Source organism: Streptomyces sp. NRRL F-5755 (genome assembly GCF_001279365.1).
GTDB lineage: Bacteria > Actinomycetota > Actinomycetes > Streptomycetales > Streptomycetaceae > Streptomyces > Streptomyces rimosus.
This window is the reverse complement of record NZ_LGCW01000092.1, coordinates 1-56,030: the sequence shown is the minus strand read 5'-3', so window position 1 is coordinate 56,030 and position 56,030 is coordinate 1. Positions and strand designations below refer to the sequence as shown.

The following is a 56,030-nucleotide window of genomic DNA, read 5'->3' as shown; positions in this document are numbered from 1 at the left end:
ACGGCGAGGCGATCCTCGCGGAGGCGCTCGCCAAGCTCCGCGGGGAGATCTGACGGATCAGCACACGACGGCCGGCCCGGCCGGAGGGAACCACCACCCTTCCGGCCGGGCCGTTCACGTATCCGGCCTGCGGCCGGGCGGGGGACCGGTTGCGTGCCGCTCCGAGGTGCCGAAACGGTTTCCCGGGGCAGTCGGCAGCGGGGGGACACCTCATCCCGCACCCTGATCAATTAGGTTGGGAGACGGCGGGGCCGGTACGAGAAGAAGAAGGCTGATGTCCGAGATGAACGCAGAAGGCCGCAGGCTCGACCAGACGGCCGAGTGGACCGCGCTGGGCAAGCACCGGGAGCAGCTGGGGGAGGTGCGGCTGCGCGACCTGTTCGACCAGGACCCGGACCGCGCCGGACGCTACACCCTCCAGGTCGGCGACCTGCACCTGGACTACTCCAAGCACCTGGTCACCGACGAGACGCTGCGCCTGCTGCGCGAGCTGGCCGCGGCCCGTGGCGTGGCCGAGCTGCGGGACGCGATGTTCCGCGGCGAGAAGATCAACGTCACCGAGAACCGGGCCGTGCTGCACACCGCGCTGCGCGCCCCCGAGTCCGCCCAGGTCAAGGTCGACGGCGAGAACGTCATGCAGGGCGTCCACCAGGTCCTGCGCAAGATGCAGGTCTTCACCGACCGGGTGCGCTCGGGCGAGTGGAAGGGCCACACCGGCAAGCGGATCAAGACGGTCGTCAACATCGGCATCGGCGGCTCCGACCTGGGCCCGGCGATGGCGTACGAGGCGCTGCGCGCCTACACCCACCGCGACATGCAGTTCCGCTTCGTCTCCAACGTCGACGGCGCCGACCTGCACGAGGCCGTCCGCGATCTCGACCCCGCGGAGACGCTCTTCATCGTCGCCTCGAAGACCTTCACCACCATCGAGACGATCACCAACGCCACCTCCGCCCGCAACTGGCTGCTGACCGGCCTGCGGGCCGGTGAGGAAGCGGTGGCCAAGCATTTCGTCGCGCTGTCGACCAACGCCGAGAAGGTCGCGGACTTCGGCATCGACACCGACAACATGTTCGAGTTCTGGGACTGGGTCGGCGGCCGCTACTCCTTCGACTCCGCGATCGGCCTGTCCCTCATGCTGGCGATCGGCCCCGAGGCGTTCCGCGAGATGCTGGCCGGCTTCCACCTCGTCGACGAGCACTTCCGCTGCGCGCCCGCCGAGGAGAACGTCCCGCTCCTGCTCGGCCTGCTGGGCATCTGGTACGGCAACTTCTGGGACGCGCAGTCGCACGCGGTGCTCCCGTACAGCCACTACCTGTCCAAGTTCACGGCGTACCTCCAGCAGCTGGACATGGAGTCCAACGGCAAGTCCGTGACCCGCGACGGCAACCCGGTGCACTGGCAGACCGGCCCCGTCGTCTGGGGCACGCCCGGCACCAACGGCCAGCACGCGTACTACCAGCTCCTCCACCAGGGCACGAAACTCATCCCGGCCGACCTCATCGGCTTCGCCAACCCGGTCGAGGACCTCCACCCCGGCCTGGTCGCCCAGCACGACCTGCTGATGGCCAACCTCTTCGCCCAGGGCCAGGCGCTGGCCTTCGGCAAGACCCCCGACGAGGTACGGGCCGAGGGCGTCCCCGAGGAACTCGTCCCGCACAAGACCTTCCAGGGCAACCGCCCCACCACCACCATCCTGGCCAAGGAACTCACCCCCTCCGTACTGGGCCAGCTGATCGCCCTGTACGAGCACAAGGTCTTTGTCCAGGGCGCCGTCTGGAACATCGACTCCTTCGACCAGTGGGGCGTCGAACTCGGCAAGGTCCTGGCGAAGCGGGTCGAGCCCGCGCTCACGGAGGGCGCGGACGTCGAGGGGCTGGACGCCTCGACGCGGTCCCTGGTGGCCACGTACCGCGAGATGCGGGGCCGCTGATGGCGGCGGAGGAGGGGGTTCTGGCCGAGTTCCTGGACCTCCTCACCCCGGAGAACCGGCAGTGGTTCGAGACGCGCCCGGAGGCCGAGCAGCGGGAGGTGGCGACCCGTCACCTGGAAGCCGTACAGGGCGACAAGGAACACGCCCTGGGTGCCTACGACACGCATGACACTGACGTGTCGGGTGTGGCGGTGGGGGATCTCCAGGATCCCGCGCACGTCGCCAATGCGATGGTCCGGCAGGAGCGCGAGCGCAGGCCGTGACCGGCTGAGGCCCGGTCGTGGTGGGCGCGGGCCCGGCCCCTACGGACTTCGTCCTGCGGTGCCGAACCCTCCCGTACGCGTCAGACTGCCGCGCCGCGGGTGGGGGGACGCCTGCCCCCACCGGCCGTCCGTCGCCGTACGGCAGGAGGGGCTGGGCCGTAGGACGAAGTCTGGAGGACCGGCCCCGTGCACCGGTCAAGGCAGGCGCCACCCGATACGGGCAGCAAGTCGGCCACGGCGAACGGCCCGCCACCAGGCGCCGAAACCCCTCGGACGACGAACGGCCCCGCTCCCACGAGGGAACGGGGCCGTCGTACGGTGACGGTGACGTCAGGCCGAAGCCGGCGGGTACAGCGACCGCGGCAGCTGCGACGCAGCCGCCTCGTCCAGGAGCCACAGCGTGCGGCTGCGGCCGTACGCGCCCGCTGCCGGGGCCTGGATCTCTCCGGCGCCGGACAGGGCCATCGCCGCGGCCTTCGCCTTGTCCTCGCCCGCCGCGAGCAGCCAGACCTCGCGGGCCGCGCGGATCGCGGGCAGGGTCAGGGAGAGGCGGGTGGGCGGCGGCTTGGGGGCGCCGTGGACGGCGACGACCGTGCGCTCCGTCTCGCGTACGGCGGGCAGCTCCGGGAAGAGCGACGCGACGTGCGTGTCTGGGCCGACGCCCAGGAGGAGGACGTCGAAGGACGGCACGGGGCCGTGGTCCTCGGGACCCGCCGCCGCGGACAATTCGATCGCGTACGCCTCGGCCGCGGCGTCCGCGTCGTTGCCGTACGGGCCGTTGGACGGGGCCATCACATGCACCCGCGCCGGGTCCACCGGAACGCTGTCCAGCAGGGCCTCCCGGGCCTGCGTGTGGTTGCGCTCCGGGTCGCCGTCCGGCAGGAACCGCTCGTCGCCCCACCACAGGTCCAGCCGGCCCCAGTCCACCGCGTCCCGGGCGGGCGCCTCGGCGAGGGCCGCGAGCAGCCCGTTGCCGTTGCGGCCGCCCGTCAGGACGACGGAGGCCGAGCCGCGGGCCGCCTGCGCGTCCACGATCTTCGTGATCAGCCGGGCCGCCGCGGCCTTGGCCATCAGCTCCTTGTCCCGGTGGACGACGACCTGCGGCGCGCTCATTCGGAGGCCGCCTTCGAATCCGTCTTGGAGTCCGCCTTCTTGGAGGCGGACTTCTTGGCGGGAGCCTTGGCCTTGGGCTTGGTCTCCGCCCCCTCCGCCGCGTCAGCGGCACCCGCGTCCGCGGGTACGTCGGCGGACTCCGCCGCCCGCGCCGCCAGCGCCGTCTGCGCCCGCTCCGGCTCACCCAGCCGGTCCACGCCGTACTTCAGCGCGGAAGCGTACGTGTCGTCCGGGTCGAGCCGCCGCAGCTCCTCCGCCAGCAGCTCCGCCGTGTCGCGCCGCTTGAGCGCGACATTGCGGTCCGGCTGGCCCTGCATGGCGAGCGTGGCGAGCGAGCCGTCCGCGCGGTCGAGCGCGACCGGGCCGCAGTCCGTCTCCATGCGGACCGCCGTGAGGCCGGGGCCTGCCGAGAGCAGGCGCCGGACCGGTACGTTCAGCCGGTCGGCGAGCCACATGGCGAGCAGCTCGACGCTGGGGTTGAACTCCTCGCCCTCGACCTCGACCTCGGACACCTTGCACGGCAGCTGGTCGAGCGCCGCCGCCAGCATGGAGCGCCAGGGTGTGACGCGGGTCCAGGACAGGTCCGTGTCGCCGGGGGAGTACGCCTCGGCGCGCTCGGCCAGCTCACGGAGCGGGTTCTCGGCGGTGTACATGTCGGTGACGCGCCGCTGCGCGAGCGCGCCGAGCGGGTCACGGGCGGCGTCCACCGGCGCGTTGACCGGCCACCACACGACGACCGGCGCGTCCGGCAGCAGCAGCGGCAGCACCACGGACTGGGCGTGGTTGATGGCCTCGCCGTAGAGCCGCAGGACGACCGTTTCGCCGGTGCCGGCGTCCGCGCCGACGCGGACCTCGGCGTCCAGGCGCGCCTTGGCGCGGTCGCGGGGCGACCGGCTGACGCGCTTGATGACGACGAGGGTGCGCGAGGGGTGCTCGCGGGACGCCTCGTTGGCGGCCTTCAGGGCGTCGTAGGCGTTCTCCTCGTCGGTGACGATGACGAGGGTGAGCACCATGCCGATGGCGGGGGTGCCGATGGTACGACGGCCCTGGACCAGCGCCTTGTTGATTTTGCTGGCCGTGGTTTCCGTCAGATCGATCTTCATGGCCGACGCCAGCTCCGTCCGTCTCGTGCGAGCATTTCGTCCGCCTCGGCCGGTCCCCAGGTCCCGGCCGTGTACTGCGCGGGCTTGCCGTGCTGGTCCCAGTACGCCTCGATCGGGTCGAGAATCCGCCAGGACTGCTCGACCTCCTCGACGCGCGGGAAGAGGTTGGCGTCACCGAGCAGCACGTCCAGGATCAGGCGTTCGTACGCCTCCGGGCTGGACTCGGTGAAGGACTCGCCGTACGCGAAGTCCATCGAGACGTCCCGTACCTCCATGGAGGTGCCGGGCACCTTCGAGCCGAACCGCATGGTGACGCCCTCGTCCGGCTGGACGCGGATGACCAGGGCGTTCTGGCCCAGTTCTTCCGTGGCGGTGTGGTCGAAGGGGGAGTGCGGCGCGCGCTGGAAGACGACCGCGATCTCGGTGACGCGGCGGCCCAGGCGCTTGCCGGTGCGCAGGTAGAAGGGGACGCCCGCCCAGCGGCGGTTGTCGACCTCCAGCTTGACCGCGGCGTAGGTGTCGGTGCGGGAGTGGGGGTCGATGCCCTCTTCCTCCAGGTAGCCGACGACCTTCTCGCCGCCCTGCCAGCCGGCCGTGTACTGGGCGCGCACCGTCTCCTTGCCCAGGTCGGCGGGGAGCCGTACGGCACCGAGGACCTTGGTCTTCTCGGCGACCAGCGCGTCCGCGTCGAAGGAGGCGGGCTCCTCCATGGCGGTCAGCGCGAGCAGCTGGAGGAGGTGGTTCTGGATGACGTCACGGGCGGCGCCGATGCCGTCGTAGTAGCCTGCGCGGCCGCCGATGCCGATGTCCTCGGCCATCGTGATCTGCACGTGGTCGACGTAGGAGCGGTTCCACAGCGGCTCGAACAGCGTGTTCGCGAAGCGCAGCGCCAGGATGTTCTGGACCGTCTCCTTGCCGAGGTAGTGGTCGATCCGGAAGACCTCTTCCGGCGGGAAGACCTCGTGGACGATCCGGTTGAGCTCGCGGGCGCTCTCCAGGTCGTGGCCGAAGGGCTTCTCGATGACGGCGCGGCGCCAGGAGTCCTTGGTCTGGTCGGCGAGCCCGTGCTTCTTGAGCTGCTGGACGACCTTGGGGAAGAACTTGGGCGGTACGGACAGGTAGAAGGCGAAGTTGCCGCCGGTGCCCTGCGCCTTGTCGAGTTCCTCGATGGTCTTCTTGAGGGTCTCGAACGCCTCGTCGTCGTCGAAGTTGCCCTGGACGAACCGGCAGCCTTGGACGAGCTGCTGCCAGACCTCTTCGCGGAACGGCGTACGGGAGTGCTGCTTGACGGCCTCGTACACCTCCTGGGCGAAGTCCTGGTGCTCCCACTCGCGGCGGGCGAAGCCGATGAGGGAGAAGCCCGGCGGCAGCAGCCCGCGATTCGCCAGGTCGTAGACGGCAGGCATCAGCTTTTTACGGGACAAATCGCCCGTGACGCCGAAGATGACCAGGCCCGACGGCCCCGCGATACGCGGGAGCCGTCGGTCCGCGGCGTCACGCAGCGGATTGCTGCTGGACAAAGTGGGTCAGCCCTCCGAAGGAGCGAGGCGCTTGAGCTCCGCCTCAGTGGACTTGAGCAGGTCGTTCCAGGACGCCTCGAACTTCTCGACGCCCTCGTCCTCCAGCACCTGCACGATGTCGTCGTACGAGATGCCGAGCTTCGCCAGCGCGTCGAGGTCGGCGCGGGCCTGCTCGTAGGTGCCGCGCACCTTGTCGCCGGTGATCTCGCCGTGGTCGCCGGTGGCCTCCAGGGTGGCCTCGGGCATGGTGTTGACCGTGTTCGGCGCGACCAGTTCCTCGACGTACATGGTGTCCTTGAGGGACGGGTCCTTGACGCCGGTCGAGGCCCACAGCGGACGCTGCTTGTTGGCGTGCGCCTTCTCCAGCGCGTTCCAGCGGTCCGAGGAGAAGACCTCCTCGTACGCCTGGTAGGCCAGCCGCGCGTTGGCGACGGCGGCCTTGCCCTTGAGGGCCTTGGCCTCGTCGGTGCCGATCGCGTCCAGGCGCTTGTCGGCCTCGGTGTCCACGCGGGAGACGAAGAAGGACGCCACCGACTGGATCTTGGACAGGTCCAGGCCCGCCGCCTTGGCCTTCTCCAGGCCCTCCAGGTAGGCGTCCATGACCGCGCGGTAGCGCTCCAGCGAGAAGATCAGCGTGACGTTGACGCTGATGCCCCGGGCGATCGTCTCGGTGATCGCCGGCAGGCCCGCCTTGGTGGCCGGGATCTTGATGAGCGCGTTGGGGCGGTCCACCAGCCAGGCCAGCTGCTTGGCCTCGGCGACGGTGGCGCGGGTGTTGTGGGCCAGGCGGGGGTCGACCTCGATGGAGACCCGGCCGTCCTGGCCGTCGGTGGCGTCGAAGACCGGACGCAGGATGTCGGCGGCGTCCCGCACGTCCGACGTCGTGATCATCCGGATGGCTTCCTCGACGGTCACCTTGCGGGCGGCCAGGTCGGTGAGCTGGGTGTCGTAGCCGTCACCCTGCGAGATGGCCTTCTGGAAGATCGACGGGTTGGTGGTGACACCGACGACGTGCTGCTGGTCGATCAGCTCGGCCAGGTTGCCGGACGTGATCCGCTTGCGGGACAGGTCGTCCAGCCAGATCGCGACGCCTTCGTCGGAGAGGCGCTTGAGTGCGTCTGTCATGGGGTTTGCATCTCCTACTAGATGGTGTACGGGCGTCAGCGCGTGGCCGCTGCGAGGGATTCCCGGGCCGCCGTGGCGACCGCGTCGGCGGTGAAGCCGAACTCGTGGAAGAGGGTCTTGGCGTCCGCCGAGGCACCGAAGTGCTCCAGCGAGACGATCCGGCCCTGCGGACCCACGTAGCGGTGCCAGGTCAGACCGATGCCGGCCTCGACCGCGACCCGGGCCTTGACCGTCGGCAGCAGCACGCTGTCGCGGTACCCCTGGTCCTGCTCCTCGAACCACTCGACGGACGGCATCGAGACGACGCGCGTCGGGATGCCCTCGGCCTGCAGCGCCTCGCGCGCCTCGACGGCGAGCTGCACCTCGGAGCCGGTGCCGATCAGGATGACCTGCGGCTCGCCGCCCTCGGCCTCGAACAGCACGTAGCCGCCCTTGGCCGCGGCCGGGTTCGTCTCGTACGTCGGTACGCCCTGGCGGGTGAGCGCGAGGGCGTGCGGCGCCGGCTTGCTCTGGTGGCGGCGCAGGATCTCGGCCCAGGCGGTGGCGGTCTCGTTGGCGTCGGCCGGGCGCACGATGTTCAGGCCCGGGATGGCGCGCAGCGCGGCCAGGTGCTCGACCGGCTGGTGGGTCGGGCCGTCCTCGCCGAGGCCGATGGAGTCGTGGGTCCACACGTACGTCACGGGCAGCTGCATGAGCGCGGCGAGGCGGACGGCGGGGCGCATGTAGTCGGAGAACACCAGGAAGGTGCCGCCGTAGATGCGGGTGTTGCCGTGCAGCGCGATGCCGTTCATGGTCGAGCCCATGGCGTGCTCACGGATGCCGTAGTGCACCGTGCGGCCGTACGGGCTCGCCTCCGGGAGCGGGTTGCCCTCCGGCAGGAACGAGGAGTTCTTGTCGATGGTGGTGTTGTTCGAGCCGGCGAGGTCGGCGGAGCCGCCCCACAGCTCGGGCACGACCGCGCCGAGCGCCTGGAGGATCTTGCCGGAGGCCGCGCGGGTGGCGACGCCCTTGCCGGTCTCGAAGGCGGGCAGCGCCTTCTCCCAGCCGTCCGGCAGCTCGCCCGCCTGGATGCGGTCGAACAGGGCGGCGCGCTCAGGGTTGGCGGCGCGCCAGGCGGCGAGCTGCTTGTCCCACTCGGCGTGCGCCTCGCTGCCGCGCTTCCAGGCGGCGCGGGTGTGCTCGATGACCTCGTCGGAGACCTCGAAGGACTTCTCCGGGTCGAAGCCCAGCACCTTCTTGGTGGCCGCGACCTCTTCGTCGCCCAGCGCGGAGCCGTGCGCGGCCTCGGTGTTCTGGGCGTTCGGGGCGGGCCAGGCGATGATCGAGCGGGCCGCGATGAAGGAGGGACGCTCGGTCTCCTCCTGGGCGGCCTTGAGGGCCTTGGCCAGGCCGACCGGGTCGAGGTCGCCGCTGGGCAGCTGCTCGACGCGCTGGACGTGCCAGCCGTACGCCTCGTAGCGCTTGATCGTGTCCTCGGAGATGGCGGTCTCGGTGTCGCCCTCGATGGAGATGTGGTTGTCGTCCCACAGCATCACGAGGTTGCCGAGCTTCTGGTGGCCGGCGAGCGAGGACGCCTCGGCCGACACGCCCTCCTGGAGGCAGCCGTCACCGGCGATGACCCAGATGGTGTGGTCGAAGGGCGAGGTGCCGGGGGCCGCGTCCGGGTCGAACAGGCCGCGCTCGTAGCGGGCGGCCATGGCCATGCCCACCGCGTTGGCGACACCCTGGCCGAGCGGTCCCGTGGTGGTCTCCACGCCGACCGTGTGGCCGTACTCCGGGTGGCCCGGGGTCTTGGAGCCCCAGGTGCGGAAGGACTTCAGGTCGTCCAGCTCCAGGCCGTAGCCGGCCAGGTAGAGCTGGATGTACAGGGTCAGGCTGGAGTGGCCGGCGGACAGCACGAACCGGTCGCGGCCGGTCCACTTGGCGTCCGCCGGGTCGTGCTTCATCAGCTTCTGGAAGAGGACGTAGGCGGCCGGCGCGAGGCTCATGGCGGTACCCGGATGGCCGTTACCGACCTTCTGCACGGAATCCATGGCCAGGACGCGAACGGTATCGACGGCCCGCTGGTCCAGATCGGTCCACTCGAAATCTGTGGTGGTCGGCTTGGTGCTCACCCTGAGTCAGGGCTCCTCTCCACATGTCGAATGCCGGGGACGGTATGTCCACCCGGCGCTGTCGAGCCTACCCCCGCATGTACGCGCGTCTTTTCGACGGAGCGTCGACGGCTCGTCATGATGAAACCAGTCGCCTAGAGCAACCAAATCCATGCGCCGGATATTCCCGCCCCGGGCGGGGCGGCCACCTCTCCAGACTGCCGGGCGGTGCCCGCCTTCGCCTCCTGAACGGCGTGAACGGCGGCGGAACGCGGAGGGCCGGACGCCGGAGAAGAGGAACCGCGGCGCGCGGCGGAACGGCGGCGTGCGGCGCGTGACGCGCGCGAGGGGCGGCGGGCGATGCGGCCCGGGCGGCCCCGGGACCGGCCTCAACACGACCCCACCCCCGCGAAGGCCGTCGTATGGCCAACGTCTAAAGTGGCGTGGTACGCGCAAGCCTTTACCGGGTCTTCACGGCCGGGAACGCTTGCTGGCCTTATCTTCGCGGCGCGAGTCGCTGATGTTACTTCCAGGGGTGTGCGTGACGGCCGTCGAATCCCGTCCTGCAGGGGTCCTAGCCCAGGGCCCGCAGGGTTCAGGTCACCGTCCGTTCGGGGCCCGTGTCAAGGCGTTCGTGGCACTGACCAAGCCGCGGGTCATCGAGCTGCTGCTCATGACGACGGTTCCGGTGATGTTCCTGGCGGCCGGTGGCGTCCCCGACCTGGGCCTGGTGCTGGCCACCTGCATCGGCGGCTATCTCTCCGCCGGCGGTGCCGCCGCGTTCAACATGTACATCGACCGCGACATCGATGCCCTGATGGACCGCACCTCGCAGCGGCCCCTGGTCACCGGCATGGTCTCGCCCCGGGAGTGCCTGGTCTTCGCGAGCGCGCTGGCCGTCGGCTCCACCGCGTGGTTCTGGTTCCTGGTCAACCCGCTCTCGGCGATGCTCTCGCTCGGCGCGCTGCTCTTCTATGTCGTCGTCTACACGATGATCCTCAAGCGGCGGACCGCCCAGAACATCGTCTGGGGCGGCATCGCGGGCTGTATGCCGGTCTTCATCGGCTGGTCCGCGGTCACCAACACCGTCTCCTGGGCCTCGGCCATCCTCTTCCTCGTCATCTTCTTCTGGACGCCGCCGCACTACTGGCCGCTGTCCATGAAGGCCAAGGACGACTACGAGCGGGTCGGCGTGCCGATGCTGCCGGTCGTCGCCGGGAACAAGGCCGTGGCCCGCCAGATCGTCGCGTACAGCTGGGTGATGGTGCTGGTCTCCCTGCTGCTCCAGCCGCTGGGCTACACGGGCTGGTTCTACACCGCGGTGGCGGTGCTGTGCGGCGGCTTCTGGCTCATCGAGGCGCACGCCCTCCAGTCCCGCGCCAAGGCCGGGATCACCGGGCCGAAGCTGAAGGAGATGCGGCTGTTCCACTGGTCGATCACCTATGTCTCGCTGCTGTTCGTCGCGCTGGCCGTGGACCCGTTCCTGCGGTAGCCGCGCGCTGCGCCCGCAGCGTCCCGAGGGCCCGTCACGACACGTTCGTGGCGGGCCCCCGTCGTAGGCCGGGCGGCTCTTCCCCCGCTGATTACCGGCGGGTAGCATCCTGTCCATGGCAGACACCAAGCAGGCGGACGAGCAGCGGGAAGACCAGGAGACCGGGGGCCGGTCCAAGCGGGACGAGCGGCGCACGGCCGCGCTGGCCAAGGCCGTCCGCGCCTTCGCCGCCGCGCACGGCGGCGGCGCCGGGGCCCAGCTCGCCCACATCGGCCGCGGCCGCGTCCGCATCGCGCTGGTCGGCGCGGACGGCCAGTGGGGCAACCTGGTCGCCGACTCCCAGGACATCGCGCGGGGCGCGGTCGAGCGGGCGGGGGCCGAGCTGCACGAGGACTTCGACGGCGAGTTCGCGGCCAAGGTGCGCACCGGGCCGTACGAATGGTCGCGGATGGCGGGCATCCAGGTGGGCGGTCCGGCCAACGCGTAGGCATGAACCGCTGTACGGCCCCGTCGAACGGCCCCGCGGCCCGACGGGCCCGCTACCTGACGACCGCGTCGTCCGTTGAGCCCACCAGGGGCGGCGTCCGTGCCGCGCCGGGTGGGCTCTCGGCGCCGCGAGCGCCTTCGGCTTCGGCGGCTTCGGCGAGGAGGGGCGGATGGACCGACTGCCACCGCTCGTGGACCAGTACAGCCACGGCGCGCTCCACGGGGACCTGGGGCTCGGCGCCTTCGAGGCGCACCTCGCCGCGGCCTGCGGCGGCCACGGCCCGGCACCGGCCGGCACCACTTTCTTCGACAGCTGGACCGGCCTCGGCGTACGCCGCTGGTGCCCGCCGCTGCTCGGCCTGGAGGCCCACTGCCCGCCCGCCCGCTACCTCGCCCGCAGGCGGGAGCTGGGCGCCTTCCGCGCGACCCGTCTGCTGCTGCGCGGCTCCGGCATCGGTACGTTCCTGCTGGCGGCCGGGGCGCCCAGCGAGCTGACCTCGGCCGCCGAACTGGCTGCCGCGGCGGAGGCCGGTGCCCACGAGGTCATCCGGCTCGAACCGCTCGCCGAACAGATCGCCGACACCTCCGGCAGCGTCGACTCCTTCATCGGCTACACCGCCGAGGCGGTCTACGCGGCCACCCAGGACGCCACCGCCTTCGCCTCCGCCGCGGCCTTCTGCGAGGGCCGCGCCCCGGAGGCGGGCGAGGTGCGGCGCGCCGCCGACCGGTGGCTGTGCGACCGCAGGCCGGGGGAGCGGCTCACCGACCCGACGCTGCTGCGGCACCTGCTGTGGAGCGCGGTGGCCACCAGCGTCCCCGTACAGCTGCACTGCACCGATCCGCAGCCGCTGACGGGCTTCCTGCGGGCCACCGCCGGTCTCGGTACGGACGTGGTGCTGCTGCCCCGGCCGCCGCACCACGCGCGGGCGGCGGAGCTGGCGGCGGTGCACCCGCACGTCTATGCGGACGCCGGTCCGTACCCCGGGGAAACGCTCGCCCGCGCCCCGTTCGGCAAGCTGCTGTTCTCCACGGGCGCGCGGGCGCTGCCCGAGCTGTACGTGACGGGCGCGCGGTTCTTCGTACGGGCCGTGGAGCGGGTCGTACGGGAGTGGACCGAGGAGGGCATGTGCGCGCCCGCGGACGCGCGGCGGATCACCGCGATGATCGCGTCCGGGACGGCGCGCCGGGTCTACCGGCTGGAGGCCCCGGCGGCGGGCTGAGGCGCGGCGGCGCCGGCCTCGGCGGGGGCGGGAACCTCGGCCTTGGGCCCGGAGGGCTCGCCCTCCCCGGCGGGCACCGGCCCCCGGTCGCGCAGCGCGAGGTGGATGCGCAGCACGCAGATCCACACCAGCGTCGAGACCAGCATGTGCAGGCCGACGACGATCTCCGGCAGGCCCACGAAGTACTGGACGTAGCCGATGACGCCCTGGACGGCGATGCAGCCGAACAGCTCCAGGACCATCCGGCGCGGCGCGGCCGGTGCCTTGACGGCCCGCAGCGTGAACCACAGGGCCACGGACAGCCCGACGACGATGTAGACGAAGTCGACGTGCAGCTGGGTGATCTCGCGCCAGTCCACCGGGATGCGGTGGACCTTCTTGGCGTCGCCCGCGTGCGGGCCCGCGCCGGTGACGACCGTACCGAGGACGGTGAGCGCGCCGGTCGCCAGGACCAGCAGCCCGGACAGCTGGCGCACCGGCCGGGAGACCAGGTCGCGCGGCGCCTCGTCGCCCTCGGCGGCGCGCCGCCAGGCCAGCACGGAGACCGTGAGCAGGGCGGTGGTGAGCAGGAAGTGCGCGGCCACGAGGTACGGGTTCAGGCCGGTCAGGACGACGATGCCGCCCCAGACCGCGTTGCCCATGACCACCCAGAACATCGCCCAGCCGAGGCGGGTGAGCGAGCGGCGGCGGGGCGCGCGGGCGCGGGCCGCGATGATGAAGACGCCGATGAACGCGCACAGCACGTACGTCAGCAGTCGGTTGCCGAACTCGATGAGGCCGTTGATGCCCATCGCGGCGGTGGGTGTCAGGCTGTCCGGCGTGCACTTGGGCCAGGTCGAGCAGCCCAGGCCGGACTGGGTGAGCCGGACGGCGCCGCCCGTCACGACGATCACGACGGACATCACGACGGTGGCCAGCGCGGCGCGCCGGACGAAGGCGGCGCTGGGCTGCCAACGGCGCGCGATCAGCTCAAAGGGGTTCCACGTGTTCGGCACGCAGCCATGGTAGGCCGCGGCTTGTGCAAAGTTTCACGAGGGGGTGGGCAACGCGCGGGCCGTTCGGGTCACCGCAGCTCACGGCTACTCCCAGCGGAAGAACTTCGCCGCCGCGCCCAGCCCCAGCACCGCCCACACGGCGAGGATGCCCAGGTCGCCCCAGGGCAGCCCGGCGCCGTGCTGGAGGACGTCCCGCAGGCCGTCCGAGAGCGCGGAGATCGGCAGCAGCCCGAGCACCGACTGCGCCGCGTCCGGGAACTTGTCCAGCGGCACGATCACTCCGCCGCCGACCAGCAGCAGCAGAAAGACGAGATTGGCCGCCGCCAGCGTCGCCTCCGCCTTGAGCGTGCCCGCCATCAGCAGGCCGAGGCCGGAGAACGCCGCCGTACCGAGGACGAGCAGCAGCACCACGGACAGCGGGTTGCCGTGCGGGGACCAGCCCAGCGCGAACGCGATCACCGTCAGCAGCACGACCTGGAGAATCTCGGTCACCAGCACCGAGCACGTCTTGGCCGTCATCAGCGCCCAGCGGGGCAGCGGCGAGGCGGCCAGCCGCTTCAGGACCCCGTACCGGCGCTCGAAACCGGTCGCGATGGCCTGCCCGGTGAAGGCGGTGGACAGCACGGCGAGGGCCAGGATGCCCGGCGCCAGGAAGTCGACCGCCTTGCCCGCGCCCGTGTCCACGATGTCCACGGCGGAGAACAGGACCAGCAGCAGCGTCGGGATGACGACGGTCAGCAGCAGCTGCTCACCGTTGCGCAGCAGCATCTTCGTTTCGAGGAGGGCCTGCGCGCGGATCATCCGGCCCAGCGGCGCCGCGCCGGGCCGGGGGGCGAAGGTGCCCGGGGCGCCGGCCGCGCCGCCCCGGTCCGTCGTGCCGGTGGCGGTCATCAGCGCAGCTCCTTGCCGGTCAGTTCGAGGAAGACGTCCTCCAGGGTGTGCCGCTCGACGGCTATGGCGTTCGGCATGACGCCGTGCTGCGCGCACCAGGAGGCCACGGTCGCCAGCAGCTGCGGGTCGACCTTCCCGCTCACCCGGTACGTGCCGGGCGTCAGCTCGGCCGCCGCGCTGTCCGCGGGCAGCGCCTTGAGCAGCGTCGCCAGGTCGAGGCCGGGCCGGCCGGTGAAGCGCAGGGTGTTCTCGGCGCCGCCCGCGCACAGCTCCTCCGGGCTGCCCTGGGCGATCACCCGGCCGCCGTCGATGATCGCCACATCGTCGGCCAGCTGCTCGGCCTCGTCCATGAAGTGGGTGGTCAGCACGGTGCTCACGCCGTCGGCGCGCAGCTCCCGTACGAGGTCCCAGGTGGCGTGCCGGGCCTGCGGGTCCAGACCGGCCGTCGGCTCGTCGAGGAAGACCAGCTCGGGGCGGCCGACCACGGCCATGGCCAGCGCGAGCCGCTGCTGCTGCCCGCCGGACAGCCGCCGGTAGCTCGTACGGCCGCAGCTGCCCAGGCCCAGCCGGTCCATGAGCAGATCGACGTCGACGGGGTGGGCGTGCAGGCTCGCGGTGTGCCGCAGCATCTCCTCGGCGCGGGCGCCCGCGTAGACGCCGCCGGACTGGAGCATCACGCCGATACGGGGGCGCAGCGCCGCGGCGTCGGCGACCGGGTCCAGGCCCAGGACGCGGACCGTGCCCGCGTCGGGACGGCGGTAGCCCTCGCAGATCTCGACGGTGGTCGTCTTTCCGGCGCCGTTGGGCCCGAGGACGGCGGTCACCGAGCCCGCCTCGACCCGGAGATCGAGGCCGTCCACCGCGGTCTTGTTCCCGTACCGCTTGACCAGGCCGGTGATCTCTACGGCGGGCGGACGGCCGGGGGCCCGGGGGGTGTCCCCGGAGGAGGCGCTGCGCATGACCGGAAGTCTACGAAGCGCGGGGGTGCGCGCAGGAGCGGGGGCGAAAAGGTCCGACCAAGGAGGTATTCCCCCGGGCGGCGGAGGTGGGGTGTCCTGTGCGGGGCGTAGATCATCGGCATCGGGGCGGGGAGGGGGCGGGCAGCCGCCCGAGGACCGTGTGTGACCATGAATCCGCAGGTCAGCGGCTGTTCCACCGAGTCCGTACGGTCATCAGACACCCCCGCCGATTAGGTAACCCTTAGTGATCGAGGCCACCTGTCCGTGATCCGGTCGAGGGTTGTATCGGCCTGAGGAATTACGCAACAATGGCGTTGTGAAATACGCGAGCGAGGACCAGGAAGGCACCGCGGCCCGGCCGGCCGGCGGGCCGGACCGCCCCGCGCCCGCGAGGGCCGCGCGGTCCGCCCCCGGCGCCGCGCCGTCCCACGACGAACAGCGGGGCACGCGCAACCGTGTCGCGCGCTCCATTCTCGATCACGGTCCGTCCACCGCGGCCGAGCTGGCCCTCCGGCTGGAGCTGACCCAGGCGGCCGTCCGCCGCCACCTCGACGCCCTCGTCGCGGAGAACGTCGTCGAGCCCCGCGAGAAGCGCGTCTACGGCGCCCGCACCCGCGGCCGCCCCGCCAAGGTCTTCGCCCTCACCGACTGCGGCCGGGACGCCTTCGACCAGTCCTACGACCAGCTCGCGGCCGATGCGCTGCGCTGGATCGCGGAGAGCGCGGGCGGCGGCGAGCTGGGCGAGGCCGCCATCGCGGCGTTCGCCCGCGCCCGCTTCGCGGCCCTCGCCGAGAGCTACCGGCACGCCGTCGAGGCCGCCGCCCCCGAGGGGCGTACGAAGGCACTCGCCGAGGCATTGACCGCGGACGGGTACGCTGCTACGGCACGCAGCGCGCCCAGTCATCAGCTAGGTGAGCAGCTCTGCCAGCACCACTGCCCGGTCGCCCACGTCGCCGAGCAGTTCCCGCAGCTGTGCGAGGCGGAGACCGAGGTCTTCTCCCGCCTGCTGGGGACCCATGTGCAACGCCTTGCCACCATCGCCCACGGCGACGGTGTCTGCACGACCTTCGTCCCGAAGGGCCGACAAAGCGCCGGCAAGGCCGCCCACCGCACCACCAAGACCACCACAGCTTCTGCAAGCACGGCCGGGAGGAACCCCGCATGACTCTCCCCACGGAGACTGCTCACCCCGAGCTCGAGGGCCTGGGCACGTACGAGTACGGCTGGGCCGACTCCGACGTGGCCGGCGCCTCTGCCAAGCGCGGCCTGTCCGAGGACGTCGTCCGCGACATCTCGGCGAAGAAGAACGAGCCCGAGTGGATGCTCAAGCTCCGCCTCAAGGGCCTCAAGCTCTTCGGCAAGAAGCCCATGCCGAACTGGGGCTCGGACCTCTCGGGCATCGACTTCGACAACATCAAGTACTTCGTGCGCTCCACGGAGCAGCAGGCCGCCTCCTGGGAGGACCTGCCCGAGGACATCAAGAACACCTACGACAAGCTGGGCATCCCCGAGGCGGAGAAGCAGCGGCTGGTCGCCGGTGTCGCGGCGCAGTACGAGTCCGAGGTCGTCTACCACCAGATCCGCGAGGACCTGGAGCAGCAGGGCGTCATCTTCCTGGACACCGACACCGCGCTCAAGGAGCACCCGGAGCTCTTCAAGGAGTACTTCGGCACGGTGATCCCGGCCGGCGACAACAAGTTCGCCTCGCTGAACACCGCGGTCTGGTCCGGCGGCTCGTTCATCTACGTCCCCAAGGGCGTGCACGTGGACATCCCGCTCCAGGCGTACTTCCGCATCAACACCGAGAACATGGGCCAGTTCGAGCGGACGCTGATCATCGTCGACGAGGACGCCTACGTCCACTACGTCGAGGGCTGCACCGCCCCGATCTACAAGTCCGACTCGCTGCACTCCGCGGTCGTCGAGATCATCGTGAAGAAGGGCGGCCGCTGCCGCTACACGACGATCCAGAACTGGTCGAACAACGTCTACAACCTGGTCACCAAGCGCGCCGTCGCCTACGAGGGCGCGACCATGGAGTGGGTCGACGGCAACATCGGCTCCAAGGTGACCATGAAGTACCCGGCCGTCTACCTGATGGGCGAGCACGCCAAGGGCGAGACCCTGTCCATCGCCTTCGCGGGCGAGGGCCAGCACCAGGACGCGGGCGCCAAGATGGTCCACATGGCCCCGCACACCTCGTCCAACATCGTCTCGAAGTCGGTGGCGCGGGCCGGCGGCCGCACGTCCTATCGCGGTCTGATCGAGATCGGCGAGGGTGCCGAGGGCTCCAAGTCCAACGTGCTCTGTGACGCCCTGCTCGTCGACACGATCTCCCGCTCGGACACCTACCCGTACGTGGACGTCCGCGAGGACGACGTGACCATGGGCCACGAGGCGACCGTCTCCAAGGTCAGCGACGACCAGCTCTTCTACCTGATGGCGCGCGGCCTGTCCGAGGACGAGGCGATGGCGATGATCGTGCGCGGCTTCGTGGAGCCGATCGCCCGCGAGCTGCCCATGGAGTACGCGCTGGAGCTGAACCGGCTGATCGAGCTGCAGATGGAAGGCGCGGTCGGCTGACGGCCGCAGCGGGCAGCTACTGATTTCTCACGAGGAAGAGAGCACGACGACAGCCATGGCTGAGGCTCAGACAATCCCGGCGGGTTCGACAACCACCGGTTCGATCGCGGTGGCCGCGGAGTCCACCGTCGCCACCCGGATGAGCGCCCCGCCGTCCTACGACGTGGCGGACTTCCCGGTGCCGCACGGCCGCGAGGAGGAGTGGCGCTTCACGCCCCTCGCGCGCCTGAAGGGCCTGCACGACGGCACCGCCGTCGCCTCGGGCGCCGACCTGAAGGTGGACATCACCGCGCCCGAGGGCGTCACCCACGAACTGGTCGAGCGCGACGACCCGCGCGTCGGCAAGGCCGGCAAGCCCGTCGACCGGGTCGCCGCCCAGGCGTACAGCTCCTTCGAGAAGGCGTCGGTCGTCACGGTGCCCAAGGAGACCGTGCTCACCGAGCCGATCCGCATCGCCGTGCACGGCGAGGGCGGCACCGCCTTCGGCCACCAGGTCATCGAGCTGGGCGCGTTCGCCGAGGCCGTCGTCGTGATGGACCACACCGGCGACGCCACGCTCGCCGCCAACGTCGACTACATCATCGGCGACGGCGCCAAGCTGACCGTCGTCTCGGTGCAGGACTGGGACGATTCCGCCGTCCACGTCGCCCAGCACAACGCGCTGGTCGGCCGGGACGCCGGCTTCAAGTCCGTGGTCGTCACCTTCGGCGGCGACCTGGTCCGGCTGCACCCGCGCGTCACGTACGGTGCGCCCGGCGGCGAGGCCGAGTTCTACGGCCTGTACTTCACCGACAACGGCCAGCACCAGGAGCACCGCCTCTTCGTCGACCACGAGGCGCAGAACTGCCGCTCCAACGTCGTCTACAAGGGCGCCCTCCAGGGCCAGGACGCGCACGCCGTCTGGATCGGCGACGTGCTCATCCGCGCCGCCGCCACCGGCACGGACACCTACGAGCTCAACCGCAACCTGGTGCTGACCGACGGCGCCCGGGTGGACTCGGTGCCCAACCTGGAGATCGAGACCGGCGAGATCGTCGGCGCGGGCCACGCCTCGGCGACCGGCCGCTTCGACGACGAGCAGCTGTTCTACCTGATGGCCCGCGGCATCCCGGCCGACGAGGCCCGCCGCCTGGTCGTCCGCGGCTTCTTCGCCGAACTCGTCCAGCAGATCGGTCTGCCGGACGTGGAAGAGCGCCTGATCGCCAAGATCGAGGCCGAGCTGGAAGCGTCCGTGGCATGACCGCCGCCTACGTGCGCGCCTGCGGGCTGGCCGAACTGGAGGAGGACAGCCCCAAGCGCGTCGAGATCGACGGCGTGCCGGTCTCCCTCGTCCGTACCGAGGGCGAGGTGTTCGCGATCAACGACATCTGCTCGCACGCGAACGTCTCCCTGTCCGAGGGCGAGGTGGAGGACTGCTCCATCGAGTGCTGGCTGCACGGCTCCAGCTTCGACCTGCGCACCGGCAAGCCCTCCGGCCTGCCCGCGACGCAGCCCGTCCCCGTATACCCCGTAAAGATCGAAGGAGAGGGCCCGGACGCTTCCGTGCTCGTCTCCGTCACCCAGGAGTCCTGAGTCCCCATGGCAACGCTTGAGATCCACGACCTGCACGTCTCCGTCGAAGCCGAGAACGGCTCGCGCGAGATCCTGAAGGGCGTCGACCTGACCGTGAAGCAGGGCGAGACGCACGCCATCATGGGCCCCAACGGCTCCGGCAAGTCCACCCTCGCCTACTCGCTGGCGGGTCACCCCAAGTACACGATCACCGGCGGCACCGTCACCCTCGACGGCGAGGACGTCCTGGAAATGTCCGTCGACGAGCGCGCCCGCGCCGGCGTCTTCCTCGCCATGCAGTACCCGGTCGAGGTGCCCGGCGTCTCCGTCTCCAACTTCCTGCGCACCTCCGCCACCGCCATCCGCGGCGAGGCCCCCAAGCTGCGTACCTGGGTCAAGGAGGTCAAGGAGGCCATGGAGCGGCTGTCCATGGACCCGGCCTTCGCCGAGCGCAACGTCAACGAGGGCTTCTCCGGCGGTGAGAAGAAGCGCCACGAGATCCTCCAGCTGGAGCTGCTCAAGCCGAAGATCGCGATCCTCGACGAGACCGACTCCGGTCTGGACGTCGACGCGCTGCGGATCGTCTCCGAGGGCGTCAACCGTGTCCGTGAGTCCGGCGACGTGGGCACCCTGCTGATCACCCACTACACCCGGATTCTCCGTTACATCAAGCCCGACCACGTGCATGTCTTCGCCAACGGCCGGATCGCCGAGTCCGGCGGCCCGGAGCTGGCGGACAAGCTGGAGGCCGAGGGCTACGAGGCGTACGTGAAGGGTGGCGCAACCGCGTGACAAAGCTGCCGGGCCTCCTCGACACAGAGGCGATCCGCAAGGACTTCCCCATCCTGGACCGACAGATCCACGACGGGAAGAAGCTCGTGTATCTGGACAACGCGGCGACCTCGCAGAAGCCCCGCCAGGTCCTCGACGCGCTGAACGCCTACTACGAGCGCTACAACGCCAACGTCCACCGCGGTGTGCACGTGCTCGCCGAGGAGGCCACGGCGCTGTACGAGGGCGCGCGCGACAAGGTCGCCGCGTTCATCAACGCGCCGAGCCGCGACGAGGTGATCTTCACCAAGAACGCCTCGGAGTCGCTCAACCTCGTCGCGAACATGCTCGGCTGGGCGGACGAGCCGTACCGCGTCGACCAGGACACCGAGATCGTCATCACGGAGATGGAGCACCACTCCAACATCGTTCCGTGGCAGCTGCTCTCGCAGCGCACCGGCGCGAAGCTGAAGTGGTTCGGGCTGACCGACGACGGCCGGCTCGACCTGGACACGATCGACGAGGTCATCACCGACCGTACGAAGATCGTCTCCTTCACGCTGGTCTCCAACCTGATGGGCACCGTCAACCCGGTCGAGGCGATCATCCGCCGCGCCCAGGAGGTCGGCGCGCTGGTCTGCATCGACGCCTCGCAGGCCGCCCCGCACATGCCGCTGGACGTGCAGGCGCTGCAGGCCGACTTCGTGGCCTTCACCGGCCACAAGATGTGCGGCCCGACGGGCATCGGCGTCCTGTGGGGCCGCCAGGAACTCCTGGAGGACCTGCCCCCGTTCCTCGGCGGCGGCGAAATGATCGAGACGGTGTCCATGCACTCCTCGACCTACGCCCCCGCGCCGCACAAGTTCGAGGCGGGCACGCCCCCGATCGCGCAGGCCGTCGGCCTCGGCGCGGCCGTGGACTACCTCACCTCGATCGGCATGGAGAACATCGCCGCGCACGAGCACGCCATGACGGAGTACGCCGTCCGGCGGCTGCTGGAGGTCCCCGACCTGCGCATCATCGGCCCCTCCACGGCCGAGGACCGCGGCGCGACGATCTCCTTCACGCTCGGTGACATCCACCCGCACGACGTGGGCCAGGTGCTGGACGAACAGGGCATCGCGGTCCGGGTCGGCCACCACTGCGCGCGGCCGGTGTGCCTGCGCTACGGAATTCCCGCGACCACGCGAGCGTCTTTCTACCTGTACTCCACTCCGGCCGAGGTCGACGCCCTGGTCGAGGGGCTGGAGCACGTCCGCAACTTCTTCGGATGAGGACGAGGACTGACTGAGCCGTGAAGCTGGATTCCATGTACCAGGACGTCATCCTGGACCACTACAAGCACCCCCATGGGCGCGGTCTGCGGGACGGCGACGCCGAGGTGCACCACGTCAACCCGACCTGCGGTGACGAGATCACCCTGCGCGTGCGGCTCAACGGTGCGACCGTGGAAGACGTGTCGTACGAGGGCCAGGGCTGCTCCATCAGCCAGGCCAGCGCGTCCGTGCTCAACGACCTGCTGGTCGGCAAGGAGCTGGGCGAGGCGCAGAAGATCCAGGAGACCTTCCTGGAGCTGATGCAGTCCCGCGGCCAGCTGGAGCCGGACGACGCCATGGAGGAGGTGCTGGAGGACGCGGTGGCGTTCGCCGGCGTCTCGAAGTACCCCGCCCGCGTCAAGTGCGCCCTGCTGAGCTGGATGGCTTGGAAGGACGCCACCGCCAAGGCCCTCTCCGAGGAGGCGAAGACCGCATGACCGAGAACGCAGTGACCACGAAGCCGGCCTCGGAGGAAGAGGTCCGCGAGGCCCTGTACGACGTCGTCGACCCCGAGCTGGGCATCGACGTCGTCAACCTGGGCCTGATCTACGGCATCCACGTGGACGACGCCAACATCGCCACCGTCGACATGACGCTCACCTCGGCGGCCTGCCCGCTGACCGACGTCATCGAGGACCAGGCGCGGTCCGCCACGGACGGCATCGTCAGCGAACTCAAGATCAACTGGGTCTGGATGCCGCCGTGGGGCCCGGACAAGATCACGGACGAGGGCCGCGAGCAGCTGCGCGCCCTGGGGTTCAACGTCTGACCGACCCCCTGACACGGCCATGCCCGCCAGGCACACTGGCGGGCATGGCCGTTTCGCTGTACCAACTCGCCGTCGACGCCCATGACCTCAAAGGACTCGCCACCTTCTGGGCCCGCGTCCTGGACTGGCGCATCCTGCACGAGGACGACGAAGAGGTGATCATCGCCGCCGACGAGAACGCCCTCCCCGGAATCACCTTCCTGTCCGTCCCCGAGGCGAAGGCGGGCAAGAACCGCCTGCACATCGACCTCGCTCCGGACGACCAGACGGCCGAGGTCGAGCGGATCATCGGGCTCGGGGCGCGGCGGGTGGACGTGGGGCAGGGGGACGACGTGTCGTGGGTGGTCCTGGCGGACCCGGAGGGCAACGAATTCTGCGTGCTGAGGCCGAAGAAGTCGTTGCTGGACTGAGGGGGAACCCGGCGGGGCCCGTACGGGAGTGATCGTCGGGCCCGGCTTTACGTACGGTCGTACGCAACGTTGTGTACGCTCGTACATATGGTGTACGTGACGCTTGCCGGGGCGATCCTCTCCGAGATCCTCGCGACGACCGCGATGAAGTACAGCGACGGGTTCAGCAGGCTGTGGCCCTCGCTCGGGACCGCGCTGGGGTACGTCGTCGCGTTCGTGCTGCTCGCGAAGACGCTGAAGACCATGGACGTCGGGACGGCGTACGCGATCTGGTCCGGGGCGGGGACGGCTGTCGTGGCGGCGATCGGGATGGTGTTCCTCGGGGAGGCGGCGACCGCCGCGCGGATCATCGGGGTGCTGCTCGTGATCGCGGGCGTTGTCGTGCTGAATCTGGGCGGAGCGCACTGATGCCCCGCCGTTACGACCCCGACCGGCGGCAGCGGATCATCGACGCGGCGATCCGGGTGGTGGCCGGGCGGGGCATCGCCGGGCTCGGCCACCGCGCGGTGGCCGCCGAGGCGGACGTACCGCTCGGCTCGACCACGTACCACTTCGCCTCGCTGGACGATCTGCTGATCGCGGCGCTGCGGCAGGTCAACGGGGAGTGGCTGGCCGGGATCGAGGCGTGGGTGCGGGGCGTGGATCCGGACGTGCCGCTCGCGGACGAGCTGACGCGGCTGGTCGAGGAGTCGCTGGGCGGGGACCGGTCGCGGGTGGAGCTGGAGTACGAGCTGTACCTCGCGGCCCTGCGGCACGAGGCGGTGCGGCCGCTCGCGGCCGAATGCCTCGACACGATGGCCGAGCTGCTGCGGCGGCGGACCGGTGACGCGGGGACCGCGCGGGCGCTGGTCGGACTGATCGACGGGCTGATGCTGCAACATCTGCTGACGGGGCGGGAGTTCGACCGCGCGGAGGTGCGGGACGCGGTGGCGCGGGTGATCGGCTGAGGGGGCTCCGGTGGTCGCTCGGTGAGCGTTCGGCGGTCGCCCGGTCATCCATCCTTTATCGCTCAACTTGTGACATGTGTCCGCCCCCGTGTAGATCTTGATCGTTATTGATCACGTGGGGGGCCTTGCGGCGTTCTGTGCCTGCTGCCGCCCAGCGGCACGAGGCGAGAGAACCACACGTGAAGAGGAAGCCCCAGGGCCCGGGCAAGCAGGCGGACGGCACCGAGGACTGGTTCACCGGACCCGCCTGGCGGGACCGGGACGGACGGGGCGCGCGGCGGCGCAAGCGGATACGTATCGGCGCCGCGGTGATCGTCGCGGCCGGGGCGGCGGTGCTGGTCCTGAACCCGGGGGACATCCGCTCGAAGCTCCCCGGCCGGCTCGGCGGTGACACCACGGCCGCCGCGCCGCTGCCGCCGGAGACCGCCGCCCCCGGCGCGGCGCCCGCCGACGAGGCGTTTCCCGCCACCCCGACCCTGGCGGCGCCCTTCGCGGGCTCGCCCGCCGTACGGTACGCGGACGGCGCGGCGGGCATCGTCCTGCCGGACGCCAGGCCGGTGGGACGGCTGTCGAAGGACGAGGTGGCGGACGTCCTGCGGAAGGTCAGGGAACTCCTCACCGACGCCAACCTGAACCCGCGCACGCTGCGCGGCGAGCGGCCCACCGCGGCGCTGGACCTGATCGATCCGTTCCAGACGGACGTACGGGAAGACGTGGCGAAGGGGCTCGCGAAGCCGGACCGGGACCACGATCCGCTGCGGCTGTTCACCCGGTTCGACCCGCACGAGGTGCGGCTCGTCGGTGACGTCGTCAAGACGCGGGGGCGGATCACGTTCAAGGAGGGCCGGGACGGCGCGCTGGCCGTCCACACCGACCACACCTTCGTCTACCCGGTCGTGCGGGCCGCGCCGGGCGCCTCCGAGGTGACCCGTACGGTGGTCCGCCGGGTGGTGGACGTCGAGATCAACGACCCCGCCCGCTTCCGGGTGACGCCGGGCAAGCTGGCCCTGACCGGCTACGACTCCGACTTCGGGAACAACGCTTGCGCGGTGTACGACGGCTTCCTGCACCCGCAGTTCCCGGACAGCCGGGCGGCGGCCGAGGCGTCCGGCCCGGCCACCGACCCGTACGACCGGAGCAAGGAACTGCGCGACGAGAAGGCAGGCGCTTGCGGCACGGTGAGCCGCATCTAGGGCCGCGGGCGGGCGGCACGACCGGTTCCCGGGCCCGGCCGGCGTCCCGCCTCCCGGACCGGTTCGCCTGGGCAGCCCCCCTCCGGTTAGGTTTTCGGCATGACCGATGCTGCTACCTCCTCCGCTTCCTCACGTACGACCGGCGCCGTCGCCGCCGGGCTCGCCACCGTCACCACCGACGGCACCGTCCTCGACACCTGGTTCCCCGCGCCGGAGCTGGTGGCCGAGCCCGGCCCCGCCGGGACCGAGCGGCTGACCGCCGAGCGCGCCGCCGAACTGCTCGGCGAGGCCGCGCCGAAGGCGGTCGGTCCCGACCCGCGCCGCGGTGTCGAGGTCGTGGCCGTCCGTACGGTCATCTCCTCGCTGGACGACAAGCCGCTGGACGCGCACGACGTGTACCTGCGCCTGCACCTGCTCAGCCACCGGCTGGTCAAGCCGCACGGCCAGAGCCTGGAGGGCATGTTCGGGCTGCTGGCGAACGTCGCCTGGACCTCGCTGGGCCCGGTGGCCGTCGACCAGCTGGAGACCGCGCGCCTGAACGCCCGCGCCGAGGGCCTGCACCTCCAGGTCACCAGTGTCGACAAGTTCCCGCGGATGACGGACTACGTCGCCCCGGCCGGCGTGCGGATCGCCGACGCCGACCGGGTGCGTTTGGGCGCCCACCTCGCCGCGGGCACCACCGTGATGCACGAGGGCTTCGTCAACTTCAACGCCGGCACGCTCGGCACCTCGATGATCGAGGGCCGGATCTCCGCGGGCGTCGTCATCGGCGACGGCTCGGACATCGGCGGCGGCGCCTCCACCATGGGCACCCTCTCCGGCGGCGGCAAGCAGATCATCTCGATCGGCGAGCGCTGCCTGCTCGGCGCGGAGTCCGGCATCGGTATCGCGCTGGGCGACGAGTGCGTGGTCGAGGCGGGCCTGTACGTGACCGCGGGCACCCGCGTCACCATGCCCGACGGCCAGGTCGTCAAGGCCGCCGAACTCTCCGGCGCCGACAACATCCTCTTCCGCCGCAACTCCACCACCGGCGTCGTCGAGGCCCGCCCGAACAAGGCCACCTGGGGCGGGTTGAACGAGGTGCTGCACAGCCACAACTGAGGCGCGCTGCCGCACCAGGAACCTGCGTGACACCGTGGCCCGGCGGGGGAGCCCCGCCGGGCCACATCCATGCCCGGCGCACGCTGTGGCCGGTATCGGACCGTGCCAACCCGGCTGTTCCTGGGCACCATGGCGGGACGATGTCCATCGGAGTCCGGGGAGTCCGGCGGCGAGGGCTCGAACGGACCGGTCCGTACCGGGAGGCGTCATGAGGCTGGGCAAAGCGCTTGCTGTCGGTGTCGCGGAGGACGTGGAGGCCGTGACGAGCGCCGAAGGGGGCGTGGCGGTGCCCGAGACGGTCGCGGAGTGCGAGGTTCCGGAGCCGGTGTCCGTCGAAGTTCCGGAGCGGCATCCGGTTCCCGCCGGGCGATGAGGCTGCGGCTGCCGGAGGAGCGTCCCGCCGCGCCGCCCGAGGGGTACAAGCTCGCCCATGCCGTGCTCTCCCACGACGGCGAGCGGGCCGGGTTCGCCGGGGTCTCGCTCGGCGGTGCGCTTCCGTACGGGTTCTTCGACGAGGCGCGCTGTGTGTACGGCAGGCGCCACCGCTGCCCCGCCCTGCGCTGCGACTGCGGTTTCTACTGTGTGCACACCTTCGATCAGGCGCTGGCCCTGGCATGCGCCGGCCAGTACCGCAAGGCGGTGCTGCTGGAGGTCACGGTTCTCGGCGCGTACATCCGCTTCGAGCGCGGCATGCGGTACGAGCGGCAGCGGGTGCGGGTGGCGCGGGTCGGCGCGTGTGCGTGCGGCGGGGTGCCGTGCGCGTTCGCGGACGCGGGGTGGGGGCGTACCGGGTGGCGGGTGCTGACGGCCGTCTGCGCGGGGTGCGCGGCCCGGCGCGGGCGTACGGCGTTCGCGGCCTGGACGGCGGTGAGCTTCCCGGAGTTCGTACGGCGCGGGGGCGGGCCGCTGCGGATCGTCGCGGGCGGTGATCCGGAGGCCGGGGCGGAGCCCGTCGGGGAGCGGCCGGCGTCCGAGGCCCGTACCGTCCCCGAGCTGGCCGCCGAGGCGACCCTGATGCAGGCCCGGCTGGACTGGCTGCAACGCCAGCTGGCCCGGTTCACCGGCAAGGACGGCGCGGACCGCACCTCGTAACCGTATCCGTACAGTACGGAGACGGACACTTGCCACCGGCCGGTTACGCTGACCGGCATGCGCGATCTTGTGGCGGGAACGGGGTACCTGGGGAAGGGGCAACGCTGGGTTGCCCGGCACGGCAGGTGGTGGGGGTTCGGGCTGATCCCGGCGCTCATCACCCTGGTGCTGTACGCGGCGGCGCTGGGCGCGCTCGCCTTCTACGCGGGCGACCTCGCGGCCTGGGCGACGCCCTTCGCCGACGGCTGGGGCTCGCCCTGGCAGGGGCTGCTGCGCGGGCTGTTCGTCGCGCTGCTCTTCGCGGGCGGGCTGCTGCTGTCCGTACTGACCTTCACCGCCGTCACGCTGCTGGTCGGCGACCCCTTCTACGAGGCGCTGGCGGAGCAGGTCGAGGAGTCCGAGGGCGGCGGCCCGCCCGGTCCTGACCTGCCGCTGTGGCGGGAGCTGTGGATCTCGCTCAAGGACAGTGTGCACGTCCTGGTGCGCGCCGCCGGTTTCGGTGTGCTCTTCTTCCTGCTGGGCTTTCTGCCGGTGGTCGGACAGACCGTGGTGCCCGCGATCGGCTTCTGCGTCTCCGGTTTCTTCCTCACGGTGGAGCTGACCTCGGTGGCGATGCAGCGGCGCGGCATTCCCGTACGGGAGCGGCTGCGGATGCTGCGCGGCCGCAAGGGGCTCGCGGTCGGGTTCGGTACGCCGCTGGTGCTGGCGTTCCTGGTGCCGTTCGTGGCCGTGTTCCTGATGCCGGGCGCGGTGGCCGGGGCGACGCTGCTCGTCCGCGACCTCACCGATGACGGCGGGCAAGCGGAGGAAGAGGATCCGCAGGTGGCGGACGGGGCTACCGCTGGGCAGCCTTCAGCGCCGCCATCAGCTCGCTGGTGACCTCCGGCCCGGCCGCCAGCAGGGGCGCGCGGACCGGTCCCGCGGGCAGCCCGAGCGCGTTCAGCAGCGCCTTCGCCGTGACCGCGCCGGGGTGCCCGGCGTCCATCATCGCCTCGATGAGCGGGACGAGGCGGAGGTAGCGGCGCGTGGCCTCCGCCGGGTCGCCGGCGTCGTACGCGTCGAGGACCGCCCGTACCTCCCGGGGCGCGGCGTTGGCGACCGTGCTGACGCAGCCGACGGCGCCGATCGCCCGCAGCGGGAGGGTCTGCTCGTCGCAGCCCGCGTAGTACGCGAGATCGGTCGTGGCCAGCACCTTCGCGGTCTTCATGAGGTCGTACGCGCAGTCCTTGACGCCCCGGATGCGCGGATGTTCCGCGAGGCGCAGCAGGGTGTCGGCGGCCAGCGCGGTGCCGGTGCGCCCGGGGATGTCGTAGAGCATCACGGGCAGGCCGGTGGCGTCCGCGATCGTGCGCAGGTGGTGTGCGGCGGCTTCCTGGCCCGGGCGCGAGTACGGCGGAGGGAGCACCAACAGGCCGTGCGCGCCTGCCCGTTCGGCGGCGCGGGCCAGTTCGGTGCCGTGCCGGGTGTCGCCGGTGCCGACCCCGGCGGTGATCCGCGCCCGGTCGCCGACCGCCCCGACGACGGTCCGCACCAGGGCTTCCTTCTCGGCGTCGGTGGTGGTCGGCGACTCGCCGGTGGTGCCGCTGAGGACGATGCCGTCGCAGCCCTCGGCGACGAGGTGCGCGGCCAGGCGCCGGGCGCCGTCGAGGTCCGGCGTGCCGTCGGCGCGGAACGGGGTGACCATGGCGACGGCGGTGCGGCCGAAGGGCGGTGGCGACGGGACGCTGCTCGTTGAGGTCATGGAGCGGAGTCTGTCGCCACCACGGTCTTCAGGTCTACTTAGATGTACTCCCGCTATGGGTTAGCAGTGCTACCGCTTCAGCCGCAGCACCTGCGGGTCGTGGTCGCTCGACTGGTCCGCGTACTCCGCGTTGATGTGGACGATGTCGTAGTCCACGTGGCGCAGGTGGCGGCTGGTGAGCATGTGGTCCAGCACCTGCGAGTTGCCCTGGTAGACGTAGCCGTAGCGCTCGCCGCGCGGCAGCCGGCCGACCAGGTCGGTGAGCACGCCGTTCTTGGTGAGCGCCTTGAGGGCGGGGGAGAACTGGTAGTCGTTGAGGTCGCCGGCCACCACCACGTCGGCCTTCGGGTCGACCTTGAGGACGTCCTCCACGAAGCCGCGCACCGCCTCGGCCTGCTGGACCCGCTGGGTCTCCGAGGTCCGGGCCGGGGGCTGGAAGCGGCTGTCGAGGCCCTGGTCACCGCCCTTGGAGTTGAAGTGGTTGGCGACGACGAAGACCGGGCGGCCCTGGAAGGAGAACTGGCCGACCAGCGGCTTGCGGCTGTTCGCCCAGGCCGCGTTGCCGGGGTCGATGCGGCCCGGCGAGGCGGTCAGGCGGGGCTTGCCGTGGGAGCCGGTCACCTTGACCGGGGTCGTGGCGTCGCCCCCGGCGATGTCGGTGAACGAGACCCGGGCCGGGTTGTAGAGGAACGCGGTCCGGATGTTGCCGCCGGGCTGGCCGCCGTCCTGGTTGTTCGCCGGATCGATCTGCCGCCAGGCGTACGAGGGGCCGCCGGCGGCCTGCACGGCGTCGGTGAGCTGCTTGAGCGTCGCGTTCGCGGAAACGGTGCCGTCATCGGTGGGGCCGTTGTCGTCCTGGACCTCCTCCAGCGCCACGATGTCCGGCGACGCCAGGTTCTTCACCAGCGCCTCGGCCAGCCGCGCGAACTTGGCGGGCGGCGTCTTCGGCGAGAGGTTCTCGACGTTGTACGTGGCCACCGCCAGCTCGTCGGCGCGCTGCTCGCGTGTGGTCTCGCGGGCCGGGCCGCGGTCGGTGAGCGTACCCAGTTCGGTGGCGGCGATCCCGTACCCGCCGAAGTTGTCGTAGTCCAGCGGGCCCGCGGTGGTGCCGGTCAGCAGGTCGCCGGTGTCGGCGACGGGGAAGGGGCGCTGGGCGAAGGGGATCAACGAGGTGATCTTGACCCGGCCGGGGTTGGGGTCCTGGTACGAGCCGTAGAGCGCGCCGCCGCGCACGGTGCGGTTGTGGCGCGGCTCGGCGGTCGCCCACAGCTCGTTGTGCGTGTTCGTCGGCCCGACGACGGACGCGTCGGTGAGCGAGACCCGCATGCCCTCCAGCGACTCATAGCGGTCCAGGGCGTATGCGCCGGGGCGCAGCGGCAGGTTCTCGATGCTCTTGCCGCCCGCGGACGGGGCGTAACGATCCGGCACGGTCGAGGCGTTGAGCTTGAAGGCCGCCGGGAGCGGGTTGCCGGAGGAGTCGACGGTCCAGGTGGCGTCGGTGATCTCGGTGACCGACTGGAGGCCGGCCCGCTCGCCGCCCGGATAGTACTCGCTGACCGTACCGGAGACCCGTACCGCGTCACCGACGGCGGCCTTCGGCGTCTGCTTGCCGGTGAAGACGAAGATCGCCTCACTGGTGGCCGGATTCCGGTCCGGCCGCGGGTCCTGCACCCAGAAGCCGCGGGCCGAGCCGAAGGCCCGTACCGCCGTGACCGTGCCGGGCACGTCCGCGACCTGCTTCCCCGCGAACGGCGACAGGCGGGTGGTGCCCTGGATGTCGTGGATACGGGTGCCCGCGGCCGACGCGGACTGCGGGACCGCGAGCAGCCCGCCGGTCAGCGCGGCGGCGACCACCGCGGTCAGGGTGGCGGACCTGCGCAGCGCGCGGCGGCGGGGCGTACGGGTCGGATGGTGCGGCGGTATCTGCGCGGACACGGCGGGCCTCCGGAAGGCGGGCGAGGGGGTAGGGATGAGCGGACGAGCGGGAGAAGGCGGAAAAGCAGTGGAGCGGAAACGGTCCGGCCGCCTCTACGCGCGTCAATCTCTTGTGTGGCCACCGCAGTTGTCAAGGTTCGCCGGGTGTACGGGCGCGGAAACCCAGGTGAACCGCCCGAGATGCACGGAATTCCGTCTACGCTGGGGCTTCGCACGAGCCGTAGTCCCGACGAGGAGCTGAACCCGAGATGTCCGCAGAGCGCCCCACCCTGCCGCCGGTGCGGCTGCACTCCGACGCGGAGCTGGCGCGGGACGCGCTGAGCGCGCCGCTGTTCGCCCGGGCCGCGCAGCTGGCCCGCTGGGCCGAGCCCGGCGTGCCCGTCGGCGTCGGCGGTGAACTCCTCCAGGAGCAGCTGGCCGCCGCCGTCGAGCAGCTCGGCCTGAGCGCGGACGAGGACGGCGCCGGGTACGCCGCCGAGGCGTGGCAGCTGGCGGTCGACACCGGCCTGGTGGAGATCGAGGAGACCGCCGAGGCCGCCGAGGAGGGCGACGAGCTGCCCGACGACGCCGCGGCCGGCACCGCCGCGCCCGGCGAGGAGCTGGCACTGCTGACCTCCGGCAGCCCGCGGGACATCCTGGACATCTGGCTCGGCGGCATGGAGACCGTGCTCGCCGACGCGGTGGCGCCCGACCTGTCCGAGATCGCCGACCAGATCGCCGACGGCGGCGAACTGGACCTGGACGCGATCGACTGGAACCCGGAGGAGGAGGCCGAGCTCCTGGATGGCATCCTCGGCAACCTCTACCTGCTCACCGCGCTCAACGAGGACCCCGAGCAGGCCGTGCCGCTGCCCGCGCTCGCCGCCTCCATGATCGTGCCGGACGACATGGACGAGCCGACCGACGACATCCTCGAAGAGGTGTCCGAGGCGATGATGCGGCTCGACGACCAGTTCCGGGTGCTGGAGCCGATCGGTCTGGTCGCGTACCGGCCGGTGGACGAGGCGCTGATCGAGGAGCTGGACGAGGACGGCTCGACGGTCAAGACGCCCGAGCCCCTGGAGGACGAGGACGTCTCCCGGTACGGCATGGTCCGGCTCACCCCGCTGGGCGTCTACGCCGTACGGGCCCGGATGCTGGACGCGGGCGTGGACGCCCCGGCCGTCGGCGACCTCACCGACAAGGGCGCCGACGTCCTGCTGGACGCCCTGCCCGGCTACCCCGAACCGCTGGCCCAGGCCGAGTCCGAGCAGTGGCTCGCGGCCCGCAGCCCCCTGGACGCGGCCCGCGACCTGCTCGCCGCCGCCCGCGGCGACGACGAGGACGCGCCGCTGCGCCGGCTGGCCTGCCAGCAGACGCTGTCGCTGTGCGGGCCGGAGGCCGAGCCCGCGCTGCGCGAGGTGCTCGACGACCGGCAGCTCGGCGGTCTGGCCCGGGTGTGGCTCGCCGAGCACGGCGCCACGGACGTCCCCGAGCCGTCCCAGGACATGATCTTCTGGCTGACCGTGGACACCATCGCGGCCCAGCTCGGCGCGGCCGACGCCGCCGAGGAGAGCGCGGCCGAGCTGCGTGCCCTGGTCGAGGGCCTGGTCGGCCAGCACAGCGGCTTCTTCGAGACGGCCTGGCGGGTGGACCACCCGGCGACCGCCGACGTACTGGAGGCCATGGGCCGCCTCCACCCGGACCGCAAGACCGCCAAGGAGGCCCGCAAGGCCGCCTTCAAGGCCCGCTCGCGACAGGGGAGTTGAGGGTTCGGCGGCGGCTCCCGCGAGCTGCCGCGACCGGCGGGCGGCCGGGGCACCTCGGTGCTCCCGCCGCCCGCCGCCTCTTTTGGCGGAGGTGTGCCGTCAGCACACGATCTGCGTCGTGTGGTTGAACGAGGTGGACTGGCCGTTGAACCCGTAGGTGCCGCGGTAGGACAGCGGAACCTGGAACTGGCCGATGATGGTGACCGTCGCGGCGCAGTTGCCGCCGGTGCCCGGACGCTTGGCGTCGATGCGCAGCGAGCTGCCGATCGAGCCGCCGGTGATGTCCCACGGAGCGCCGCAGATGCCGGTGGTGATCCGGCCGCCCGTGATGACGTTGGTGTTCGGGTTGTAGTTGACCTCCATGTCGAAGGTGAGCGCCTGGTTGTGCAGCGCCATCTTCTGGGTGACCTGGAGCGCTTCGGCGGACACGTCGCGCTGGACGGCGAACGCCTCGTCCCGGGTCTTGACCTCGGAGCCCTGGGCGTTGATGAACTGGTGCTCGTGGCCCGGACCCTTCTTCTTCGGTGCTGCGCTTGTCATGACTCTCCCTCGGGCTCGGTGGGTCAGGCCAGCTGCTCGGCGACCTCGACGCGCAGCAGCGTGCGGACGGTCTCGATGTGGTTGACGATGGTGACCGTCGACGAGCCCGCGAAGAGCAGACCGACCGCGACGTTGTCGAGCGAGGTCACCAGCGAACCGGAGTCGCCGCCCGCCGAGATGTTCGTGGTCATGATCTGGTCCTTGAAGCGCGCCGTACCGGCCGTGCCGTAGTTCACGTCGACCGTGGCGTCGGTGGAGACGATCCGCCCGAAGCTGATGTTGGTGGTCCGGCCGGTCTTCTTCACCAGGTCGCCCACTGCCACCGCCGACTTGCGGCGCCAGGCGCGCGGCGCGCCGCTGAAGTACGTCTGGCGCGTGGCGTCCTCGAACTCGATCTTCGCCAGCGCCGCGTCCACCACGTTGTTGTGCTGCGTCAGCGGGATCTGCGGGGCGAACTGGATCGAGATGAACCGGTCCAGCGTGCCGATCCGGTCCGCGGGGTCCGTACCGCCGTCGAACTTGCCCGGCTGCAGTACGGCGCTGCCCAGCGGCGCCCGGTTGGAGTCCGCCAGGACGTGGTTGTTGCTCAGGATGTAGAACTTGCCCGGTACGCCGAGGCCGGGCGCCGGCGGGTTGGTCGCGGCGCCGGGCAGGAAGTCGTACACCACGCTGCCCAGCGTGCCGGCGGTGACCTGGACGTTGCCGACGGAGAAGCCGGCCGGGCAGGGCCGCATCCGGCGCTTGAGCAGCTGCGGCTCCAGGGCGCTGCCGAGCTGGCTCAGCTCTTCGAGCAGCGGCTGGGCGAGCGCGCCCATCCGGCCGCCGTCGCCCATGGGACGGCCCTGCTCCTCGGCGAGCGACCGGCCCTGCTGCCCGCCCGGTACGCGCTGCTGCGGCTGGGCGGAGATGTGGCCGACGGCCAGGACGTCGGTCGGGGTGCCGTCGTCCATCTCGCGCGGGATCACGTCCCGCTCCGGGAGCATCGACTCCGGAACCTTCTGTGTGACGAAGACCAGCACGGCTTCCTCGCCCGTGGGCTCGCCGTTGGTCCACTTCACGCCGTGCCCGAAGCCGACCACGTTCGCGGTCGGGTTCTGCGGGTGCATGAAGTCGGAAAGTGCCTGCTGGCGGGAGGTGTCGCTGACCTGACCTCCAGTGGGTCCGCGCATCATCTCGGGCTGGTTCACACCAGACCACCTCTTCCCCGGTGGGCGTCCCGCGCGGCTCTCAGCCGTGCGTCCGGTGGCACGCGCGAAGGCTCCCGCGTACGGGCGGCTACGGCTGCGGGGCGGGACCGCGTTCGCTTCACGAGCCCGGGCCGCCTGCGGCGGCGGGCTCTCAGGGGAGGGCGGGAACCCGGCACGGAACAGCTCCCCGAACAGCTCCGTACGGCCCCGGGCGCACCGCTCTCCTTACGGGTGATGCAGGTAGGGACTGTCTATTGCGGGGGCCGGTCGGCGGTCAAGGAGGTACGCGATAAATCTTGCGCTTGCTGCGCAGATGCCCCTGATGACCTTGTTTGCCATGATTTTCCGGGGTGAAGGGAAACGCTTCCCGGACATCGTGGCGTCGTACCGGGTTCAACCGCGGTTCGCCGCGGCGCGCCAAGGTGTGAGGCACAGCGCACAGCACTCCCGCACCGGCCCGTACAGGAGATGACATGCCGCTCACCCGCAGAGACTTCGCCAAACGCTCCGCCGTCGCCGGTGCCGGCATCGCACTGACCGGCAGCGCGGGTGTCCTGGCCACCGCGCCCGGCGCCATCGGGCAGGAACTCCCGGAGGGAACGGACAGGTCCGTCCCGGCCGCCGGTGCACGCGGGCGCGCGCCCGGCTACGGGCCGCTGATCGACGACCCGGCCGGCCTCCTGGCCCTGCCCGCCGGATTCACGTACAAGATCATCACCCGGACCGGCGTCACCACACTGGAGACCGGTGAATCCACCCCCTCCCACCACGACGGCACCGCCACCTTCGAGGGCCCGCGCGGCACCACCCTGCTCGTCAACAACCACGAACTGAAGGGCCCGCGAGCGAAGTGGCCGCACCCGGTCCCGCTCGCCGACGGCCTGGTCTACGACCCGGCCGCAGCCGGCGGCTGCACGGTCGTCGAGGTCTCCCGGGACGGTACGCACGTCACCGAACGGGTCGGCATCGCCGGCACCTCCACCAACTGCGCGGGCGGCCGAACCCCCTGGGGCACCTGGCTGACCTGCGAGGAGACCGAGGACAAGGCCGGCCGGAACGGCATGACCAAGGACCACGGCTACGTCTTCGAGGTCGACCCCCACGATCTTCGTGCCGCCCGTGACCCCCGCCCCGTCAAGGCGCTGGGCCGCTACGCCCACGAAGCCGTCGTCGTCGATCCCCGGCGCGGCCACCTCTACCTCACCGAGGACGCCGACCGCCCCAACGGCCTCCTCTACCGCTGGACCCCGCCGCACGGCTTCGAGCACGGCCGCGGCCGGCTGCGCACCCTGGCCGGCGACGCGGGCACCCTCGCCGCGCCCCGCTGCTACGACTCCGGCGGCCGGTTCGTCGACGACCTCTCCCGCGCCACGAAGACCGGCACGGTCTACGGCGTCGACTGGATCGAGGTCCCCGACCGCGACGCGCGCACCACCTCCGTACGCAACCAGTTCGCCGACGGGGAGATCACCCGCGCCCGCAAGCTGGAAGGCATGTGGTGGGCCGACGGCGGCGCGTACATCGTCTCCTCCTACGCCCGCGAGGAGAGCCCCGTCCGCCACGACGGCCAGGTCTGGTTCTACGACCCGCGCCGCCGCACCCTGACCCTGAAGGTCCTCCTCGGCATCAATCCGGACCCCGAGGAGGACGGCGCGTTCGACGGCCCCGACAACATCACCGTCTCCCCGTACGGCGGCCTGATCATCGCCGAGGACGGCGAGGGCATCCAGCACCTGTTCGGCGCCACGGACGACGGCCGTACGTACCCCATCGCCCGCAACGACCTCAACATCGGCACCGCCGAGAACCCCCGGTACAGCGAATTCACCGGCCCGGTCTTCTCGCCCGACGGCCGCGTGCTGTACGCCAATATCCAGGAGCCGGGGATCATGCTGGCGATCAGGGGGCCGTGGCGGCGGCAGAGGTGAGCGTTGCGGCGGTGGGTGCGCTGCCGCCAGGAATCCCGGCCCCGGCTGTCACGTTGTACGAAGAGTGAGCACGCGGACGACGACTACGACGCAGAGGGCCGGGCGGGCGGCTGGGGAGACCGGCGGACTTGGAGCCGGGGAATCCGACAGGCTTGCAGCGGGGGAAACCAGCAGGCTTGCAGCGGGGGAGACCAGCAGGCTTGCAGCGGGGGAGACCAGCAGGCTTGCAGCCGGGGACCGGTCCCCCCGCTACCCCCGCCTCCGATCCACCCCCTTCTCCATCCTCGACCGCTCCCGGACCCGCCAAGGCCACCCGGAGGCCGAGGCGCTCCGCGACACCATCGACCTCGCCCGGCACGCCGAAGCGCTCGGCTACCACCGCTTCTGGGTCTCCGAGCACCACAGCGTGCCGGGCGTCGCCGGTTCGGCACCGACCGTGCTCGCCGCCGCGGTGGCCTCCGCGACCTCCCGCATCCGGGTCGGCACGGGCGGCGTCATGCTGCCCAACCACCGCCCGCTGGTGGTCGCCGAACAGTTCGGCGTCCTCGAAGCCCTCTTCCCCGGCCGTATCGACATGGGCCTCGGCCGCTCGGTCGGCTTCACCGACGGCATCCGCCGCGCCCTCGGCACCGACAAGGAAGCAGCCGGCTCCTTCGCCTCCCAACTGGCCGAACTCACCGCTTACTTCACCGACGGCCCGCGCCCCCACCCCCAGGTGCACGCCCGCCCGGCCGAGGGACTGCGCGTCCCCGCCTTCGTCCTGGCCACCGGCGCCGGCGCGGACATCGCCGCCCGCGCGGGCCTGGCCCTGGTGATCGGCGATCTACGAGGCCGCGAAGCGATGCAGGCCACCATCGACCGCTACCGCTCCACCTTCGAACCCTCACCCCTCTGGCCCCACCCGTACGTCATCGTCTCCGGCACGGTGGCCGTGGCCGAAACCCCCGAGGAGGCCCACCGCCTCCTCCTCCCCGAAGCCTGGTCGATGGCCTACTCCCGCACCCACGGCGTCTTCCCACCCCTGGAACCGGCCGATTCCATCACCGCCCGGGAACCGCACCTCCCCCCGAAACAACGCGCCTTCTACGAATCCGCCCTGACCGGCCACATCTACGGCACGGAGTCGGAGGTGGCGGCCGAACTGGATGAGCTTCTGTCGCAGACCGGCGCCGATGAGTTCCTGGCGACGACGAGCACCTATGACCGGGGGGCGTTGCTGGAGTCTTATGAGCGGTTGGCGAGGGTGGTGGCATTGTCCGGTTCGGGCCGGCCGGACCGGGCAGCGGTATAGCCCCCGCTGTCAGTGCCTGCGGATATGGTCTCAAGCGCGCGGTCGGCTTCCGGGGGCTCCAGCTCTGAAGGGAATGGTTGCCTCCCCGATCTGTCCGGGGGCGGCCCGGAGACTCGTCCGGGACCCAACCGACGTTCGGGCTTTGTCGATGGCCACGGGAGAAACCTGCCAGCGCCGACCGCGCAGCCCGGAACCGGCCATGGCCGACCGATCTTTCGCCTTCCGGACGACCTACCGGACGCCACCGCGAACCGACGGAAGAAACCGGACGAACCACGCGCTACGATCGACCGCCTTCGACCGCCTCACCCACCACCTCCAACGCCAACCCCCACGGATACCCGTCCACCTGCTCACCACCGGTCCCGGGCGCATGCGGCTCCCAAGCACCCGGCCCGTACAGCACCCGCACACCCAGCTCCCGCAGCACCCGCACCGACCGCCGGGTGGCCGGATGCGCGTCCAGGGCCGTCGACCAGAACGGCAGCGCGACCACCGGAAGCCCCAGCCCCACCGCCTCGGTGAGCAGCCCGAGCGCGTACGTATCGGCGATGCCCGCGGCCCACTTGTTCACCGAGTTCATCGTCAAGGGCGCCACGATCACGGCATCGGGCGGCGGATTGCGCTTCTCCTCACCCGCACGGCGCCAGTCACTCCGCACGGGCCGCCCGGAAGCGGCCTCCACCGCAGCCCCATCGACGAACCCACCCGCCTCGGCCGCCGCCGTGGCGATGACACAGACGTCCCACCCGTCGGCAACAGCGGCCTCGACCAGCCGAACCACCTGGGAGGCGGGGGCGGCGGCGCAGGTGATGATGTAGAGGACGGGTGGTGTGTTCACGCGCGTACCTCGGCTCGGTGTGCCAGGGTGCGGAGCGAGGAGAAGCGGCCGGCGCGGTCGCACCGCAGCAGGTCTCCGATCAGGTCCCGCATCACGGGACGGGACCGTACCTCCTGCGGCGCGGCGTGCTCGGCGGCCAGGAGGGCCCGGACGGCTTTCTCCGTACGGCCGCAGGCGTGCAGGGCCAGGGCCACTTCCGACCAGTACGCGGCCTGCCTTTCGGCTACGGCGAGCCGGGCCGGGATCACGGACCGGGCCGCCTGGAGCGCGCGGCCGGCGTCACCGAGCCGCAGTGCTACGGACAGCCGGTGCAAGGCGACGTTGTGGGAGTCGAACGCCGTCCACTGCCGGTTCGTCGCCTCCTCCAGCGACTTGGCGACGCGTTCCGCCTCGTCGAGCAATTCCGCTGCCGCGTCCCGGTCTTCGCCCATCGCGGCGACCCATGCTCCCCGCAGCAGCAGGGCGCCGAGGAGCGCGATGTGGTCGGGCGTCATGCCGCCTTCCTGCCCGCAGAGTTCATCGACGCCTGTAACCGCCACGCGCAGGGCCTGCCTGCGATGGCCCGCCGAGGCGACGGCGTGGGTCAGGATGCGGTGCGTGGAGGCGATCGCCGCCGGGTCCTCGGTACGCCGGGCTGCTGCGGTGGCCTTCTCGGCCGCCACCCAGGCCGATGCGGCGTCGTCGTGCTTGAGGCACAGGGACGCCGCCACGTGATACGCGTGTACGGCGAGCAAGTCCTTGGCGCGCCGTTCGGTCGCTGTGGCCCCGGGAGCCTCGAACTCGGCCATGAGGGCAGGCAGGTGCCGGGCCAGCTGCTCGTACTCGCAGGACTGCATCCGTCGTTTGGCTGTGGCGGTGGCCCGGCGCAACGCCTCGACACTGCGCGGCTCCCGCGTACGTACCGTGCCGGTGAGCGCGTCCCGGAGGCCGTCCAGTGGATCGGTACCAAGGCAGGACAGCACCTCGTCCGCGGTCGTCGGAATCGCCGCCGAGCCGACCACGGCGAGGGAACGGGAGACGAAAGTGCGCCGCTTCAGCCCTTCTTCGGCCGGTGGGTGGGTGGCCGTGCTGCGCGCAGGTGGAAGAGGGCGGACGCGGCGGTGGAACCCCAGAGCTTCGGGCGTGCGGCCGAAGAGAGCCGTGAGCACCGTCCGGGCGGTGGGGTGGGGCCATCCCGGAGTCCCGGACTCCCACCGTCGCACCTGGCGTACGGTCACTGTCGCGCCGGTGCCCAGCTCACCCGCTATGTCCTGAAAGGCGTTCACAAACTCTTCTTGAGTGTGCAGACCCGCCTCGATACGGGCCCGGACCAGCGCAAGATTTCCCGGTGGGCCTGGCATGCGCGCCTCCGCGTGTCGTCCGATCCAGAGTATGCGCGCGAGGAAGCCGTCAGAGCGCAAATGTCCTTACGAATGTCCTGCGTCATTGCCTCGGCCTTTGCCTCGTCAACGCGCGGGCCCAGCGGTGTCCTTGGGCGTATGGCAACTCATCTGGAAGTAGACTCCCCGACCACCCTTCCCGACTGGATCCCCCGCGGAGCCGGCTTGCGCGTCGTACGGGATGTGGCCGTGCTCGGGGTGGACGTGGTGTGGCTCGGGCTGGCGGTGGGGGAGCGTGTGTTGGGGTGGTTGGGGGAGCGGTCCGGGGCGGTGGTTGAGGATCGTCGGCGGCCGGCTGGGATGTGCTGGCTGGTGCCTGCTGGGACGGCTGGCGGGGTGCGGTTGCCCTTGTGGCAGGACGCGGGTGTGGGGGCGGCCTGGTACGTGCCGGGGCTGGAGATGCGTAACGAGCGGCTGCGGTGGCGGGTGCGGCCGGAGGGCGGTGTGCTGGTGACCAGTGCGGTGGCCTTGCGGGCGGCGGTCCTCGCGGTGGGAGCCGTACGGTGATCGGCTGCGCGGACTGCGGCAGGGTGCGGGACGTGACCGTGATCGGGACCGTGCATGCGGCCAGTGGGGGTGGGGCCGATGTGGGGCCGCACGGGGAAACCGGCGCTCGGCCGGAAACGGCTTGAAGGGTACGGCCGCATCAGATCCCTTACGCCCGCAACGCCCGCGACAGCGCGTCAACCGTCACGCCCACGATGGCCCGGAGCTGCGCCGGGCTCGCTCCGGCTCTGCTCATGACGGCGAGCGACTGGTTCACGGCCGCCGCGTGTACGGCGAAAGTCTCGGCGTCCTGGTCGGTCAGTCGGCCGGCCTTCAGTGCGGCGCGCAGGCGCTGGCGCTGGGAGCCGAGCGCCTGTTTGGCGTGTGCTGCGATGCTCGGACTCAGTACTGGAATTGCCATGGCGGACTGGGCGATCAGGCACCCATCAGGCAGTTCGGGATCGGCGATGCGCTTGAGGGTGACGTCGAAGAAAGCGCGAACGGCGGCAACGGGTTCCGAGGCTGCGCACGACAGGGCGGCGTCGTACTTCTCGCCGTAGCGCGCGGCGTAGAGGTCCAGGCAGCGCAGGAAGAGCGTGTCCTTGTCGCCCAGCGAGGAGTAGATGGAACTGCGGTTCAGGCCGGTGGCCCGGGACAAATCGTCCAGTGAGGTGTCGGCGTAGCCGACGCGCCAGAACTGGATCATCGCGGCGTCGAGCGCCGTGTCCATGTCGAACTGCTTCTTGCCTGCCACGCGGCACTTCCTCGCCGATGCGTCGATGGTTCGGGCTGTGGTGCGCGCCATCCTATCTTGAACTAAACAGTTCAAGATGCGTTAGCCTTCGAGCGTGGTCATGGGCTGGCACGCAGGCACGCCGCGCGTACTTCGCGACCGCGAGAAACGCGCCACGTGGTCCCGGCCACCGCCCGTCAGCCACACCGTCCCCACCGCACACCTGACACCGACGGAGGACCCCCGTGACCGGCCCGGCAACCAGCACTCCGCATGTCTTCGAAAGCGACCCCGTCCGCGACCTGCCCCTGCAGCATCTGGACGGATTCACTCACCGCTGGGTCGATGCGGACGGCGTCCGCCTTCATGCCGTCGAAGGCGGACGGCCGGGCGGCCCGGCCGTCGTCCTGCTCGCAGGATTCCCGCAAACCTGGTGGGCCTGGCGAAAGGTGATGCCCGGCCTCGCCCACCGGTTCCGCGTCATCGCGATCGACCTGCCGGGTCAGGGCCACTCCGCGCGTCCGGAGCGGGGCTACGACACGCACGCGGTCGCCGCGCTCGTCCACACCGCCGTGAAGGCTCTCGGAGTGACGGCCTACTCCCTGGTCGCCCATGACATCGGCGCCTGGGTCGCTTTCTCCCTCGCGCTAAATTTCGAGAGCCACCTGCGCCGGGTTGCTCTGCTCGACGCCGGAATTCCCGGTATCACTCTTCCGGAGGCGATTCCCACCGACCCGGACCGAGCGTGGAAAACCTGGCATTTCGCGTTCCACATGGTGCCCGATCTCCCCGAGACGCTGCTTGCCGGCCGCGAACGCGAGTACGTCGGCTGGTTCCTGAGGAGGAAGGCCCTGTCTCCCGATACGTTCGGCGACGCCGAGATCGACCACTACGCGGCGGCCATCGCCGCGGACGGCGGCCTGCGCGCTTCCCTCGCGTACTACCGGGACGCCGCGGAGTCGGCGCGCAAGAACCGCGAGGCGCTTGAGCGGCAGCACCTGACCGTGCCCGTCCTCGGAATCTCCAGCAGCCACGGCTCCGTTCCGGATATGGCCGCCTCCATCAGCCCATGGGCCGACAACACCACCCGGATCATCGTGCCCGACGCCGGACACTTCATCCCCGACGAGCAGCCCGAAGCTGTCACTGCCGCGATAACGGACTTCATCGCCGTCGACGACTGACCCCGTCGAACCCACCCGATAGCGCCGCCCCTGGGAACCTGTGCAACCCGCGGTTCTTGAGGCTTGAGACAGGGCGGACGTGGTGCGGAGTAGTGTCCGGAAAGCTCTGACCGGGCTGAGACGCAGAGGCCCGAGGACGGGGCGGGGACCTGTGGTCGAGGCGGTGCCGAAGTACACCGCCGGTCAGTGAACAGTGAGCCCCGGCGCGCCTCGCGCCGGGGCCGTGAATAAATCGTCTACGGGCCGGAGGCTTTCTCCGCCGACCCGTAGTTTCCTACAGCGCCGCACCCCCCGGCTTGACCATTCCCCGGACCGTGCGCGCGTCCACGAATTCGCCCATCGCCGTCATCTCCCATTCGCCGGAGAACTGGCGGATGAGCTTCGCCATCATGACGCCCGTGCGGGGCTCGGCGTGGGTGAGGTCGAAGCGGACGAGTTCTTCGCCGGTTTGGGCGTCCACCAGGCGGCAGTACGCCTTGGCGACGTCCGAGAACTTCTGGCCGGAGAAGGAATTGACCGTGAAGACCAGGCCGGTCACCTGCGGGGGGATGCCGCCGAGGTGGACGGTGATGGATTCGTCGTCGCCCGCGCCCTCGCCGGTGAGGTTGTCACCGGAGTGCTGGATCGCGCCGTTCAGGATCTGGAGTTTGCCGAAGAAGCAGTTGTCGACCTTCTTGCGGTCCGGGCCGTAGGCGATCACGGAGGCGTCGAGGTCGATGTCCTTGCCGCGGTAGGCGGGCTCCCAGCCGAGGCCCATGCGGACGGAGGACAGGAGCGGGCGGCCGCCCTTGACCAGGGAGACGGTCTGGTTCTTCTGGAGGCTGACGCGGCCCTTGTCGAGGTTGATCTTGCCGGTGCCCGGTGCGGGAGCAGGCGCGGGCGCAGGGGCGGCTGCCGCGGGAGGCGGCGCCATCGGCGCCGGGGCGCCGGTGGGCGGGCCCCACTGGGCGGCGGGGGCAGGCTGAGGTGCGGCAGCCGGCGGTGCCGGGGGAGCCTGCGGGGCCGGGGGTGCCTGCGGGGCGGCGGCCGCGGGCGCCGCCGGTTCCTCGACGTTCACGCCGAAGTCGGTGGCGATGCCGGCCAGGCCGTTCGCGTAGCCCTGGCCCACCGCGCGGACCTTCCAGGCGCCGTTGCGGCGGTAGACCTCGACGACCACCAGGGCGGTCTCCGGGCCGAGCTGCGGCGGGGTGAAGGTGGCGATGACGCTGCCGTCGTCGGCGTTGCGGACCGTGCCGGTCGGTTCGGTGCCGGCGAAGGTGGCGCCGGGGGCGTCCAGGCTGGCGGTCACGACGATCTTCTCGATGCCGGCCGGTACCGCGGCGGTGTCCACGGTGATCGTGTCACCGGCGCCGCCCGCTCCGGACGTGTGGGTCACGCCCGGGCCGGCCGGCTGGTTGTAGAAGACGAAATCGTCGTCGGAGCGCACCTTGCCGTCGGCGGTGAGCAGCAGGCCCGACACATCGAGCCGCACGGGCGCGGTGACGTCCACCGCCACCCGCGAGGCGGTGAGCGGGAGGTTCGAGCCAGGAGTCATAGCGGTCATGCCGGGGATAACGAGCGGCCTTTCTTTGCGGTTCCATTACCGGGGGCCGGATGGGGCCACTGCCGGTCGGCGGTCAGCGGCGTTCGCGGGAGTTGCCGAACAGCAGGCGGTAGGCGATCAGGAGCACCAGGGAGCCGGCGATGGCGGCGATCCACATCGACGGGTCGTAGAAGTCCTTCGGTATCGGCTTGTCCAGGAACTTCGTGGAGAGCCAGCCGCCGATGAAGGAACCGACGATGCCGATGAGGGTGGTGCCGACGATGCCGCCCGGGTCCCGTCCGGGCAGCAGGACCTTGGCGATGATGCCCGCGATCAGTCCCAGTACGAGCCAGCTGAGGATGCCCATGGTGCGTCCCTCGTTCCTGCGTAGTTGCGCAAATGATTGAAATGATTGATACGCACACAAGGACGCCGCGAGGGGGATACGGGTTGCGTCGGCCGGTCCGGCGTGGCCGAGGCCACGGCCGCTCAGTACGGCCAGATGGGCGGGTCCACGCAGAAGGCGCCGCCGAGGTGGGTGTGTTCGGGGTTGGCGGGGGCGAGTTCGCCGTGCGCGGCGATCAGTTCGGCGGCGTACGGCTCGGAGTCGTCCTGTGGCTCGTAGCCGAGCGAGCGGGCCGTGGTCAGGTCCCACCACAGGCGGGTGTTGGCGGAGGAGCCGTAGACGACGGTGTGTCCGACGCCTTCGGCGGTGAGCGCGGCGTGCAGCAGGCGCGCGCAGTCGGCCGGGCTCAGCCAGATCGACAGCATGCGGACGGTGGTGGGCCGCGGGAAGCAGGAGCCGATGCGGACGGAGACCGTCTCGATGCCGTGCAGGTCCCAGTAGAGGGACGCGAGGTCCTCGCCGAAGCCTTTGGAGAGGCCGTAGTACGTGTCGGGGCGGCGCGGGGTGTCCACCGGGATCGCGCCGGAGCCGTCGGCGGGGCGCGGGGTGAAGCCGACGGCGTGGTTGGAGGAGGCGAAGACGACGCGGCGTACGCCGGCCTCGCGCGCCGCCTCGTAGAGGTTGTAGGTGCCTTCGATGTTGGCGCGCAGGATCTTCTCGAAGGGCGCTTCGAGGGAGATGCCGGCGAGGTGGACGATGGCGTCCACGCCGCGTACCGCCTCGCGCAGGGCTTCCTTGTCGGCGAGGTCGGCGGTGATGGCGTCCGGCGCGTCCTCGATGGGGCGCTGGTCGAGCAGCCGGAGCCGGTAGCCGTACGGGGGCAGCAGGTCGCGCATCAGGGTGCCGAGGCCGCCGGCGGCGCCGGTGAGCAGGACGGTGCGGGGTGCGGGCATGGAAGGCTCCTCCGGGCGGGCTCGGTCGTACGGCTTCATCCGCGGACGGCGTTCAGGTAAGTGGACGATCGCCGTCACGGTAGGAAGGCGCGCCGGACAGGGTCAAGACATGTGACGGGTCGGCCAAATCCGGTTGCGGGGAGGGGATTTCGGAGCCGCAGGGGCCGTTTCGGGTCCTTGACCGGCCCAGGAGCGCTGCCCTAGCGTGAGCGCGTTCATGAGTATGGACGCCAGTCGGGGACGTGCACATGTGGTGGCGTCACCACGACGTACGCGCCTCCGGTACGAGCATGCCAGGGAGAGCCCGTGACCCCAGCCCCGCCGCTCGCCGAGCGCCTCGACGGCCTGCTGTTCTTCCCCGTGACCGCGTACGGGCCCGACGGTGCCCTGGACCTGACCGCCTTCCGCGCCCACGTACGCCGGGGCATCGACGCCGGTGCCGCCGCCGTCTTCGCCTGCTGCGGCACCGGCGAGTTCCACGCGCTGACGCCCGAGGAGTTCCGCGACTGTGTGGCCGCCGCGGTCCAGGAGGCGGCCGGGCGGGTCCCGGTGCTGGCCGGCGCCGGTTACGGCACCGCGCTCGCCACCCGTTTCGCCCGCCTCGCCGAGGGTGCGGGCGCCGACGGCCTGCTGGCCATGCCGCCGTACCTCGTCGTCGCCGATCAGGCGGGCCTGCTGCGGCACTACACGGAACTCGCCGCCGCCACCGCCCTGCCGCTCATCGTCTACCAGCGCGACAACGCCGTCTTCACCCCGGACACCGTCGTCGCCCTCGCGCGCACCCCCGGCATCATCGGCCTCAAGGACGGCCTCGGCGACCTCGACCTGCTGCAACGGACCATCAGCGCCGTGCGGACCGAGGCGCCGGGGCGGGAATTCCTGTACTTCAACGGGCTGCCAACCGCCGAGCTCACCGGCCCCGCCTACCGCGGCCTCGGCGTCCGCCTGTATTCGTCCGCCGCTTTCGCCTTCGCCCCGGAGGTCGCCACGGCCTTCCACCGCGCCCTCGCCGACGGCGACGACAAGACGGTCGCCCGGCTGCTGGACGGCTTCTACCGGCCGCTGGTCGAGCTGCGCAACCAGGGCAAGGGCTACGCGGTCTCGCTGGTCAAGGCGGGGGTACGGCTGCGCGGGACGGATGTCGGCACGGTACGGGCGCCGCTGAGCGAACCGGCCCCCGAGCACGTCGAGGCGCTGGCCGAACTGATCGCACGGGGCCTGGAGCTGGTCGGCGCGCCGTCGGGCGGCCGGTGATGCGGACCGCCGCGTTCCTCTACCCGTGGGACGTGGTGGGCGACCCGGACGCCGCCCGCCGTATCGCCGACCTCGGTGTCCAGCAGGTCACCCTGGCCGCCGCGTACCACTCCACCCGCGCGCTGACGCCGCGTCACCCCCGCCACCGCGTCGTCACCGCCCGGCACGCGGCCGTCCTGTACCCGCCCGACGCCGATCGCTGGGTGGGCCGCGCCCTGCGCCCGTACCCGCAGGAGTGGACGGCGGGGCCGGACCCTTTCGGCGAGGCGGCGCGGGCGCTGACGGACGCGGGCCTGGAGGTGCACAGCTGGGTCGTGCTGGCCCACAACGGGCGTCTGGGCGCCGAGCATCCCGCCATCGCCGTACGCAACGCCTACGGAGACCGCTACCCCTGGGCGCCCTGCATCGCCCGTCCCGAGGTGCGTGCCTACCTCCGCGACCTGGCGGCGGAGGCGGCGACGCGTCCCGGCGCGCGCGGCACCGAGCTGGAATCCTGCGGCTGGTACGGGCTGGCGCACCTGCACGCGCACGACAAGATCTCCGGCGTGCCGCTCTCCGGCGCCGCCCAGTACCTGATGTCGCTGTGCTTCTGCGAGGTCTGCGAGGCGGGCTACGACGGGCTGGGGGTGCGGGCGCGGGACGTGCGGGGCGCGGTCGTACGGGCGATGGAGCCGGTGTGGACGGGTACGGGCGGGAGCGAAGGGGGGTCCGGTGGCGGCCGGGCGGGGGAGTGGCGCGAGGTGGAGAAGCTGCTCGGGGGTGAGCTGTCCGGGCTGGTACGGGGCTGGCGGGACGCTGTCGCGCGCACGTTGCGGCAGGAGGTCGTCGCCGCCGTACGCGGCGCGGCGGGCGACCGTTTCCGGGTGCTGCTGCACGCCGACCCGGCCCCGCACCGCTGCGGCGCGAACGTGGGCGCCGACCCGGCGGACGTCCTCGCGGACACCGACGGGGTGGTGGTGCCGTGTACGGGCGACGACGCGGCCCGTGCCGACGCGCTGACGCCGTTCGCGGCGGTACGGGCGCACCCGGCCACGCCCGACGCCCCCGTCCTCGCCGCCAACCTCACCATCGTCACCGCCATGGGCGGCAGCCCCGGCACCCTCGCCGCCGACGCCGCGCGCGCCGCCGCCCTCGGCGCCGGCGAACTGCGGCTCTACCACGCGGGCCTGGCCGCTGACGGCGACCTGGCGGCCGTACGGCGCGAGCTGGCAACCGTACGGCGGAATGCCGCCCGGAATTCCGTGGCCTGAATTCCCGTCGAGAGGCGGCAGAAGGGGAGGAATCCCGCCGGACGGACGAAAACCCGTCGACGGTAAATACGCGTATCACCGCCCCGGGACGCCACGAAAACCGCCCCGCTCGTTCCGGCCGTCCCGTACCGCGCGGTGATCTACTACAACGCGTTCCGTACCGCGGCCCCGTGCCTCACGCGGCATGCCCCGGGCCGCGTACGACCACGAGAGACCCTGGAAGGAACGCCATGACACAGCGCATCCTCGACCTCGACCGGGAGGAACTGGCCTCGCTGCGGGGCCGGGAGCTGACCGAGGCGGTCGCGGCGGCGGAGGGCCGCACGATGGTCGCCGAGGTCTTCGCCGAGCGCGCCGCCCTCTCCCCGCACCCCGGCGGCGCCGCCGGCGTGCACAACATCGAGCTGGTCTCCGCCTTCGGCGCGGACATCGTGATCCTCAACCTCGTCGAGCGGGCCTGGGACGGGGAGTGTCTGCGGCTGCCGGGCCTCGGCACGTTCAGCAGCTTCGCCGACCTGGCCTCGTACGTGGGCCGCCCGATCGGCGTCAACCTCGAACCCGGCGATGTGCCGGAGATCCGCCGGGCCGGTCCGGAGCAGGCCCGCCGGCTGGTCGACATGGGTGCCGCCCTGCTCTGTCTGACCGCCAACCCCGGCACCGGCGGCAGCTTCGACGGCCTGGCCCGTGTCACCGGCGAACTGCGCCGCGTGCTCGGCGACGATGTGGCGCTGTGGTCCGGCAAGATGCACCACGCGGGACACCCGGAGCGGGTCACCGCCGGGCGGCTGACCGCGCTGGTGGACGCGGGCGCCGACGGCGTCGTCCTGCCGCTGCCCGGCACCATGCCCGGCCTCACCAAGGAGCGGGCGGCCGAGGCGGCCGCCGCCGTGCAGGACGCGGGGGCGGTGGTGATGGGGTCGATCGGTACGAGCCAGGAGGGCGCGCACGCCGACATCGTGCCCCGACTGGCGCTGACCGCGAAGGAGATCGGGGTGGACGCGCACCACTTCGGGGACGCCTTCCTGCCGGGCATGTGCGACCCGGAACTGCTCTACGGCTACTCCGTGGCGGTACGCGGCCGTCGCCACACCTGGAACCGGATGGCGCTCAACGGGCGCGGCAACCGCATTCCGGCCTGAGGGGCGGGGCCCGCGGCGGGTGGCTCAGCCGCTGCCGCTGTGGTTGCCGCTGCCGTCGTCGCTGTGCGGCACCGGCTCGCGCTTCCCCGGTTCCCGCTTCGTGGCGGTGAGGTGGGCGAAGGCCACCACGTTGCCCAGGTACTCCTGCCGGGCCTTGTTGAAGCCGCCGCCGCAGGTGATCAGCCGTAGTTCGGGGCGGTCGGCCGGGCCGTAGACCTTCTTGTCCGGGAAGTCGTTGCCGTCGTAGACCTCGACGGCGTCGATGGAGAAGACCGCGGTCCGGCCGTCCGCGCGGACCACCTCGATGGTGTGGTTCTTCTTCAGCGCGCCGAGGTTGTAGAAGACGGCGGGGCCCGACCGGGTGTCGACGTGGCCGGCGATCAGCGAGGTGCCGGTGGTGCCGGGGGTGGTGCCGTTCTCGTACCAGCCGGCCAGGTTCCGGTCCCCCTCCGGAGGGGTGGCCAGGCTGCCGTTCTCGTCGAGGCCGAGGCCGGTCAGCGGCGCGTTGACGCCGAGCGACGGGATGCGGACCCGCAGCGGCCGGGAGGCGGGCATCGGCGGGGGCGGCGGAGCGGGGGCCGCGGACGGCCGGGCGGCCCCGGGACCGGCGAACCCCTGGTCGGCGGAGGGCTGCGGCGGCGGCGCCTGGGCCTCGGCGCCGTGGCCGATCAGCCATATGCCGGTACACATCGCACCCGCGGTGAGCAGGGCTATCAGGCCTTGGTCACCGCGGAAGCGGCGGGTGGTTCCCATGGCTGTCGGCCTCCGGGGGTGCGTTGCTGCGGACTGCGTCCGGGGTGCGGGGCGTGCGGTCGTACGGTCCGGGACGTGCCGGGACCAAGCGGGCGGCGATCGCGCCGGATACGCCCCGGCCTCCCGGTCACGGCAGGCGTGTCCGGGAGGTGGGGGCGTCCGGTCCGGCGGTGCCGGTCCGGTGCTGGTGGGCGTCCGGTCAGGCCGAGTCGTCCGCGCGACGGCGGCGCACCATCCATACGCCACCGGCGGCGGCCGCCAGCAGTACGCCCGCACCCGCGGCGATCTCCGTGGTGTCGGAGCCCTCGCTGGTGGTACCGATGCCGGTCCGGGTCTTGCCGCTCGGACCGGAGCCGACCCGCACCGTGCCGGTGATCTCCCGGCCGTTGGAGCACTTGCCGCCGATGCCGTAGTTGCCCGCCTTCGTGCTCGACGGCACCCGCAGGGAGCCCTGCACGTTTTCGGGGTGCGTCTGGCCCTTCGAGGACAGGGTGACCTTGCCGGCGCCCAGCGTGCTGGCGTCGACGGTGGCCGAGCCGTTCTTGCCGCAGTCACTGCTGTTGAGGTTGACCGAGTTTCCGGCCTTCACCGGGTTCGGGGTCACTTCGATCTTGCCGAAGTCCCCGGCGAACGCGGAGCTCGCGGACAGTCCGAGGGCGGCTATGGACAGGGCGGCACCGGTGAGAACGCGAGTGGATCGCATGACACGAACCTCCACGAAGCGCGGACGCGGCACAGGAGCGCACCGCAAGGGAAGTTGGGGGAGTTCCGCGCCTCCTGAATCCGAGGTAAGCGGCCGGGCGGTCCGGGAGCCTGCTGACGCGGGGTCAGAACTCCCGGCGCATACCGGCGTGTCGCGCATGATCGGCTACGTTTGGGCAGGTCAGCGGCGGGGCGGCGATGACGTTCGGTGACCGGGGAAATTGGGATGAACGGGTGACAGCTTTTTCCCGCGGAATGTGATAGTGGCGCTGCGTAATCGGGTGTTACGGAGGGTGTTCGGACGGGTGAACGCGGGCCTCCTGCCGTGCCTCACCCCGGCCGTACAAACCCGCTCTCGTACGCCGCGATCACCGCCTGGGTGCGGTCCCGTACCCCCAGCTTGGCCAGCACCCCCGCGACATGCGTCTTGACCGTCGCCGGGCCGACCGTCAGCCGGTCCGCGATCTCCGCGTTCGTCAGGCCCTTGGTCATCAGGCGCAGCACGTCCGCCTCGCGGTCGGACAGCCGCGCCCGCAGCGCCCGCGCCGACTCCCGCGCGGCCCGCGCCCCCGCATACCGGGCGGCCAGCTCCCGTACGGCCGCGGGGAACAGCAGCGAGTCGCTGCGCGCCACCATCCGTACCGCCTGCACGAGGTCCTCCACCCCGGCCCGCTTCAGCAGGAAGCCGTGCGCTCCGGCGCGCAGCGCGTCGTACACGTACGCGTCGTTCTCGAAGGTCGTCACCACCAGGATGCGGGGCGGTTCGGCCATGCCCGCCAGTACCTGCTCGGTGGCGCGGATGCCGTCGATCTCCGGCATCCGGACGTCCATCAGCACGACGTCCGGGCGCAGTTCGCGGATCATCGGCACGGCCTCGGCGCCGGTGGCCGCCTCGCCGACCACCTCCAGGTCCGGCTCGGCGCCGAGGATCGCGCGGAGCGCCGTACGGACCATCCGCTCGTCGTCGGCGAGCACGATGCGCAGCGGGCCGCGGCCTTCCGGCGGGGCGCCGCCGTCCGCGCCGCTCACCGGGCCGCCTCCAGCGGGAGCCGTACGGTCAGCCGCCACACGCCGTCCCGGCCGGTGGCCCGCGCCTCGCCGCCCAGCAGGCGGGCGCGCTCGGCGATGCCGGGCAGGCCGCGCCCGCCGCCGGGACGGGCCCGGCCCGTCGCGACGTCCCCCTCCACCTGCGTCACCGCTTCCTTCACCGGATTCTCCATCGTGATCGTCAATTCCTCCGCGCCGACCGTGATCCGCAGTCCGACCGGTACGGCCCCGGCGTGGCGCAGCGCGTTGCTGAGCCCCTCCTGCACCATCCGGTACGCCTCCCGCGAGACCAGCGGCGGCAGCCGCCCGCAGCCGTCGTCGACGTCCGCGGTGATCCGGAGCCCGGCGGCGCGGGTGCGGGCCAGCAGTCCGTCCAGGTCGTCCAGCGTGGGTGCGGGCGCGGTGGACCGGCTGTCGCCGTCCTCGCGCAGCAGGCCCAGCACGGCGTCGAGTTCGGCGACCGCGTCGCGGGTGGTCTCCTCGATGGCGGTGAGCGCCTGCCGTACGAACTCCGGGTCGCGGTCCAGCACCCGGCGGGCCGCGCCGGCCTGGAGGGTGACCGCGCTGAGCGCGTGCCCCACGGAGTCGTGCAGTTCGCGGGCGAGGCGGTTGCGGGAGGCGAGGTCGGCGGCCCGGCGTTCGGCCGCGGCCAGCCGGTCGGCGGGCGTCCGGCCGAGCAGCGCGGGCGCCCCACGGGCCAGCAGCCGGCCGCCCGCCCAGGTGGTGCCCGCCACCAGGGCGAGCAGGCCGATTCCGGTCAGCGGGCCGAGCAGGCCGCCGGCCAGATTCGGCCAGCCCAGCTCCTCGTGCCGCAGCGGGTCCGCGACCGGCAGCAGGAGCAGAGCCACGGCGGCGGGCGGCGCCGCCAGCGTCATCCCGCTGACGATGCCGCCGGCCGTCAGGTGCGCCACGAACCACAGGGCCGTACGCCGCCGGGCCGCCCACGAATCGGCGGGCTCCTCGGTCAGTTCGGCCGCCACGTCGGCGGGCAGGCCGCACAGCGACCGCGCCGCCGTCGCCTCCAGCGTGCGCAGCAGCGGGAAGAGCAGCGCGCCGAGGGCGGCGAGCGGCAGCGCGACGGCGAACGCGGCGAACTGCCAGGGGAAGTCGTTGAAGGGGTTCACGTCGTCGAAGACCAGCGGGATGACGAGCGCCGCCAGGAGGAAGAACGGTGTCAGCAGGGCGCCGCCGAGGATGAGGTGCACCCAGCGGCCGAGCAGCAGCCGCGCCCCGCGCATCCGTGCGGTGTCGGGCTTCAAAGGCGTCGGGTGGCCAGCGTCAGGCGGTCGCGGGCGTCGAACAGCGCGTCCTTGATCAGCTGCTCGTGCGCCGGGGTCAGCCGGGCCACCGGCACCGAGCAGCTGACCGCGTCCCGCGCCGGGGTGCGGTAGGGAATCGCCACGCCGAAGCAGCGCAGGCCCAGCGTGTTCTCCTCGCGGTCCACCGCGTAGCCCAGCTCGCGCACCAGGTGCAGTTCCTCGATGAGCTGCTCGCGGTCGGTGACGGTGTGCTCGGTGAGGGCGTCCAGCTTCTCCGGGAGGAGGGCGCGGATCTGCTCGTCGGTGTACGTGGCGAGCAGCGCCTTGCCCAGGGACGTGGAGTGCGCGGGCAGCCGGCGGCCGATACGGGTGAACGGGCGCAGATAGTGCTGGGACTGGCGGGTGGCGAGGTAGACGACGTTGGTGCCGTCCAGCCGGGCCAGGTGGATGGTCTCGGTGGTGTCGTCGGCGAGCCGGTCCAGCGAGGGGCGGGCGGCGGCCACCACCTCGTCGCCGTCGATGTACGAGGTGCCGACCAGCAGGGCGCGCACGCCGATGCCGTACCGGGTGCCGGTGGCGTCGGTCTCCACCCAGCCCAGGTCGACGAGGGTGCGCAGCAGCATGTACAGGCTGGACTTCGGATAGCCGACGGCCTCCTGGACGGAGGCCAGGCTGTGCATGCCGGGGCGGCCGGCGAAGTACTCCAGCAACTCCACCGTGCGCACAGCGGACTTGACCTGCGCTCCGGTGGTCTCGGCAGCGGACATCGGCCTTGACCCCTCAGTTCGGACAGCCATAGAGTCCCGGCGGACGGTCACATTCACCACCTGGGACGGCGTTCAGCATATCGAACGGCTCCTGGGCGCGGCACCAGTTCGCCGGACAGCTCACTGGGAGGAATGCGCGGTGGCAGCAGCACCAGTCTGGAGTGTCGACCCCCGAACCGGGAAGCAGCGCGAGCAGGTTGCGGTGGAGGCCACGTCCGCCGAGGTCGACGCCGCCGTACGGGCCGCGCACGACGCCCGTGACGCGCTCGCCGACCGCACCGTACGGGCCGCCCTGCTGCGCCGGGCCGCCGGCCAACTGGACGGCGCCGGCGAGCGGATCGTCGAGGCCGCCGACGCCGAGACCGCGCTCGGCCCCGCGCGGCTGACCGGTGAACTCGCCCGCACGACCTACCAGCTGCGGGCCTTCGCCGACCTGGTCGAGGAGGGCGCCTTCCTCGACGTACGGATCGACCACGCCGACCCCGCGCTCACCCCGCCCCGCCCCGACCTGCGCCGCTACAAGATCCCGCTCGGCGTCGTCGCCGTCTACGCGGCCAGCAACTTCCCGCTCGCCTTCTCCGTACCCGGCGGCGACACCGCCAGCGCCCTCGCCGCGGGCTGCCCGGTCGTCGTCAAGGCCCACCCCGACCACCCGGCCACCTCCGAACTGAGCGCCGCCCTGCTGCGCCGTGCCGCCGCCGAGGTGGGCGTACCGGAAGGTGCGATCGGTCTGGTGCACGGCTTCGAGGCGGGAATCGAGCTGGTCCGGCACCCGCTCGTCGCGGCGGCCGGGTTCACCGGCTCGGTACGCGGCGGACGCGCGCTGTACGACGCGGCCGCCGCCCGCCCGCACCCGATCCCCTTCCACGGCGAACTGGGCAGCCTCAACCCGGTCGTGGTCACCGAGGCCGCCGCCGAGGAGCGCGCCGAGGAGATCGGCGCCGGCCTGGCGGGCTCCATGACCCTCGGCACCGGCCAGTTCTGCGTCAAGCCGGGCCTCGTCCTGGCACCGCGGGGCCCGGCGGGCGACCGGCTGGAACGGGCGCTCGCGGACGCGGTCAGCGCCACCGAGGCCGGGGTACTGCTGGACCACCGTATGCGGGACGCCTTCGTGGACGGCGTACGGGAACGTACCGCGCTGCCCGGCGTCGAAGCGCCCGTGACACCCGGCGCGGGCGGCGAGCACACCGTCGGCGCGGGCTTCCTGACCGTACCGGCGGACCGGCTCGCCGACGGCGGCGCCCACGACCTGCTCCTGGAGGAGTGCTTCGGTCCGGTCACCGTCCTCGCGCGCTACACCGACGAGGCCGAGATCGGCGCCGTACTGGCCCGGCTGCCCGGCAACCTCACGGCGACGCTCCAGCTGGGGGCGGGGGAGTGCGGGGCGGAGGGTGCGGGGGACGGCGCGGGGCTCGGTGTTTCCGGTGGCGGTACGGGGCGCGGCGCGCGGCTGCTGGCCGCGGTCACCCCGCTGGCCGGGCGCGTGGTCGTCAACGGCTGGCCGACCGGCGTCGCCGTGGCCCCCGCCCAGCACCACGGCGGCCCCTACCCGGCCACCACCTCCACCTCGACCTCCGTAGGCGGCACGGCCGTCGAACGCTGGCTGCGCCCCGTCGCGTACCAGGACACCCCGCCCGCCCTCCTCCCGCCCGAACTGCGCGAGGACAACCCGCTCCGCCTGCCCCGCCGTGTCGACGGCCGCTACGAAGGATGACGCACGTGCCGCTGCCCCGTACCCCGGATACCCCCGGCACCACCATCCGGCACGCCACGGCCGCCGACCTCGACGTCATCACCGACCTGCACGCGCGCGCCCGCGCGACGTACTACCGCGGCCGTGTACCGGACGCGCAGCTGGACTCCCCGGCCGAACGCGGCCGCTGGCGCGAGGGCTGGGGACGCAACCTCGCCCGGCCGGACGCGACCGTGCTGTGCGCGGAGCGGGAGGGGGCCATCGTCGGCGTGGCCTCCTACCGCCGCGAGGACGGCGCGCCCGCGGACACCGTCAAGCTCTTCCAGCTCCACGTCGACCCCGACAACTGGCGCGGCGGCATCGGCACCGCGCTGCACCGCACCTGCGTCGCGGGCTGGCAGTCGGACGGCATCACCACCGCCCACCTGGAGGTGTACTGGCACAACCAGCGCGCCCGCGCCTTCTACACCCGCCACGGCTGGCAGCCCGACGAAACCCGCCGCCCCACCCCGGACGCCACCCATCTCGACCTGATTTTGCCGGTCGGGCCCGCCTCCTAGGCGGGGATCGACGCGCGCCAGGGCGACGGATCCCTGCACAGTGACCCGTCGCCCTGGCGATCGTTCGCACGACATGGCCACCAGCAGGGCAGTCGCAGGCAGGGCAGTCACAGCGCTCGCCGTGCCCGCAGCAGTGATCGGAACAGGGCTCGCAACGGCGTCCCCCGCGGCAGCCGGCGGAATCATCGTCATCGCGTCCCCGTCGTTCACCAACACGTGCGCCAACCACGGAGCACACGCGAAGCCCCGCGGCCATTCCTCGAACGGCAGCGGTTCCGCGCAGGGGCTGCTGGCGCAAGTACCGATCGTCGATGCCGTCAACCATTGCGGCGGGGCGGACGTGCCGCCCTCCTGGGAGTCCGACAAGACGGACCAGGTCTTCGGGCTCAACCATCTCCTGGGCGGCTAGGGCGCTTCTGGCGGATCTCCGCCCACCTGTCAGGGCTGCCGCTCAGCGCTGCCGCCGCCCGACGAGCTGAAGACGCTCGACCGTATGCCCGTCCATGGTCGGGACCGTGTTCGAGCGCTCGGCCTCCACCGTGAAGCCGTGCGTCTCCAGCAGGCCGCGCAGATGGTCCGGGGTGGAGTGCCGGAACACCCCGCCGTCGGGCGTCTCGAATACGCCGTACGTCCCGTACCGGGCCGCGTACTCCTCGTACCGCGTCAGATTGCGCCGGTCGCTCTGCAACGGCACATCACTCACGTACACCACCCCGCCCGGCCGCACCAGCCGCCCCAGCTCCCCGGCGATCTCCCGCTGCGCCGCCGCGTCCGGCACGCAGGTCAGCACGGCGAACAACAACGCGGCCCCAAAACCCCCCCCCTCGAACGGCAGCGGCACCCCCGCCCAGTGCACAAGCCGCACC

At 71.8% G+C, this 56,030-nt stretch carries 56 protein-coding genes and 1 pseudogene (1 of these 57 running past the window's edge); 33 read left to right on the top strand and 24 right to left on the bottom strand.

What is annotated here, in order from left to right:
• The 3 genes from ADK86_RS12150 to ADK86_RS12140 form a co-directional block, all read left to right on the top strand.
• Positions 1-53, top strand: partial view of an RNA polymerase-binding protein RbpA gene (locus ADK86_RS12150; RefSeq protein WP_003986538.1) — the end only. It extends 283 nt beyond the left edge of the window; only the last 53 of its 336 coding nucleotides appear in the window; its start codon lies off the left edge, out of view; the stop codon is at positions 51-53.
• A 230-nt stretch (positions 54-283) separates the two neighbouring features.
• On the top strand, positions 284-1,933 hold the full coding sequence (gene pgi, locus ADK86_RS12145; RefSeq protein WP_053696621.1) for a glucose-6-phosphate isomerase: 1,650 nt from the start codon (positions 284-286) through the stop codon (positions 1,931-1,933).
• Complete coding sequence (locus tag ADK86_RS12140; protein ID WP_053696597.1) at positions 1,933-2,196, top strand: hypothetical protein; 264 nt, start codon at positions 1,933-1,935, stop codon at positions 2,194-2,196. Before pgi ends, ADK86_RS12140 begins: the two co-directional genes overlap by 1 nt.
• Before the next feature lie 330 nt (positions 2,197-2,526).
• On the opposite strand, the gene pgl is transcribed toward ADK86_RS12140, so the two are convergent.
• Genes pgl through tkt form a run of 5 tightly spaced genes read right to left on the bottom strand, consistent with a single transcriptional unit; the run spans position 2,527 to position 9,171 of the window.
• Positions 2,527-3,309: a 6-phosphogluconolactonase gene (gene pgl / locus ADK86_RS12135; protein ID WP_030372275.1), complete on the bottom strand. Its 783-nt coding sequence runs from the start codon at positions 3,307-3,309 to the stop codon at positions 2,527-2,529.
• Positions 3,306-4,412, bottom strand: coding sequence for a glucose-6-phosphate dehydrogenase assembly protein OpcA (opcA, locus tag ADK86_RS12130; RefSeq protein ID WP_053696596.1), 1,107 nt, complete (start codon positions 4,410-4,412; stop codon positions 3,306-3,308). The genes pgl and opcA overlap by 4 nt, the downstream gene beginning before the upstream one ends.
• Positions 4,409-5,932, bottom strand: a complete 1,524-nt coding sequence (zwf, locus tag ADK86_RS12125) for a glucose-6-phosphate dehydrogenase (RefSeq protein ID WP_053696595.1) — start codon at positions 5,930-5,932, stop codon at positions 4,409-4,411. The genes opcA and zwf overlap by 4 nt, the downstream gene beginning before the upstream one ends.
• Before the next feature lie 6 nt (positions 5,933-5,938).
• Positions 5,939-7,057 carry a transaldolase gene (gene tal / locus ADK86_RS12120; RefSeq protein WP_053696594.1) on the bottom strand — a complete coding sequence of 373 codons (1,119 nt, stop codon included), beginning with the start codon at positions 7,055-7,057 and terminating at the stop codon, positions 5,939-5,941.
• Positions 7,058-7,092: 35 nt separating this feature from the next.
• The gene (gene tkt, locus ADK86_RS12115) at positions 7,093-9,171 is read right to left on the bottom strand and encodes a transketolase (protein ID WP_053696593.1); all 2,079 of its coding nucleotides are present in this window, start codon (positions 9,169-9,171) and stop codon (positions 7,093-7,095) included.
• A gap of 520 nt (positions 9,172-9,691) precedes the next feature.
• Between tkt and ADK86_RS12110 the strand changes: the two genes are divergently transcribed.
• The 3 genes from ADK86_RS12110 to ADK86_RS12100 all read left to right on the top strand — a co-directional run bounded on the left by ADK86_RS12110 (position 9,692) and on the right by ADK86_RS12100 (position 12,348).
• Positions 9,692-10,642: a heme o synthase gene (locus ADK86_RS12110; RefSeq protein ID WP_030597922.1), complete on the top strand. Its 951-nt coding sequence runs from the start codon at positions 9,692-9,694 to the stop codon at positions 10,640-10,642.
• A gap of 115 nt (positions 10,643-10,757) precedes the next feature.
• Complete coding sequence (locus ADK86_RS12105; RefSeq protein ID WP_030597923.1) at positions 10,758-11,129, top strand: hypothetical protein; 372 nt, start codon at positions 10,758-10,760, stop codon at positions 11,127-11,129.
• A 169-nt stretch (positions 11,130-11,298) separates the two neighbouring features.
• Positions 11,299-12,348, top strand: a complete 1,050-nt coding sequence (locus tag ADK86_RS12100) for an amidohydrolase (RefSeq protein ID WP_053696592.1) — start codon at positions 11,299-11,301, stop codon at positions 12,346-12,348.
• On the opposite strand, the gene ADK86_RS12095 is transcribed toward ADK86_RS12100, so the two are convergent.
• The 3 genes from ADK86_RS12095 to ADK86_RS12085 all read right to left on the bottom strand — a co-directional run bounded on the left by ADK86_RS12095 (position 12,318) and on the right by ADK86_RS12085 (position 15,193).
• Entirely contained in the window at positions 12,318-13,343 is a 1,026-nt protein-coding gene (locus tag ADK86_RS12095) for a COX15/CtaA family protein (protein ID WP_053696591.1), read from the bottom strand. The two genes, ADK86_RS12100 and ADK86_RS12095, sit on opposite strands and share 31 nt — an antisense overlap.
• An 84-nt stretch (positions 13,344-13,427) precedes the next feature.
• Complete coding sequence (locus tag ADK86_RS12090) at positions 13,428-14,234, bottom strand: ABC transporter permease (protein ID WP_053696590.1); 807 nt, start codon at positions 14,232-14,234, stop codon at positions 13,428-13,430.
• Complete coding sequence (locus ADK86_RS12085; RefSeq protein WP_030597930.1) at positions 14,234-15,193, bottom strand: ABC transporter ATP-binding protein; 960 nt, start codon at positions 15,191-15,193, stop codon at positions 14,234-14,236. The genes ADK86_RS12090 and ADK86_RS12085 overlap by 1 nt, the downstream gene beginning before the upstream one ends.
• 316 nt (positions 15,194-15,509) lie before the next feature.
• Between ADK86_RS12085 and ADK86_RS12080 the strand changes: the two genes are divergently transcribed.
• From ADK86_RS12080 to ADK86_RS12010, 16 genes are all read left to right on the top strand, one after another.
• Positions 15,510-16,358 (top strand): helix-turn-helix transcriptional regulator, encoded by an 849-nt coding sequence (locus ADK86_RS12080; protein WP_030180591.1) that lies wholly within the window; start codon positions 15,510-15,512, stop codon positions 16,356-16,358.
• The gene (sufB, locus tag ADK86_RS12075; RefSeq protein ID WP_003983955.1) at positions 16,355-17,776 is read left to right on the top strand and encodes a Fe-S cluster assembly protein SufB; all 1,422 of its coding nucleotides are present in this window, start codon (positions 16,355-16,357) and stop codon (positions 17,774-17,776) included. The genes ADK86_RS12080 and sufB overlap by 4 nt, the downstream gene beginning before the upstream one ends.
• Positions 17,777-17,831: 55 nt before the next feature.
• Positions 17,832-19,016: a Fe-S cluster assembly protein SufD gene (sufD, locus tag ADK86_RS12070; protein ID WP_053696589.1), complete on the top strand. Its 1,185-nt coding sequence runs from the start codon at positions 17,832-17,834 to the stop codon at positions 19,014-19,016.
• Positions 19,013-19,348 (top strand): non-heme iron oxygenase ferredoxin subunit, encoded by a 336-nt coding sequence (locus ADK86_RS12065; protein ID WP_003983957.1) that lies wholly within the window; start codon positions 19,013-19,015, stop codon positions 19,346-19,348. Before sufD ends, ADK86_RS12065 begins: the two co-directional genes overlap by 4 nt.
• A gap of 6 nt (positions 19,349-19,354) precedes the next feature.
• The gene (gene sufC / locus ADK86_RS12060; protein ID WP_003983958.1) at positions 19,355-20,119 is read left to right on the top strand and encodes a Fe-S cluster assembly ATPase SufC; all 765 of its coding nucleotides are present in this window, start codon (positions 19,355-19,357) and stop codon (positions 20,117-20,119) included.
• Positions 20,116-21,372 (top strand): cysteine desulfurase, encoded by a 1,257-nt coding sequence (locus ADK86_RS12055; RefSeq protein ID WP_053696588.1) that lies wholly within the window; start codon positions 20,116-20,118, stop codon positions 21,370-21,372. The genes sufC and ADK86_RS12055 overlap by 4 nt, the downstream gene beginning before the upstream one ends.
• 20 nt (positions 21,373-21,392) lie before the next feature.
• Positions 21,393-21,851: a Fe-S cluster assembly sulfur transfer protein SufU gene (gene sufU, locus ADK86_RS12050; protein WP_003983960.1), complete on the top strand. Its 459-nt coding sequence runs from the start codon at positions 21,393-21,395 to the stop codon at positions 21,849-21,851.
• Positions 21,848-22,183 (top strand): metal-sulfur cluster assembly factor, encoded by a 336-nt coding sequence (locus tag ADK86_RS12045; protein ID WP_003983961.1) that lies wholly within the window; start codon positions 21,848-21,850, stop codon positions 22,181-22,183. Before sufU ends, ADK86_RS12045 begins: the two co-directional genes overlap by 4 nt.
• Before the next feature lie 44 nt (positions 22,184-22,227).
• Positions 22,228-22,593, top strand: a complete 366-nt coding sequence (locus ADK86_RS12040; RefSeq protein ID WP_030597939.1) for a VOC family protein — start codon at positions 22,228-22,230, stop codon at positions 22,591-22,593.
• 87 nt (positions 22,594-22,680) lie between these two features.
• Complete coding sequence (locus tag ADK86_RS12035; RefSeq protein WP_053696587.1) at positions 22,681-23,001, top strand: DMT family transporter; 321 nt, start codon at positions 22,681-22,683, stop codon at positions 22,999-23,001.
• Positions 23,001-23,540, top strand: a complete 540-nt coding sequence (locus tag ADK86_RS12030; RefSeq protein ID WP_053696586.1) for a TetR/AcrR family transcriptional regulator — start codon at positions 23,001-23,003, stop codon at positions 23,538-23,540. The genes ADK86_RS12035 and ADK86_RS12030 overlap by 1 nt, the downstream gene beginning before the upstream one ends.
• Positions 23,541-23,719: 179 nt before the next feature.
• Positions 23,720-24,733 carry a hypothetical protein gene (locus ADK86_RS12025; protein WP_053696585.1) on the top strand — a complete coding sequence of 338 codons (1,014 nt, stop codon included), beginning with the start codon at positions 23,720-23,722 and terminating at the stop codon, positions 24,731-24,733.
• A gap of 99 nt (positions 24,734-24,832) precedes the next feature.
• Positions 24,833-25,834 (top strand): 2,3,4,5-tetrahydropyridine-2,6-dicarboxylate N-succinyltransferase, encoded by a 1,002-nt coding sequence (gene dapD / locus ADK86_RS12020; protein WP_030597948.1) that lies wholly within the window; start codon positions 24,833-24,835, stop codon positions 25,832-25,834.
• Positions 25,835-26,042: 208 nt separating this feature from the next.
• Entirely contained in the window at positions 26,043-26,207 is a 165-nt protein-coding gene (locus ADK86_RS43085) for a hypothetical protein (RefSeq protein ID WP_159393837.1), read from the top strand.
• Entirely contained in the window at positions 26,204-26,926 is a 723-nt protein-coding gene (locus tag ADK86_RS12015) for a hypothetical protein (protein ID WP_053696584.1), read from the top strand. The genes ADK86_RS43085 and ADK86_RS12015 overlap by 4 nt, the downstream gene beginning before the upstream one ends.
• A gap of 57 nt (positions 26,927-26,983) precedes the next feature.
• Positions 26,984-27,805 carry an EI24 domain-containing protein gene (locus tag ADK86_RS12010; RefSeq protein WP_053696583.1) on the top strand — a complete coding sequence of 274 codons (822 nt, stop codon included), beginning with the start codon at positions 26,984-26,986 and terminating at the stop codon, positions 27,803-27,805.
• Here the strand turns inward: ADK86_RS12010 and dapA are convergent.
• Positions 27,762-28,667: a 4-hydroxy-tetrahydrodipicolinate synthase gene (gene dapA / locus ADK86_RS12005; RefSeq protein WP_053696582.1), complete on the bottom strand. Its 906-nt coding sequence runs from the start codon at positions 28,665-28,667 to the stop codon at positions 27,762-27,764. The two genes, ADK86_RS12010 and dapA, sit on opposite strands and share 44 nt — an antisense overlap.
• Positions 28,668-28,736: 69 nt before the next feature.
• Positions 28,737-30,602 (bottom strand): endonuclease/exonuclease/phosphatase family protein, encoded by a 1,866-nt coding sequence (locus tag ADK86_RS12000; RefSeq protein WP_420718844.1) that lies wholly within the window; start codon positions 30,600-30,602, stop codon positions 28,737-28,739.
• 248 nt (positions 30,603-30,850) lie between these two features.
• Between ADK86_RS12000 and ADK86_RS11995 the strand changes: the two genes are divergently transcribed.
• Complete coding sequence (locus tag ADK86_RS11995; RefSeq protein ID WP_053696581.1) at positions 30,851-32,350, top strand: hypothetical protein; 1,500 nt, start codon at positions 30,851-30,853, stop codon at positions 32,348-32,350.
• A 99-nt stretch (positions 32,351-32,449) separates the two neighbouring features.
• Here the strand turns inward: ADK86_RS11995 and ADK86_RS11990 are convergent, their stop codons facing one another.
• Both ADK86_RS11990 and ADK86_RS11985 read right to left on the bottom strand, forming a co-directional pair.
• Complete coding sequence (locus ADK86_RS11990; RefSeq protein ID WP_053696580.1) at positions 32,450-32,890, bottom strand: hypothetical protein; 441 nt, start codon at positions 32,888-32,890, stop codon at positions 32,450-32,452.
• A gap of 23 nt (positions 32,891-32,913) precedes the next feature.
• Entirely contained in the window at positions 32,914-34,077 is a 1,164-nt protein-coding gene (locus ADK86_RS11985; RefSeq protein ID WP_078882863.1) for a hypothetical protein, read from the bottom strand.
• Between the two features lie 473 nt (positions 34,078-34,550).
• Here ADK86_RS11985 and ADK86_RS11980 point away from each other — a divergent pair, with 473 nt between their 5' ends.
• Both ADK86_RS11980 and ADK86_RS11975 read left to right on the top strand, forming a co-directional pair.
• Complete coding sequence (locus ADK86_RS11980; RefSeq protein ID WP_053696579.1) at positions 34,551-36,005, top strand: alkaline phosphatase PhoX; 1,455 nt, start codon at positions 34,551-34,553, stop codon at positions 36,003-36,005.
• Positions 36,006-36,285: 280 nt separating this feature from the next.
• Positions 36,286-37,296 carry an LLM class flavin-dependent oxidoreductase gene (locus ADK86_RS11975; protein ID WP_053696619.1) on the top strand — a complete coding sequence of 337 codons (1,011 nt, stop codon included), beginning with the start codon at positions 36,286-36,288 and terminating at the stop codon, positions 37,294-37,296.
• 280 nt (positions 37,297-37,576) lie between these two features.
• Here ADK86_RS11975 and ADK86_RS11970 read toward each other — a convergent pair whose 3' ends face one another.
• Entirely contained in the window at positions 37,577-38,137 is a 561-nt protein-coding gene (locus tag ADK86_RS11970; protein WP_053696578.1) for a flavoprotein, read from the bottom strand.
• The gene (locus tag ADK86_RS11965) at positions 38,134-39,402 is read right to left on the bottom strand and encodes a hypothetical protein (protein ID WP_159393836.1); all 1,269 of its coding nucleotides are present in this window, start codon (positions 39,400-39,402) and stop codon (positions 38,134-38,136) included. Before ADK86_RS11965 ends, ADK86_RS11970 begins: the two co-directional genes overlap by 4 nt.
• 450 nt (positions 39,403-39,852) lie before the next feature.
• On the opposite strand from ADK86_RS11965, the gene ADK86_RS43080 reads away from it, so the two are divergent.
• Positions 39,853-40,023, top strand: coding sequence for a hypothetical protein (locus ADK86_RS43080; protein ID WP_159393835.1), 171 nt, complete (start codon positions 39,853-39,855; stop codon positions 40,021-40,023).
• A gap of 148 nt (positions 40,024-40,171) precedes the next feature.
• Here the strand turns inward: ADK86_RS43080 and ADK86_RS11955 are convergent, their stop codons facing one another.
• Complete coding sequence (locus ADK86_RS11955) at positions 40,172-40,756, bottom strand: TetR/AcrR family transcriptional regulator (protein ID WP_053696575.1); 585 nt, start codon at positions 40,754-40,756, stop codon at positions 40,172-40,174.
• A gap of 224 nt (positions 40,757-40,980) precedes the next feature.
• Between ADK86_RS11955 and ADK86_RS11950 the strand changes: the two genes are divergently transcribed.
• Positions 40,981-41,919, top strand: coding sequence for an alpha/beta fold hydrolase (locus ADK86_RS11950; protein WP_053696574.1), 939 nt, complete (start codon positions 40,981-40,983; stop codon positions 41,917-41,919).
• Between the two features lie 274 nt (positions 41,920-42,193).
• Here ADK86_RS11950 and ADK86_RS11945 read toward each other — a convergent pair whose 3' ends face one another.
• From ADK86_RS11945 to ADK86_RS11935, 3 genes are all read right to left on the bottom strand, one after another.
• A complete protein-coding gene (locus ADK86_RS11945; RefSeq protein WP_053696573.1) occupies positions 42,194-43,453 on the bottom strand; it encodes a TerD family protein in 1,260 nt (419 codons plus the stop codon).
• 82 nt (positions 43,454-43,535) lie between these two features.
• Positions 43,536-43,808, bottom strand: a complete 273-nt coding sequence (locus ADK86_RS11940) for a GlsB/YeaQ/YmgE family stress response membrane protein (protein WP_003985673.1) — start codon at positions 43,806-43,808, stop codon at positions 43,536-43,538.
• Between the two features lie 122 nt (positions 43,809-43,930).
• The gene (locus tag ADK86_RS11935; protein WP_053696572.1) at positions 43,931-44,740 is read right to left on the bottom strand and encodes an NAD-dependent epimerase/dehydratase family protein; all 810 of its coding nucleotides are present in this window, start codon (positions 44,738-44,740) and stop codon (positions 43,931-43,933) included.
• Positions 44,741-45,046: 306 nt separating this feature from the next.
• Between ADK86_RS11935 and ADK86_RS11930 the strand changes: the two genes are divergently transcribed.
• The 3 genes from ADK86_RS11930 (at position 45,047) to ADK86_RS11920 (ending at position 48,383) form a co-directional block, all read left to right on the top strand.
• A complete protein-coding gene (locus ADK86_RS11930; protein WP_053696571.1) occupies positions 45,047-45,994 on the top strand; it encodes a 5-dehydro-4-deoxyglucarate dehydratase in 948 nt (315 codons plus the stop codon).
• Positions 45,994-47,244, top strand: a complete 1,251-nt coding sequence (locus tag ADK86_RS11925) for a hypothetical protein (RefSeq protein ID WP_053696570.1) — start codon at positions 45,994-45,996, stop codon at positions 47,242-47,244. Before ADK86_RS11930 ends, ADK86_RS11925 begins: the two co-directional genes overlap by 1 nt.
• A 230-nt stretch (positions 47,245-47,474) precedes the next feature.
• A complete protein-coding gene (locus ADK86_RS11920; RefSeq protein ID WP_053696569.1) occupies positions 47,475-48,383 on the top strand; it encodes a hypothetical protein in 909 nt (302 codons plus the stop codon).
• Positions 48,384-48,407: 24 nt separating this feature from the next.
• On the opposite strand, the gene ADK86_RS11915 is transcribed toward ADK86_RS11920, so the two are convergent.
• The 5 genes from ADK86_RS11915 to ADK86_RS11895 all read right to left on the bottom strand — a co-directional run bounded on the left by ADK86_RS11915 (position 48,408) and on the right by ADK86_RS11895 (position 52,911).
• On the bottom strand, positions 48,408-49,136 hold the full coding sequence (locus ADK86_RS11915) for a class F sortase (protein WP_053696568.1): 729 nt from the start codon (positions 49,134-49,136) through the stop codon (positions 48,408-48,410).
• A gap of 199 nt (positions 49,137-49,335) precedes the next feature.
• A complete protein-coding gene (locus ADK86_RS11910; protein ID WP_053696567.1) occupies positions 49,336-49,839 on the bottom strand; it encodes a hypothetical protein in 504 nt (167 codons plus the stop codon).
• Between the two features lie 329 nt (positions 49,840-50,168).
• Positions 50,169-50,867, bottom strand: coding sequence for a response regulator transcription factor (locus ADK86_RS11905; RefSeq protein WP_053696566.1), 699 nt, complete (start codon positions 50,865-50,867; stop codon positions 50,169-50,171).
• Positions 50,864-52,123 carry a sensor histidine kinase gene (locus tag ADK86_RS11900; RefSeq protein WP_053696565.1) on the bottom strand — a complete coding sequence of 420 codons (1,260 nt, stop codon included), beginning with the start codon at positions 52,121-52,123 and terminating at the stop codon, positions 50,864-50,866. The genes ADK86_RS11905 and ADK86_RS11900 overlap by 4 nt, the downstream gene beginning before the upstream one ends.
• 17 nt (positions 52,124-52,140) lie before the next feature.
• Positions 52,141-52,911 (bottom strand): IclR family transcriptional regulator, encoded by a 771-nt coding sequence (locus tag ADK86_RS11895; RefSeq protein ID WP_030372242.1) that lies wholly within the window; start codon positions 52,909-52,911, stop codon positions 52,141-52,143.
• Between the two features lie 139 nt (positions 52,912-53,050).
• On the opposite strand from ADK86_RS11895, the gene ADK86_RS11890 reads away from it, so the two are divergent.
• The 3 genes from ADK86_RS11890 to ADK86_RS11880 all read left to right on the top strand — a co-directional run bounded on the left by ADK86_RS11890 (position 53,051) and on the right by ADK86_RS11880 (position 55,573).
• Complete coding sequence (locus ADK86_RS11890) at positions 53,051-54,625, top strand: aldehyde dehydrogenase (NADP(+)) (protein WP_053696564.1); 1,575 nt, start codon at positions 53,051-53,053, stop codon at positions 54,623-54,625.
• The gene (locus ADK86_RS11885; protein WP_053696563.1) at positions 54,622-55,164 is read left to right on the top strand and encodes a GNAT family N-acetyltransferase; all 543 of its coding nucleotides are present in this window, start codon (positions 54,622-54,624) and stop codon (positions 55,162-55,164) included. The genes ADK86_RS11890 and ADK86_RS11885 overlap by 4 nt, the downstream gene beginning before the upstream one ends.
• Before the next feature lie 121 nt (positions 55,165-55,285).
• The gene (locus tag ADK86_RS11880) at positions 55,286-55,573 is read left to right on the top strand and encodes a hypothetical protein (protein ID WP_159393834.1); all 288 of its coding nucleotides are present in this window, start codon (positions 55,286-55,288) and stop codon (positions 55,571-55,573) included.
• 42 nt (positions 55,574-55,615) lie between these two features.
• Here the strand turns inward: ADK86_RS11880 and ADK86_RS11875 are convergent.
• Positions 55,616-56,030, bottom strand: a pseudogene (locus ADK86_RS11875) (class I SAM-dependent methyltransferase); the annotation flags it as partial.

Bases quoted from the DNA above. Each gene is read 5' to 3' on its own strand.
- ADK86_RS12065 (WP_003983957.1), top strand. From the start codon at position 19,013: ATGACCGCCGCCTACGTGCGCGCCTGCGGGCTGGCCGAACTGGAGGAG.
- dapA (WP_053696582.1), bottom strand. From the start codon at position 28,667: ATGACCTCAACGAGCAGCGTCCCGTCGCCACCGCCCTTCGGCCGCACC.
- ADK86_RS12085 (WP_030597930.1), bottom strand. From the start codon at position 15,193: ATGCGCAGCGCCTCCTCCGGGGACACCCCCCGGGCCCCCGGCCGTCCG.
- ADK86_RS11885 (WP_053696563.1), top strand. From the start codon at position 54,622: ATGACGCACGTGCCGCTGCCCCGTACCCCGGATACCCCCGGCACCACC.
- dapD (WP_030597948.1), top strand. From the start codon at position 24,833: ATGACCGATGCTGCTACCTCCTCCGCTTCCTCACGTACGACCGGCGCC.
- ADK86_RS11935 (WP_053696572.1), bottom strand. From the start codon at position 44,740: ATGCCCGCACCCCGCACCGTCCTGCTCACCGGCGCCGCCGGCGGCCTC.
- ADK86_RS12030 (WP_053696586.1), top strand. From the start codon at position 23,001: ATGCCCCGCCGTTACGACCCCGACCGGCGGCAGCGGATCATCGACGCG.
- ADK86_RS11995 (WP_053696581.1), top strand. From the start codon at position 30,851: ATGTCCGCAGAGCGCCCCACCCTGCCGCCGGTGCGGCTGCACTCCGAC.
- ADK86_RS12100 (WP_053696592.1), top strand. From the start codon at position 11,299: ATGGACCGACTGCCACCGCTCGTGGACCAGTACAGCCACGGCGCGCTC.
- ADK86_RS11980 (WP_053696579.1), top strand. From the start codon at position 34,551: ATGCCGCTCACCCGCAGAGACTTCGCCAAACGCTCCGCCGTCGCCGGT.
- ADK86_RS11915 (WP_053696568.1), bottom strand. From the start codon at position 49,136: ATGGGAACCACCCGCCGCTTCCGCGGTGACCAAGGCCTGATAGCCCTG.
- ADK86_RS12105 (WP_030597923.1), top strand. From the start codon at position 10,758: ATGGCAGACACCAAGCAGGCGGACGAGCAGCGGGAAGACCAGGAGACC.
- ADK86_RS11910 (WP_053696567.1), bottom strand. From the start codon at position 49,839: ATGCGATCCACTCGCGTTCTCACCGGTGCCGCCCTGTCCATAGCCGCC.
- ADK86_RS11920 (WP_053696569.1), top strand. From the start codon at position 47,475: ATGACACAGCGCATCCTCGACCTCGACCGGGAGGAACTGGCCTCGCTG.
- sufB (WP_003983955.1), top strand. From the start codon at position 16,355: ATGACTCTCCCCACGGAGACTGCTCACCCCGAGCTCGAGGGCCTGGGC.
- ADK86_RS43085 (WP_159393837.1), top strand. From the start codon at position 26,043: ATGAGGCTGGGCAAAGCGCTTGCTGTCGGTGTCGCGGAGGACGTGGAG.
- pgi (WP_053696621.1), top strand. From the start codon at position 284: ATGAACGCAGAAGGCCGCAGGCTCGACCAGACGGCCGAGTGGACCGCG.
- ADK86_RS12040 (WP_030597939.1), top strand. From the start codon at position 22,228: ATGGCCGTTTCGCTGTACCAACTCGCCGTCGACGCCCATGACCTCAAA.
- ADK86_RS11925 (WP_053696570.1), top strand. From the start codon at position 45,994: ATGCGGACCGCCGCGTTCCTCTACCCGTGGGACGTGGTGGGCGACCCG.
- ADK86_RS12045 (WP_003983961.1), top strand. From the start codon at position 21,848: ATGACCGAGAACGCAGTGACCACGAAGCCGGCCTCGGAGGAAGAGGTC.
- ADK86_RS12015 (WP_053696584.1), top strand. From the start codon at position 26,204: ATGAGGCTGCGGCTGCCGGAGGAGCGTCCCGCCGCGCCGCCCGAGGGG.
- opcA (WP_053696596.1), bottom strand. From the start codon at position 4,412: ATGAAGATCGATCTGACGGAAACCACGGCCAGCAAAATCAACAAGGCG.
- ADK86_RS11990 (WP_053696580.1), bottom strand. From the start codon at position 32,890: ATGACAAGCGCAGCACCGAAGAAGAAGGGTCCGGGCCACGAGCACCAG.
- ADK86_RS11895 (WP_030372242.1), bottom strand. From the start codon at position 52,911: ATGTCCGCTGCCGAGACCACCGGAGCGCAGGTCAAGTCCGCTGTGCGC.
- ADK86_RS11940 (WP_003985673.1), bottom strand. From the start codon at position 43,808: ATGGGCATCCTCAGCTGGCTCGTACTGGGACTGATCGCGGGCATCATC.
- ADK86_RS12090 (WP_053696590.1), bottom strand. From the start codon at position 14,234: ATGACCGCCACCGGCACGACGGACCGGGGCGGCGCGGCCGGCGCCCCG.
- ADK86_RS11945 (WP_053696573.1), bottom strand. From the start codon at position 43,453: ATGACTCCTGGCTCGAACCTCCCGCTCACCGCCTCGCGGGTGGCGGTG.
- sufD (WP_053696589.1), top strand. From the start codon at position 17,832: ATGGCTGAGGCTCAGACAATCCCGGCGGGTTCGACAACCACCGGTTCG.
- ADK86_RS12140 (WP_053696597.1), top strand. From the start codon at position 1,933: ATGGCGGCGGAGGAGGGGGTTCTGGCCGAGTTCCTGGACCTCCTCACC.
- ADK86_RS12035 (WP_053696587.1), top strand. From the start codon at position 22,681: ATGGTGTACGTGACGCTTGCCGGGGCGATCCTCTCCGAGATCCTCGCG.
- sufC (WP_003983958.1), top strand. From the start codon at position 19,355: ATGGCAACGCTTGAGATCCACGACCTGCACGTCTCCGTCGAAGCCGAG.
- ADK86_RS12010 (WP_053696583.1), top strand. From the start codon at position 26,984: ATGCGCGATCTTGTGGCGGGAACGGGGTACCTGGGGAAGGGGCAACGC.
- ADK86_RS11900 (WP_053696565.1), bottom strand. From the start codon at position 52,123: ATGCGCGGGGCGCGGCTGCTGCTCGGCCGCTGGGTGCACCTCATCCTC.
- tal (WP_053696594.1), bottom strand. From the start codon at position 7,057: ATGACAGACGCACTCAAGCGCCTCTCCGACGAAGGCGTCGCGATCTGG.
- pgl (WP_030372275.1), bottom strand. From the start codon at position 3,309: ATGAGCGCGCCGCAGGTCGTCGTCCACCGGGACAAGGAGCTGATGGCC.